Source organism: Pantoea sp. CFCC18179 (genome assembly GCF_059412405.1).
This window is the reverse complement of record NZ_JBNBPM010000005.1, coordinates 1-57,671: the sequence shown is the minus strand read 5'-3', so window position 1 is coordinate 57,671 and position 57,671 is coordinate 1. Positions and strand designations below refer to the sequence as shown.

51 protein-coding genes (1 of these 51 running past the window's edge) are annotated in these 57,671 nt (G+C 56.4%); 34 read left to right on the top strand and 17 right to left on the bottom strand.

Going from position 1 to position 57,671, the window contains the following annotated elements; all coding sequences use genetic code 11:
* Positions 1-468, bottom strand: the 5' end (the start) of a protein-coding gene (locus tag ACPUC7_RS11545; RefSeq protein WP_494923038.1) for a glycoside hydrolase family 15 protein. 1,347 nt of this gene lie to the left of the window's left edge; only the first 468 of its 1,815 coding nucleotides appear in the window; the start codon lies at positions 466-468; the stop codon falls past the left edge of the window.
* A gap of 118 nt (positions 469-586) precedes the next feature.
* Here ACPUC7_RS11545 and ACPUC7_RS11540 point away from each other — a divergent pair, with 118 nt between their 5' ends.
* Positions 587-1,363, top strand: a complete 777-nt coding sequence (locus ACPUC7_RS11540) for an SDR family oxidoreductase (protein WP_343551539.1) — start codon at positions 587-589, stop codon at positions 1,361-1,363.
* Here the strand turns inward: ACPUC7_RS11540 and ACPUC7_RS11535 are convergent, their stop codons facing one another.
* Positions 1,364-1,939: a DedA family protein gene (locus tag ACPUC7_RS11535; protein ID WP_343551538.1), complete on the bottom strand. Its 576-nt coding sequence runs from the start codon at positions 1,937-1,939 to the stop codon at positions 1,364-1,366.
* A 167-nt stretch (positions 1,940-2,106) separates the two neighbouring features.
* On the opposite strand from ACPUC7_RS11535, the gene ACPUC7_RS11530 reads away from it, so the two are divergent.
* The 3 genes from ACPUC7_RS11530 (at position 2,107) to ACPUC7_RS11520 (ending at position 6,528) form a co-directional block, all read left to right on the top strand.
* The gene (locus ACPUC7_RS11530) at positions 2,107-2,694 is read left to right on the top strand and encodes a Yip1 family protein (RefSeq protein ID WP_494923037.1); all 588 of its coding nucleotides are present in this window, start codon (positions 2,107-2,109) and stop codon (positions 2,692-2,694) included.
* A gap of 264 nt (positions 2,695-2,958) precedes the next feature.
* A complete protein-coding gene (gene pbpG / locus ACPUC7_RS11525; protein ID WP_494923036.1) occupies positions 2,959-3,891 on the top strand; it encodes a D-alanyl-D-alanine endopeptidase in 933 nt (310 codons plus the stop codon).
* A 192-nt stretch (positions 3,892-4,083) separates the two neighbouring features.
* Positions 4,084-6,528, top strand: a complete 2,445-nt coding sequence (locus tag ACPUC7_RS11520) for a DUF3772 domain-containing protein (RefSeq protein WP_494923035.1) — start codon at positions 4,084-4,086, stop codon at positions 6,526-6,528.
* A gap of 52 nt (positions 6,529-6,580) precedes the next feature.
* On the opposite strand, the gene dld is transcribed toward ACPUC7_RS11520, so the two are convergent.
* Positions 6,581-8,290 carry a D-lactate dehydrogenase gene (gene dld, locus ACPUC7_RS11515; protein ID WP_494923034.1) on the bottom strand — a complete coding sequence of 570 codons (1,710 nt, stop codon included), beginning with the start codon at positions 8,288-8,290 and terminating at the stop codon, positions 6,581-6,583.
* 154 nt (positions 8,291-8,444) lie between these two features.
* On the opposite strand from dld, the gene bglX reads away from it, so the two are divergent.
* Together bglX and ACPUC7_RS11505 are read left to right on the top strand one after the other, a co-directional pair.
* Positions 8,445-10,742, top strand: a complete 2,298-nt coding sequence (gene bglX, locus ACPUC7_RS11510) for a beta-glucosidase BglX (RefSeq protein ID WP_494923033.1) — start codon at positions 8,445-8,447, stop codon at positions 10,740-10,742.
* A gap of 112 nt (positions 10,743-10,854) precedes the next feature.
* The gene (locus tag ACPUC7_RS11505) at positions 10,855-11,718 is read left to right on the top strand and encodes an oxygenase MpaB family protein (protein WP_494923032.1); all 864 of its coding nucleotides are present in this window, start codon (positions 10,855-10,857) and stop codon (positions 11,716-11,718) included.
* Positions 11,719-11,721: 3 nt separating this feature from the next.
* On the opposite strand, the gene ACPUC7_RS11500 is transcribed toward ACPUC7_RS11505, so the two are convergent.
* Entirely contained in the window at positions 11,722-12,015 is a 294-nt protein-coding gene (locus ACPUC7_RS11500) for a hypothetical protein (protein WP_494923031.1), read from the bottom strand.
* A gap of 225 nt (positions 12,016-12,240) precedes the next feature.
* Between ACPUC7_RS11500 and ACPUC7_RS11495 the strand changes: the two genes are divergently transcribed.
* The 3 genes from ACPUC7_RS11495 to idi all read left to right on the top strand — a co-directional run bounded on the left by ACPUC7_RS11495 (position 12,241) and on the right by idi (position 16,206).
* The gene (locus tag ACPUC7_RS11495; RefSeq protein ID WP_494923030.1) at positions 12,241-13,350 is read left to right on the top strand and encodes a suppressor of fused domain protein; all 1,110 of its coding nucleotides are present in this window, start codon (positions 12,241-12,243) and stop codon (positions 13,348-13,350) included.
* Positions 13,351-13,554: 204 nt separating this feature from the next.
* The gene (locus ACPUC7_RS11490) at positions 13,555-15,450 is read left to right on the top strand and encodes a methyl-accepting chemotaxis protein (RefSeq protein ID WP_494923029.1); all 1,896 of its coding nucleotides are present in this window, start codon (positions 13,555-13,557) and stop codon (positions 15,448-15,450) included.
* 222 nt (positions 15,451-15,672) lie between these two features.
* Complete coding sequence (gene idi, locus ACPUC7_RS11485) at positions 15,673-16,206, top strand: isopentenyl-diphosphate Delta-isomerase (RefSeq protein WP_494923028.1); 534 nt, start codon at positions 15,673-15,675, stop codon at positions 16,204-16,206.
* Between the two features lie 66 nt (positions 16,207-16,272).
* Here idi and ACPUC7_RS11480 read toward each other — a convergent pair whose 3' ends face one another.
* A complete protein-coding gene (locus ACPUC7_RS11480) occupies positions 16,273-17,739 on the bottom strand; it encodes an MFS transporter (RefSeq protein WP_494923027.1) in 1,467 nt (488 codons plus the stop codon).
* A 217-nt stretch (positions 17,740-17,956) separates the two neighbouring features.
* On the opposite strand from ACPUC7_RS11480, the gene osmF reads away from it, so the two are divergent.
* From osmF to ACPUC7_RS11460, 4 genes are read left to right on the top strand one after another with little or no spacing between them, the layout of a single operon-like run.
* On the top strand, positions 17,957-18,865 hold the full coding sequence (osmF, locus tag ACPUC7_RS11475; protein WP_494923026.1) for a glycine betaine ABC transporter substrate-binding protein OsmF: 909 nt from the start codon (positions 17,957-17,959) through the stop codon (positions 18,863-18,865).
* 36 nt (positions 18,866-18,901) lie between these two features.
* Positions 18,902-20,032, top strand: a complete 1,131-nt coding sequence (locus tag ACPUC7_RS11470; protein WP_494923205.1) for an ABC transporter permease — start codon at positions 18,902-18,904, stop codon at positions 20,030-20,032.
* The gene (locus ACPUC7_RS11465) at positions 20,025-20,960 is read left to right on the top strand and encodes an ABC transporter ATP-binding protein (protein WP_343551517.1); all 936 of its coding nucleotides are present in this window, start codon (positions 20,025-20,027) and stop codon (positions 20,958-20,960) included. The genes ACPUC7_RS11470 and ACPUC7_RS11465 overlap by 8 nt, the downstream gene beginning before the upstream one ends.
* Entirely contained in the window at positions 20,960-21,691 is a 732-nt protein-coding gene (locus ACPUC7_RS11460) for an ABC transporter permease (protein ID WP_494923025.1), read from the top strand. The genes ACPUC7_RS11465 and ACPUC7_RS11460 overlap by 1 nt, the downstream gene beginning before the upstream one ends.
* On the opposite strand, the gene ACPUC7_RS11455 is transcribed toward ACPUC7_RS11460, so the two are convergent.
* Complete coding sequence (locus tag ACPUC7_RS11455) at positions 21,672-21,779, bottom strand: hypothetical protein (protein WP_494923024.1); 108 nt, start codon at positions 21,777-21,779, stop codon at positions 21,672-21,674. The two genes, ACPUC7_RS11460 and ACPUC7_RS11455, sit on opposite strands and share 20 nt — an antisense overlap.
* A gap of 82 nt (positions 21,780-21,861) precedes the next feature.
* Complete coding sequence (locus ACPUC7_RS11450) at positions 21,862-22,596, bottom strand: MerR family transcriptional regulator (RefSeq protein WP_494923204.1); 735 nt, start codon at positions 22,594-22,596, stop codon at positions 21,862-21,864.
* A 151-nt stretch (positions 22,597-22,747) separates the two neighbouring features.
* Here ACPUC7_RS11450 and ACPUC7_RS11445 point away from each other — a divergent pair, with 151 nt between their 5' ends.
* Both ACPUC7_RS11445 and ACPUC7_RS11440 read left to right on the top strand, forming a co-directional pair.
* On the top strand, positions 22,748-23,311 hold the full coding sequence (locus ACPUC7_RS11445) for a helix-turn-helix domain-containing protein (RefSeq protein ID WP_494923023.1): 564 nt from the start codon (positions 22,748-22,750) through the stop codon (positions 23,309-23,311).
* On the top strand, positions 23,308-23,826 hold the full coding sequence (locus ACPUC7_RS11440; protein WP_494923022.1) for a GNAT family N-acetyltransferase: 519 nt from the start codon (positions 23,308-23,310) through the stop codon (positions 23,824-23,826). The genes ACPUC7_RS11445 and ACPUC7_RS11440 overlap by 4 nt, the downstream gene beginning before the upstream one ends.
* A gap of 141 nt (positions 23,827-23,967) precedes the next feature.
* Here ACPUC7_RS11440 and ACPUC7_RS11435 read toward each other — a convergent pair whose 3' ends face one another.
* Entirely contained in the window at positions 23,968-24,939 is a 972-nt protein-coding gene (locus ACPUC7_RS11435; protein ID WP_494923021.1) for a LysR family transcriptional regulator, read from the bottom strand.
* 146 nt (positions 24,940-25,085) lie between these two features.
* Here ACPUC7_RS11435 and argH point away from each other — a divergent pair, with 146 nt between their 5' ends.
* From argH to ACPUC7_RS11400, 7 genes are read left to right on the top strand one after another with little or no spacing between them, the layout of a single operon-like run.
* On the top strand, positions 25,086-26,513 hold the full coding sequence (gene argH, locus ACPUC7_RS11430) for an argininosuccinate lyase (RefSeq protein WP_494923020.1): 1,428 nt from the start codon (positions 25,086-25,088) through the stop codon (positions 26,511-26,513).
* Positions 26,514-26,523: 10 nt separating this feature from the next.
* Complete coding sequence (locus ACPUC7_RS11425) at positions 26,524-27,402, top strand: amino acid ABC transporter permease (protein WP_494923019.1); 879 nt, start codon at positions 26,524-26,526, stop codon at positions 27,400-27,402.
* A gap of 14 nt (positions 27,403-27,416) precedes the next feature.
* The gene (locus ACPUC7_RS11420) at positions 27,417-28,181 is read left to right on the top strand and encodes an amino acid ABC transporter ATP-binding protein (protein ID WP_343551510.1); all 765 of its coding nucleotides are present in this window, start codon (positions 27,417-27,419) and stop codon (positions 28,179-28,181) included.
* A gap of 16 nt (positions 28,182-28,197) precedes the next feature.
* On the top strand, positions 28,198-29,019 hold the full coding sequence (locus ACPUC7_RS11415; RefSeq protein ID WP_494923018.1) for an ABC transporter substrate-binding protein: 822 nt from the start codon (positions 28,198-28,200) through the stop codon (positions 29,017-29,019).
* Positions 29,020-29,028: 9 nt separating this feature from the next.
* Positions 29,029-29,874, top strand: coding sequence for a polysaccharide deacetylase family protein (locus ACPUC7_RS11410; protein ID WP_494923017.1), 846 nt, complete (start codon positions 29,029-29,031; stop codon positions 29,872-29,874).
* Positions 29,867-30,754, top strand: a complete 888-nt coding sequence (locus ACPUC7_RS11405; protein ID WP_494923016.1) for a polysaccharide deacetylase family protein — start codon at positions 29,867-29,869, stop codon at positions 30,752-30,754. The genes ACPUC7_RS11410 and ACPUC7_RS11405 overlap by 8 nt, the downstream gene beginning before the upstream one ends.
* Entirely contained in the window at positions 30,738-32,099 is a 1,362-nt protein-coding gene (locus ACPUC7_RS11400) for an MmgE/PrpD family protein (RefSeq protein WP_494923015.1), read from the top strand. The genes ACPUC7_RS11405 and ACPUC7_RS11400 overlap by 17 nt, the downstream gene beginning before the upstream one ends.
* A gap of 105 nt (positions 32,100-32,204) precedes the next feature.
* Here ACPUC7_RS11400 and ACPUC7_RS11395 read toward each other — a convergent pair whose 3' ends face one another.
* Positions 32,205-33,290 (bottom strand): iron-containing alcohol dehydrogenase family protein, encoded by a 1,086-nt coding sequence (locus ACPUC7_RS11395; RefSeq protein ID WP_494923014.1) that lies wholly within the window; start codon positions 33,288-33,290, stop codon positions 32,205-32,207.
* Positions 33,290-34,246 (bottom strand): agmatinase, encoded by a 957-nt coding sequence (gene speB, locus ACPUC7_RS11390; RefSeq protein ID WP_494923013.1) that lies wholly within the window; start codon positions 34,244-34,246, stop codon positions 33,290-33,292. The genes ACPUC7_RS11395 and speB overlap by 1 nt, the downstream gene beginning before the upstream one ends.
* Positions 34,247-34,370: 124 nt before the next feature.
* On the opposite strand from speB, the gene ACPUC7_RS11385 reads away from it, so the two are divergent.
* The 3 genes from ACPUC7_RS11385 to ybiB are packed head-to-tail and all read left to right on the top strand — an operon-like array spanning position 34,371 to position 38,488.
* The gene (locus ACPUC7_RS11385) at positions 34,371-35,267 is read left to right on the top strand and encodes a LysR family transcriptional regulator (RefSeq protein ID WP_494923012.1); all 897 of its coding nucleotides are present in this window, start codon (positions 34,371-34,373) and stop codon (positions 35,265-35,267) included.
* Positions 35,268-35,321: 54 nt separating this feature from the next.
* Positions 35,322-37,466 (top strand): ATP-dependent DNA helicase DinG, encoded by a 2,145-nt coding sequence (gene dinG / locus ACPUC7_RS11380; RefSeq protein WP_494923011.1) that lies wholly within the window; start codon positions 35,322-35,324, stop codon positions 37,464-37,466.
* Positions 37,467-37,519: 53 nt separating this feature from the next.
* A complete protein-coding gene (gene ybiB, locus ACPUC7_RS11375; protein ID WP_494923010.1) occupies positions 37,520-38,488 on the top strand; it encodes a DNA-binding protein YbiB in 969 nt (322 codons plus the stop codon).
* A 121-nt stretch (positions 38,489-38,609) separates the two neighbouring features.
* On the opposite strand, the gene ACPUC7_RS11370 is transcribed toward ybiB, so the two are convergent.
* The 3 genes from ACPUC7_RS11370 to hutH form a co-directional block, all read right to left on the bottom strand.
* Positions 38,610-39,767 carry a M20 aminoacylase family protein gene (locus ACPUC7_RS11370; protein ID WP_494923009.1) on the bottom strand — a complete coding sequence of 386 codons (1,158 nt, stop codon included), beginning with the start codon at positions 39,765-39,767 and terminating at the stop codon, positions 38,610-38,612.
* A gap of 216 nt (positions 39,768-39,983) precedes the next feature.
* Entirely contained in the window at positions 39,984-41,669 is a 1,686-nt protein-coding gene (hutU, locus tag ACPUC7_RS11365; RefSeq protein ID WP_494923203.1) for a urocanate hydratase, read from the bottom strand.
* A 10-nt stretch (positions 41,670-41,679) separates the two neighbouring features.
* Positions 41,680-43,233, bottom strand: coding sequence for a histidine ammonia-lyase (gene hutH / locus ACPUC7_RS11360; protein ID WP_494923008.1), 1,554 nt, complete (start codon positions 43,231-43,233; stop codon positions 41,680-41,682).
* A 318-nt stretch (positions 43,234-43,551) separates the two neighbouring features.
* On the opposite strand from hutH, the gene hutC reads away from it, so the two are divergent.
* Positions 43,552-44,307 carry a histidine utilization transcriptional repressor HutC gene (hutC, locus tag ACPUC7_RS11355; RefSeq protein WP_343551495.1) on the top strand — a complete coding sequence of 252 codons (756 nt, stop codon included), beginning with the start codon at positions 43,552-43,554 and terminating at the stop codon, positions 44,305-44,307.
* A gap of 93 nt (positions 44,308-44,400) precedes the next feature.
* Here hutC and ACPUC7_RS11350 read toward each other — a convergent pair whose 3' ends face one another.
* Both ACPUC7_RS11350 and ACPUC7_RS11345 read right to left on the bottom strand, forming a co-directional pair.
* A complete protein-coding gene (locus ACPUC7_RS11350) occupies positions 44,401-44,940 on the bottom strand; it encodes a HutD/Ves family protein (RefSeq protein WP_494923007.1) in 540 nt (179 codons plus the stop codon).
* Positions 44,937-46,292, bottom strand: coding sequence for a formimidoylglutamate deiminase (locus ACPUC7_RS11345; RefSeq protein ID WP_494923006.1), 1,356 nt, complete (start codon positions 46,290-46,292; stop codon positions 44,937-44,939). The genes ACPUC7_RS11350 and ACPUC7_RS11345 overlap by 4 nt, the downstream gene beginning before the upstream one ends.
* An 84-nt stretch (positions 46,293-46,376) precedes the next feature.
* Between ACPUC7_RS11345 and hutI the strand changes: the two genes are divergently transcribed.
* From hutI to ACPUC7_RS11310, 7 genes are all read left to right on the top strand, one after another.
* Entirely contained in the window at positions 46,377-47,594 is a 1,218-nt protein-coding gene (gene hutI, locus ACPUC7_RS11340; RefSeq protein WP_494923005.1) for an imidazolonepropionase, read from the top strand.
* On the top strand, positions 47,591-48,382 hold the full coding sequence (gene hutG, locus ACPUC7_RS11335; protein WP_494923004.1) for an N-formylglutamate deformylase: 792 nt from the start codon (positions 47,591-47,593) through the stop codon (positions 48,380-48,382). Before hutI ends, hutG begins: the two co-directional genes overlap by 4 nt.
* A gap of 465 nt (positions 48,383-48,847) precedes the next feature.
* Entirely contained in the window at positions 48,848-49,699 is an 852-nt protein-coding gene (locus ACPUC7_RS11330; protein ID WP_494923003.1) for a transporter substrate-binding domain-containing protein, read from the top strand.
* A 12-nt stretch (positions 49,700-49,711) separates the two neighbouring features.
* Positions 49,712-50,431, top strand: a complete 720-nt coding sequence (locus tag ACPUC7_RS11325) for an ABC transporter permease (protein ID WP_494923002.1) — start codon at positions 49,712-49,714, stop codon at positions 50,429-50,431.
* Between the two features lie 11 nt (positions 50,432-50,442).
* Positions 50,443-51,171: an ABC transporter permease gene (locus tag ACPUC7_RS11320; protein WP_343551483.1), complete on the top strand. Its 729-nt coding sequence runs from the start codon at positions 50,443-50,445 to the stop codon at positions 51,169-51,171.
* A gap of 1 nt (position 51,172) precedes the next feature.
* Complete coding sequence (locus ACPUC7_RS11315; RefSeq protein ID WP_494923001.1) at positions 51,173-51,973, top strand: ABC transporter ATP-binding protein; 801 nt, start codon at positions 51,173-51,175, stop codon at positions 51,971-51,973.
* Positions 51,970-53,451: an HAL/PAL/TAL family ammonia-lyase gene (locus ACPUC7_RS11310; RefSeq protein ID WP_494923000.1), complete on the top strand. Its 1,482-nt coding sequence runs from the start codon at positions 51,970-51,972 to the stop codon at positions 53,449-53,451. Before ACPUC7_RS11315 ends, ACPUC7_RS11310 begins: the two co-directional genes overlap by 4 nt.
* Positions 53,452-53,540: 89 nt before the next feature.
* On the opposite strand, the gene ACPUC7_RS11305 is transcribed toward ACPUC7_RS11310, so the two are convergent.
* On the bottom strand, positions 53,541-54,170 hold the full coding sequence (locus tag ACPUC7_RS11305; protein ID WP_494922999.1) for a flavin reductase family protein: 630 nt from the start codon (positions 54,168-54,170) through the stop codon (positions 53,541-53,543).
* A 73-nt stretch (positions 54,171-54,243) separates the two neighbouring features.
* Between ACPUC7_RS11305 and rlmF the strand changes: the two genes are divergently transcribed.
* Positions 54,244-55,170, top strand: a complete 927-nt coding sequence (rlmF, locus tag ACPUC7_RS11300; protein ID WP_494922998.1) for a 23S rRNA (adenine(1618)-N(6))-methyltransferase RlmF — start codon at positions 54,244-54,246, stop codon at positions 55,168-55,170.
* Between the two features lies 1 nt (position 55,171).
* Here rlmF and ybiO read toward each other — a convergent pair whose 3' ends face one another.
* Entirely contained in the window at positions 55,172-57,445 is a 2,274-nt protein-coding gene (gene ybiO, locus ACPUC7_RS11295; protein WP_494922997.1) for a mechanosensitive channel protein, read from the bottom strand.
* Between the last annotated feature and the right edge of the window lie 226 nt (positions 57,446-57,671).

Sequence of the window (57,671 nt, the reverse complement as noted above, 5' to 3'; positions counted from 1 at the left end):
GCTCAGGCGCAACGACGGTTGACCGGCGGCGAGAAAGGCGATGCCGCCGGGCCGCACTTCGGTGGTGGTTTCAGCGCGCGCATAGTCGTGGCGCGGCGCGCACAGCAGATGAAATTTGGCCGTGCCGCGCACCATCTTCACACGCCGCACCAGGCGCGGCACTTTGCTGTGCTCATCGCAAATCGGCATGTAATCGGTGATCTCGGCTACGCCCGAATCATCCAGCCAGCGGGTTTGCAGAATATTGGTATCGGGCAGGTAAAGTTGCTGCTGACGGGCGTTTTTCCAGTCTGGCGCGAGGGAAAACAGGCCAGCTTGGTCACTGTCGAGTAGCGCGGCAAACACGGAAGGGCTGTCGAGTTCTGGCCAGCACAAATAATCGATGGTGCCGTCGTTAGCGATCAGCGCGCAGGTGCGTAAATCACCAATCACGCCGTGATCGTCTATTTTGCGTTTTATCTCGCTCATTTTGCCTCCCGTGGCTGCATGTGATTGTTAACTATAGACGAAACGGCTGATTCGGCTGCGCCGAGGCACAGAAGGATAACTTCTATACTGTAAGGACACCCTCAATCAGGAGAATGTTATGAGCGCAGGAAAACAGAAAGTCGCCGTGGTTACCGGATCCAGTTCTGGCATTGGTCGCAGCTGTGCGGTGATGCTGGCGGAAGCCGGTTATACGCTGGGCATCACCTGGAGTGCGGATGAAGAGGGCGCGCAGGAGACCGCACGCATGGTGGAGAGCCGTGGACAGCTGGCGCAGGTGCGCCAGGTCGACCTCTCCGATCCGCAAGCTGGCGGGCAACAACTGGCGCAGTTGATCAACTCGCTCGGGCGCATTGATGTGCTGGTAAGTAACGCGGGCGTGATGACCAAAGCCGATTTCCTCGACGTGACGTTTGAAGACTGGCGCAAGGTGTTTAACGTGGATGTCGATGGCGCGTTTATTTGCGGGCAGATTGCTGCGCGGCATATGGTCGATCAGGGCGATGGTGGGCGCATCATCAATATCACCTCGGTGCACGAACACACGCCGCTGCCGGATGCCAGCGCCTACACCGCCGCGAAACATGCATTGGGCGGATTAACCAAATCGATGGCGCTGAGTTTGTTGCCGCACCATATTCTGGTCAACGCCGTCGCGCCGGGCGCGATTGCCACCGCCATGAACAGCATGAAAGATGATGAGCAAGGACGACGCATGCCGGAAATCCCGATTGGGCGTCCCGGCGATACGCGTGAAGTGGCGAGTTTAGTGGCGTGGCTGTGCTCGGAATGGGCCACTTACACCACCGGACAATCCTTCATTGTCGACGGTGGTTTTATGCTGGCGAATCCGCAGTTTAAAGGTTATCACCATTAACTAACCGGCGCGGCGGCGGTTCCAGTGGCGAATGATGTAACGCAGCACGATGCCAAAGATCACCGCCGCCGCTAACCATAACAGCGGTTTCAGATGTTTATCGATGGTGTGCAGCCACGGCGCGACGATCTGTCCGGCGAAGTAGCCGAGCGTGACGAAAATCAGTGACCACAGCGCTGCGCCAATCACGTTAAGGATAAAGAAGCGCAGCGGATTCAGTCGGCTGGTACCAATAATGATTGGCCCAACGATGCGGAAACCGTACATAAAGCGCACGCCAATCACGAACCAGCTGGGTCGTTTTTGGATCAGGCGCTTGGCTTTGCCAATGGTTTCCTGATGTTTACTGAAGCGACGCAAAATTTTGGTGCCCCAGCGACGGCCCAACCAAAACAGCAGTTGATCGCCAATAATGCCGCCGATCATTGCCGCCAGCACCACGCCGCTAAAGTGCAATAAACCCTCATGCGCGGCCACGCCGCCCAGTAATGTGAAGGTTTCTCCTTCGGCGATACAGCCAATTAGCAGTGCCAGATAGCCGTATTGCGTGATTAATCCATTGATATCGAGATGCAAATCATCCTCCCTGCGAATAAAGAACCTGATAACAGTCTATACGCCAGCGGCTTTTTTTGTGCCGTGGGCCGCAAAAACAGCCGCGCCGATTATACTTGAAGTGACGCTGCCTGAGTCATCCAACTGATCGCTATCGGGGCAGCCCACCGCATCAGAGGAGTGATTTTATGAATCATGTCTGGGGTCTATTGGCGCATCCAAATCAGGAAATGCGCGATATCAAGCAGGAAAATGAGAGCGTTTCGCACCATTACACTCACCATGTGCTGTTGATGGCGGCGATCCCGGTGATCTGCGCCTTCATTGGTACCACGCAACTGGGCTGGAATCTGGGCGAAGGGCAGTTTGTCCAACTCAACATGTTGACCGGCATCGGTCTCGGCATTCTGTTTTACTTAATCATTCTCGGCGGCGTGATGGTGATGGGCCGCGTCATTCACTGGATGGCGCGTAACTATCCGCAGCGTCCTAGCCTGCAACGTTGCACCGTGTTTGCCGGTTATGTAGCTACGCCGCTGTTTCTAAGCGGAATTGTGGCGCTCTATCCGCTGGTGTGGTTGTGCGTGCTGGTCGGCGCATGTGCGTTGGTGTACACCGGTTATCTGCTGTACGTCGGGATTCCGGTGTTCCTGAGTATTGATCGTGACGAGAGCCTGCGTTTCTCCGGTTCTACCTTGGCGATTGGTGTGCTGGTGTTTGAAGTGCTGCTGGCGCTGACAGTGATTTTGTGGGGCTACGGTCCACGCTTGTTCTGATACTGGGTTCGGTCACCATAAATGGCGACCCTACAGAACCGCGCTAAACCCGTAGGGTCGCCATTTATGGTGACCTTCTCACGGGCAACTCACACAAGGTCGTCATTTATGACGACCTTTTTAACGCCCAGAAACAATCTCGCTAAGAAATTTCTCAGGGAAGTGCGTATGATACTGCTGCCAGCCCGCATCCCGTCTGGCTTGATGCGGGCGGCCTGTGTCTTAAACACAGCGCAAAACTCCTGACCGGATTTTTTTGACACGATGTCTGCAAAAATGCGTATTTCTCTGCTGTCGCTGGCGCTGTTTGTCGCCGCGCCGGCCGCTGTGACACCTGCGCTGGCCGCGCCGGCTGCACTCTCTAATCTGGCGCCGATTGCCCAACCGCAAATTGCTTCGGGCAGCGCCATGATAGTTGACCTGGAAAACAACAAAGTGCTGTTTTCCAGCCATCCGGACCGCGTACGTCCGATCGCTTCGCTGACTAAATTGATGACGGCGATGGTGGTGCTGGACGCCAAATTGCCGATGGACGAACTGCTGTCGGTGGATATCAGCCACACCGCTGAGATGCGCGGCGTGTTCTCGCGCGTCAAACTGAACAGTGAAATCAGCCGCCGCAATATGTTGCTGCTGGCGCTGATGTCCTCGGAAAACCGTGCGGCGGCCAGTTTGGCGCATCATTATCCGGGCGGTTACGATGCCTTTATCCGTGCGATGAACGCCAAGGCGCGTTCATTAGGCATGACGCACACGCGCTACGTTGAGCCGACCGGTTTGTCGATTCAGAACGTCTCCAGCGCCGAAGATCTGATTAAGCTGGTGAAAGCGACGCGCCAATATCCGCTGATTGGCGAACTGAGCACCACCAAAGAAGATACTGCGGTGTTCAAGCATCCGAACTATGCGCTGCCGTTCCGTAACACCAATCATCTGGTGTACAAAAACGATTGGCGTATTCAGTTGACCAAAACCGGTTACACCGATGAAGCCGGACATTGTCTGGTGATGCGCACCGTGATTAATAACCGTCCGGTGGCGCTGGTGGTGTTGGATGCCTTCGGCAAATACACCCATTTTGCTGATGCCAATCGCCTGCGCGACTGGTTAGAAACCGGCAAAGCGGCACCAGTTCCGGCGGCAGCGCTGGCGTATAAAAAGCAGAAGTCCGGTTTGACCGCCAGCAACGGCGAATAACCTGTGCATTCGTAGGGTCGCCATTTATGGTGACCTTATTCATCTACGCGCTCCTGCAAAATCTCTTATCGTCAGCGCCAATGTTTTACACCTTCATTCCTATAGTTTCCGCCACGGCATCGTCCTACACTGGCGACCACTCACGACCACATTTGCGTTTATCGGCTGTTATTGCGCTGGAATCACATTGATATGTTCAAGTTTCGAAGCCTGTTTACCCCGTTATTACTGTTATTGGTGCTGTTATCGCCGGTACTGAGCGTTGCTGCGGATACGCCGCCGAACGATCAGGCCGAAGACACCGCCCCAAAGGTGAATGCATCGGTTGAGCTACCGAAGATGCAGAAAATCCTCGATAAAATTAAAGGCCAGGTCTCCGGCGATACCAATGAAAGCCAGCTTAATCAGCTGAACGAAATGGCGCTGGAGCTATCGGGCAATGCCGAAACGCTGGCGCAGGCGCTGATTCCACAAGGTCAGCAGCTGGATGCGCAGTTAGCGGTACTTGGCCCGGCACCGAAAGCGGACAGCGGTGTGAAAGAGACGCCGGAAGTGACGCGCAAGCGTGCTTCGCTGGAGAGCCAAAAAAGTAAGCTCGACGATCAAATCAAGCAGGCCGATGGCATTAAAAACGGCGCGCTGGTGCTGTCATCGCAAATCGTCAACCTGCGTCGTGATCAGCTGAAAAGCCAGCTAGCGCTGAATTCCGGCAGTATTTTCGGCCCGCGTTTCTGGGCGCCGGTGGTCAGCAGCCAGGATCTCGACGGCGAGAAAATCAGCGACTTTATTGCAGAATTGCAGGATACCGCCGCGCTGTCGTGGGAATCGGGCTGGCGCTTTGGCACCATCGCCTGGGTGATTGCGGCGATGCTGGTGATGACGCTTGGTCGCCGCTACAGCGAAGAGTTTCTGGCGTGGGTCAGCATCCACAAAATGCCGGAAGGGCGTTTACGTCGCAGCTTCCTCGCGGCGGCGATTGCGCTGACAACGTTAGCGGCGGTGGTGCTGACCTTTAACTTCCTCGCACTGGCCTTTACGCGCCGCGATGAAGTCTCCACCGATGTACAAGATTTCATTGAGCGTTTGGTACAGCTCAGCGTCTATTGCGGCTTGATTGCCGGTTTAGGCCGCGCTTTCCTGTCGACGCGTCGTCCAAGCTGGCGTTTACCGGCAATCTCCAATGAAGTGGCGCTGGCGTTGAAGCCGTTCCCGCCGTTTACCGCCGGTTTGGTGTTTATTTTCCAGACGGTGGAAGCCTTTAACTACAGCGTCGGCACCAGCCTCAACACCACCATTTTTGCCAACGGCTTAACCGCGTTGTTGATTGGTTGTACCGGTCTGGCGATCAGCATGCGCACCAACCGCGTGCGTCGTCGCATGGTGCAGGAAGGCCAACAGCCGGAAGCACGTTCCACTATCGTCGGTTTAGTGCAGATGGCATTAACGCTCACCGCGCTGGCGATCCTGATTTCGCTGATCATCGGTTACGTCACGCTGGCGCGCTTCCTCAGTTATGAAGTGATTTGGTGCGGCATTCTGTTCGGCTCGTTCTACTTCCTCAGCCATTTGGTGAATGACGGCTGCGAAAGCCTGTTCTCCACCAGTAACGCCACCGGTAAACGTCTGCAAACCTCGCTCAACATCGATGAGCGTCATTTGCAGCAGGCGGCAACGCTGCTCAGTGCGGTGGGTAAAACCTTACTGATTGCCATCCTCGCGCTGGCGCTGCTGAACGGCACCTTTGCGTCTTCTACGCCAATCGAGCTTATTCAGAAAGTGATCGAGTTCTGGGGTGGCAAAGGTCTGGAATCGCTGAACATTGTGCCTGCGCACATGGTGAATGCGATTCTGTGTCTGGTGGTGGGCATTTATGTGCTGCGTTCGGTGCGGCGCTGGCTGGATAAAGATTTCCTGCCAAAAACCACCATGGATATCGGCATGCGCGTGTCGCTGGTGACACTCTTCAGCAACATCGGTTACGTGCTGATCATCCTGCTGACGCTGTCGATTATGGGCTTGCAGTGGAACAAACTGGCGTGGATCGTTAGCGCCTTGTCGGTCGGTATCGGTTTTGGTTTGCAGGAGATTGTGAAGAACTTTATCTCTGGCCTGATTCTGTTAACTGAGCGTCCGGTGAAAGTCGGCGATTTGGTCAGTATCAGCGGCATTGAAGGTGATATTCGCCGCATCAATGTGCGCGCTACCGAAATTCAACTCAGCGACAAATCCACGGTGATTGTGCCGAACTCGCAGCTGATCTCGCAAAACGTGCGTAACGCGACGATGGGCAACGCGCAAGGCGTGGTGACCATTCTGCTGACTTTCCCGCTGGATATCGATCCGGTGCGGGTGCGTGAAATTCTGTTGGAAGTGTATCAGGAGAACGAGCGCATTTTGGAAACGCCAGAGCCGTCGGTGTCATTCAAAGATCTTACGCCTGCGGGGATAGTGTTGAGCGTCACCGGCAACGTCGCCAGCCAGCGCCAGATTTCGGGCGCTAAAAGTGATTTGCTGTTCGATATTCTGACGCGTCTGCGCAAAGAGGGCATTGTGCTGTCAACGCCGCAAACCATGATTATCGAACGCCGCGCGGTGCAAGCCGCCGCCGCGCAAGAGCAGGGCGAACAGTTACCGTAATCACCGTTTTTTGTAGGGTGGCCATTCATGGCCACCTTTTAATCACCACAGCTTAGGCTTTCACCGCCCAACCCTTCTGCTTGCTGGTTTTACCAATCCCCGGATTGAAACTGTTAGTCGGATCCAGTTGACGGTAAAACGCCTGCAACTGCGGTTTGGCCTGATACAGATGCCCCACGTTATGCTCCGCCGGATACTCGGCACCGCGCGCGGCTAAAATCGCCAACATCTTCTCCTTCAACGCATGTGCATCCACGCCTTTCTTCACGATGTAATCCTGATGGAACACATGGCAGAAGAAATGGCCGTAGTAGAGTCGATGGCTCAGCGCCTGATCGAACTCAGCGGGCAGTCGTTCAAACCACTCTTCATCGTTACGACGTAGCGCGATATCCAGCGCCAAAATATCTTCCACTTCATCAGCATGCACCGCGTGATAGCGCACCGCGGCACCAGCGGCAGCAAAGCGATGCAGGAAGGCGTGCGCGCCCTCTTTGGCATCGCAGGCGAAGAACGCGCCGCCACCTTCGCGGAAGTATTCGGTCAGATAGGCCTGCGCTTCGGCCACGCCATCGCCGGACATTTTCAGCATCAGGTGATGTTCATACTTATCGCGATACACCTTCAAACGCTTAGGCAAATGCGCGGGCAACCAACCGCTGACGCGCTGCAACAGGCGATCGGTGAAGTGCGGTTTTACCCAACTGAGTTTTTTCAGCCAGGCATCGACGCGGCCTTTCATCGTGAAAAACAGCGGCATTTTGTCGGTGCCGAGTTTATCGATCATCACAAAGGTGTCTTTACCGTACACCTCGGCGATATCAAAAATATCGCGGTGCATATATTCACCAGCCACCGGCAAGTTTTTAAATTCCGCCAGAATATGACGACGAATATCACCCAACTCAGCCGGGTTGTTGGTGCCAATATAGAACACCTGCTGCTGCGGTTCGGTTGGGAAGGTATCGAGGCGCACCGCAAACACCGCCAGCTTACCGGCGCAGCCAGAAGCTTCGAACAGGCGGCGTTCATCGGCATTAAAACGTGCGGGCGTATCGGCGTTAATATCACGCACGCGCTCGGCGTATTCGTGATCGGACGCGTGGCGTGCATCCCAGCGCACATCGTTTTGCTGCCAACGATCGTCATCCAAACGGCCGATCATCTCTTCTGGCGAATGACCGAGTTCGATGCCGAGATGATTGACCAACTTGAGTTTGCCGCTGGCATCAATTTGCGCGTACAGCGCCATTTCACTGTAAGCCGGACCACGTTTAATCAGCGAACCGCCGGAGTTGTTGCAGATGCCGCCCATCACTGATGCGCCGATGCACGATGAACCAATCACCGAATGCGGCTCGCGGCCCAGCGGTTTTAGCGCTTTCTCCAGCTGATATAACGTGCTGCCGGGGAAAGCGAGGATCTGCTTGCCGCCGTCAATAAGCTGCAATTTATCCAGACGTAAGGTGCTGATGATCACCACCGGACGATCGTAATCGTTGCCGTTCGGCGTGGAACCTTCGGTCAAACCGGTATTGGCGGCCTGCATCAAAATAATGGCGTCGGCACTGACCAGCGCTTGCAGCGCACGCCACAGTTCCAGCAGCGCGCCGGGAAAAATCACCGCCAGCGCCTCGCCTTCGCCAGAGCGAAAACCTTTACGGTAGCGCGCGGTTTGTTCCGCGTCGGTTAATACGTTGGTCGGTCCAACCAGACGGCGCAATTCGGCGAGCAGAGTAGGGTGCGAAGTGTTGTTATTCATGAGCCTATCCTTGTCTTTAACATGGCGCTTCTACTGTAGCACGCGTCTGCGGAAGGATCGCGGTGTGACGCCTGCGCTACCTGCTATCCTGAACTTGTGGCAAACTGCCCCGGTTATTTCGATATTGCGCAGTCACTTAAGAGAACCCGACCTGATGAAATGGATTTACTCTGTTAGCCTCGCTGTCTCCTTAGCCATCCAGCCCGCCTTCGCGGATGACCTGTTTGGCCCACATCCGATGACTGAACAGGCGCGCGACGCCTTTGTCAATCAACTGCTCGGCAAAATGACGCTGGATGAAAAAATCGGCCAGATGCGGTTGATCAGTGTGGGGCCGGATACGCCGAAAGAAGCCATTCGCGACATGATTCAACATGGACAAGTTGGCGCTATTTTTAACACCGTCACGCGGCCTGATATTCGCGCGATGCAGGATCAGGTGATGCAACTCAGCCGCCTGAAAATTCCACTGTTCTTCGCCTACGACGTGGTGCACGGTCAACGTACCATCTTCCCGATTCCGTTGGGATTAGCGGCGAGCTGGGATCTGGAGGCCATCGCCGAAGTGGGCCGCGTTTCCGCTTATGAAGCCGCCGACGATGGCTTAAATATGACGTGGGCACCGATGGTGGATGTATCACGTGAACCGCGTTGGGGCCGTGGCTCTGAAGGCTTCGGCGAAGATACCTTCCTGAGTTCGCAAATGGGCAGCAGCATGGTCAAAGCCATGCAGGGCAAAAGCGCGGCGGATCGCTATTCGATCATGACCAGCGTTAAGCACTTTGCCGCGTATGGCGCAGTCGAAGGTGGACGCGATTACAACACCGTCGATATGAGCCCGCAGCGCCTGTTCCAGGATTATCTGCCGCCGTATAAAGCTTCACTGGATGCTGGCAGCGGCGGCGTGATGGTGGCGTTGAACTCGCTCAACGGCACACCAGCCACCGCCGATAGCTGGTTGCTGAAAGACATCCTGCGCAACGACTGGAAATTCAAAGGCATCACCATCAGCGATCACGGCGCAATTAAAGAACTGCTCAAGCATGGCGTAGCCAGCGATCCGCAAGATGCGGTGCGCATCGCGTTGAAATCTGGCGTCGACATGAGCATGAGCGACGAGTACTACAGCAAATATTTGCCGGGTCTGGTGAAAAGCGGTGCAGTCAGCATGGCCGAAATTGACGATGCGGCGCGCCACGTGCTGAACGTCAAATATGACATGGGATTGTTTAACGATCCGTACAGCCATTTAGGGCCGAAAGGCAGCGATCCGCAGGACACCAATGCCGAAAGCCGTTTGCACCGGGCCGAAGCGCGCGATGTGGCGCGCAAAAGCATCGTATTGCTGAAAAACTGGCATGAAACGCTGCCGCTGAAGAAAGACGCTACCGTGGCGCTGATCGGTCCGTTGGCGGATAGCCAGCGCGATATCATGGGCAGCTGGTCGGCCGCGGGCGTGGCGAAACAGTCGATCACCCTGCTGCAAGGCATGCGCAATGCCATGGCCGGAAAAGGCGTGGTGCTGTACGAAAAAGGCGCCAACATCAGCGACAACAAAGGCATTCAGGACTTCCTCAATCTGTATGAGCAAGCGGTCAGCGTCGATCAGCGTTCGCCGCAAGAGATGATTAATGATGCGGTGGCGCAGGCGAAAAAAGCCGATGTGGTGGTGGCCGCCGTCGGTGAAGCGCAAGGTATGGCGCATGAAGCTTCCAGCCGCAGCGATTTGGTGATTCCGCCAAGCCAGCAAAAACTGATTGCCGCGCTGAAAGCCACCGGCAAACCGTTGGTGATCGTGCTGATGAATGGCCGTCCGCTGACGGTGGTGAATGAAGATAAGCAAGCCGATGCGATGCTGGAAACCTGGTTCAGCGGCACCGAAGGCGGCAATGCGATTGCCGACGTCCTGTTTGGTGATTATAACCCATCGGGCAAACTGCCGGTTTCCTTCCCGCGCTCAGTGGGTCAGATTCCGATTTACTACAACCACCTGCCAACCGGTCGTCCGTATAACTTCGCTAAGCCGAACAAATACACCTCGCATTACTATGATGCGGTTAACGGCCCGCTGTATCCGTTTGGTTACGGTCTGAGCTACACCACCTTTACCGTATCGCCAGTGAAAATGTCCTCGCCGAATATGCCGCGTAACGGTTCGGTGGAAGCTTCAGTGACGGTAACCAACAGCGGCAAACGCGATGGCGCGACCGTGGTTCAGCTGTATCTCAACGATCCAGTGGCGAGCATCAGTCGTCCGGTACAGGAACTGCGCGGCTTCCAGCGCATCATGCTGAAAGCGGGTGAATCGCAAACCGTGAAGTTTAAGATCGATGTTGATGCGCTGAAGTTCTGGAACCAGAAAATGCAGCACGTCGCCGAACCCGGCAAAATCAACGTGATGATCGGTCTGGATTCGGTGCGCACTCAGGATGCGCAGTTTGATTATCTTTAATTAGCCGGGCGCGGGTTGCCCGGTCAGCAAAAATGCTGACCCTACGTGTTATGCTAACGCAGTTTCGTAGGGTCGGCATTCATGCCGACCTGGTCAATGAGCGCACATACCCATGAACATCCGCAATCGTATTCAGCAACAAGTCTTTCGCCTCAACGGCTTAGCACTCAACGAATTTGATATCTCACAACCGCTCGGCGATCCCGGCTTGTTCGGCCCTGATCACGTCATTTGGCGTGTCCACGGCGATTTCCCTTCAATGCTGTGCGGCGGCATCAGCGCCTTAATGCTGCAAATGTTGCATCCAGCCGCGCTGGCGGGCGTGTGGGATCACTCCAATTTCCGTCAGGACATGCTCGGCCGCCTGCGTCGTACCAGCCAGTTCATCGCCGTCACCACCTTTGGCAACACGGTGGATGCCAACATCCTGATCGAGCGCGTCAAAAACATTCATCTGCGCGTCACCGGCATCGATAACGCCGGCAAACCTTATGCCGCCAGCGATCCGCACTTGCTGACGTGGGTGCACGTCGCCGAAACCAGCCGTTTTCTGGCCGCACACCTGCGCTATAAAAATCCGCAGCTCAGCCTGGCCGAACAGGATGGTTATTACGAAGAAGCGGCGCTGATTGCTGAAGCATTGGGCGCGCAGCAGGTGCCTAAAAGCGTGCAGGCGGTGGAGGATTATTTACAGCAGATGCGACCAGAATTGGTGTGCGACGAACGCACGCTGGAAGTGATGCAGCTATTGATCAACGCACCAGCACCGAGCTGGCAGGCTAAACCGGCGATGCACGTGATGCTGAAAGCGGGCATGGGATTGTTGCCCGATTGGGCGCAACAGCAAATTCAGCAGCCGATTGGGCCGGTGAATCAGTGGCTGGTGGATCGACAAATTGCGGTGATTGCCGGACTGTTGCGTTGGTCAATTCAGCGCGGCGCTTATACGCGTGCCATGCAGCGTATGGGCCGTTAAATATTATAAATGCAATTCATCCTGCTTTTTGGTGTACGTCCGTGGCGTACGCGCCTCGCGTTTTAGCGCTAGCAAACGTTGCTGATAATGATGCAGCAACATGCCCAATCCCAGCCCGATCAACGCCAGTGGCAGCAAGCTGTAGTAGATATCAATCGGCAATAATACCAGCAGCGCCACGCCGCTCAGCATAATCGTCAGCGACGACATCACCCACGTGTAGCGAATAAACAGCCACACCACAATGGCGAAAATCACCACATCACGCAGATTCAAATCAAGGTTTTGTAGCACCATGATGGCAGCTCCGAGCGGACCAATGTGCGGATAATAGCAGGCGCGATGGCAAAAGAATCGCGAAATAATTTGAAGCATGTCAGCGCGTTATGCGGCAATTCATCAGCAATGCTCATCTATCTCTGCACGCACTTTGAGAGTTTTACCCTTGTGTCACATGGCACGAGTGCCGATCCTGCTCTATTCTCGGGGAAAATGGATTCCTCCAGGTAAAATCGAGGCGTTATGACCCACCAACCTCTGATTGCTGAGGTGCCGAATCAGCAAAACACATTGACCGCCATCGTCGAGCAGGATGCGCGTACGGCCTATTTTTACATCTGGCCGAATGATTTGTTTCGCAGCCAATATGCGGTGCGCGGCTGCTGGTTACGCAACCTGCTGCCAGCGCCCGCCAGGGAAGATCGTGAAGCGATGGAACAGGGCATTGCGCCGCTGTTAAGCGCTGAATTTTGCCGCACGCTGGAAGCCGAGCCGATGCTCGATCCGGCGGGCTTGCAGGTGCTGTGGGAGCCGAGCGACGACGGTGCCGCGCTGTGGTATTACGGCCAACTGTTGGCGGTGATCCCCGGTTGGAGTTTGTATCAGGACAAGCAGGTGAGTTTCTCTGCCGCCTGCATCAAAGAAAACCGTCTCACCGCGCCGCTCGGCTCGGCATCGACCAACGATTACTACGCCCGCGCCGAACAGCAGCGCCATTTTTGGCGTGACTGGCACGATGGCCATTTGTGGGATGTGGTGCAGCGCGAGCTGATGCAGTGTTATCAGGCGCAGTTCGGTGAATCGGTCAAATATTACTCCATCGATCAGGGCAACTGGCCGCCGATGGCGATTTCACAGCACTTGCACAACGGCGTTTGGGTTTTTCTCACGCTCGGCATGAGCATCCGGCCGATGCCGCAAGTTGACCACTTGTTTGATGAACTGGCCCCGCAATATCGTCGTGTTGAGTTGGCGATGGCGGTGGATGGCGAAGTGATGACCGAAGCCAACGCCGTGCAGATGGCCAGCGCGCTGGCGGAGTTTGCGCATCTGCCGTGGGCGCGCCTGACGTGGATTGGCGAAGGGCACACATTGGCCTCTGAAGTGGCGCCGGTCGGTTTTGAAAGCTTCCTGCTCGCCAATGGCTTAGCGCCAGAATCTACCCAGTTCCGCCTACCAAAACGCGATGGCGATCGGGTGAATTTGCTGTGGTCAACGCCGATCACCGAAGCCGAACGCCAGTTCGCGCAAGCCGATGATCGTGGTGGGCAGCAACTGTTGCAACGCTTGCAGGCTGACGGCAACAATCACGTGTTCCGTCCACGGCAGGAAGTGGTCGAGCCTCCGGCCTAACAGTTCAGGTCGGCAATAATGCCGACCCTACGGTTTTATAGGGTTGCCATTAATGGCAACCTGGCATCCCTCGCACCGATTCGAAATTAATTATCACCGAAATCAACTATTTCACTGCTTTGTGATCGCGCTCACCTCAAGTTCCCCATTAACACGCCGTTAACCTCGATCAGGCAACTCGCCAACCAGGGTAAGGGCACACTAATGCTTAAAACAACGCAATCACGTTTTACCGCGACCTTAGTCGCTTTTTTTGTTGGGCTGATGCTGATTACCGTGCTGGTGATCAACCAGTTTATTGCACCGCAACTGACGCAAAATGAGAGCCGTTTAGTGCGCTACGAAGTGGATGGCCTCGCCGGACGCATCGTGGAGCAGATGAACCGCGTACAGGCGCAGCAGCGTGCTATCACCGAAGCGGCTGGCGTGATGGACAGCGCCGCCATCGATACTTTGCTGCCCGCGTTAGTTAACCAATATCAGGACAGCAACGTGTTCGGCGGCGGCATCTGGCCGTTACCCAATCGTCGCGATCCGGCGAAAGAAAAAGACAGCTCATTCTTCGCGCGTAACGCCAGCAACCAGTTGCAGGTCAACACTTACTGGAACTCTGACGCTGCTGATAAATATTGGGAACAACCCTGGTACAAAGATGGTTTGAGCGCGCCAAAAGGCCAATGTGCGTGGGCGAAAGCCTATCAGGATGCCGCCAGCCCGCAGCCGCGTACCAACTGCGCCATGGCGATTTATCGCAATGGCACGGCATGGGGCGTAGCGACTATCGACGTGACGCTCGGCTTCTTCAACCAACTGGCCAAACAGATGGGCGACGCGATCAAAGGCCGCGTGCTGATCGTTGAAGCCGATGGCAAAGTGGTTGGCAACGCCGCGCTGGTGGATGGCGCGCCGAAGCTGGAAAACCTGGCCGATACCCAACTGCCGATGGCCTCTGCGCTCAAAGGCTTATTAGCCCAAGCCGGCAGCCAGCCGACACAAACCACTTTTAGCGGCGAAGATGGCGAACACACGCTATTCCTGCAAGCGATTGCCGGTAGCCCGTGGTATCTCGCCAGCGATGTGCCGTCGAGCTTGCTGGATGCGCAAACCCACAGCATGTTGACGCGTCTCGGCCTGGTGCAGATTCCGCTGGCGGCGATCCTGCTGTTGGTGCTGCTTGGCTTCGTGCGCGCAATGATGAAACGCCTCGCTTCGCTGCATCGCAACATTGAAGCGCTGTCGACCGGCGGTGCCGATCTGACCCAGCGTTTACCGGCCAGCAACAGCCCGGAATTCAACGCAGTAGCGCAGAGCTTCAACCAGTTTATTGCCTATCTGCAAGGCTTGATGCGTCAGGTTGGCGACAGCGCGCTGGCGATCACCGCAGCCTCGCGTGAAATCGCCAGCGGCAACGCCGATCTCTCGGCACGCACCGAATCGCAGGCCAGCTCGATTGTTGAAACCGCCGCGTCAATGGAGCAGCTGACCGGCACGGTACGCCAAAACGCCGACAACGCTACCCACGCCAATCAGCTGGCGGATGGCGCTTCACAGGTGGCCGCGCGCGGATCGGAAGTGGTGCGTCAGGTGGTCAGCACCATGGGCGCGATTAATCACTCGTCGCGCAAAGTGGTGGATATCATCAGCGTGATCGACAGCATCGCCTTCCAGACCAACATTCTGGCGCTCAACGCCGCCGTTGAAGCGGCGCGTGCCGGTGAGCAGGGCCGTGGTTTTGCGGTGGTAGCATCGGAGGTGCGCAATCTGGCACAACGTTCAGCCAATTCGGCGCGTGAAATCAAAAAGCTGATTGAGGAATCGGTAGCGAACATCGATACCGGCAGCGATTTGGTCGAGCAAGCCGGACAAACCATGGATGAACTGATGCAAGGCGTCAGCAGCGTAACCACCTTGATGAGCGAGATCATGTCGGCCAGTCGCGAGCAGAGTTTGGGTATCGATCAGGTCAACGTGGCGATCACCCAACTGGATGGCAGCACGCAGCAGAACGCCGCGCTGGTAGAGCAGGTTTCCGCCGCCGCGCAGTCGATGCAGCAACAAAGCGTGCAACTGGAGCAGGTGGTGCATAGCTTCAAGTTGTAATGTTGCGGTCGCCAAAAATGGCGACCCTACACCAATCCCGCGTAAGGTCGCCATTATTGGCGACCTTCTTGCCTCTGCGCCATCTCGCCTTTTCAAACGCCTAATTCTCCTGAATCGTTACAGACTGCTACGCTTTATTAAACGCACGGAATGTGCGCGATTTCCTCCATTAACGCGCCGGAGGTTGTGTACAATAGCTGCGAATTTTCCGAAGGAGTTGTCATGTCCGCTATTGAAGTTATCCTCGTCGACCACCTCGATCGTCCCACCGGCAAAATGGAAAAGCTGGAAGTGCATGAGAAAGGATTGCTGCATCGTGCAGTGACGGTTTACGTGTTCAATTCACGACATGAAGTGTTGCTGCAACGCCGTGCTAGCGGTAAATACCATTGCGGTGGTTTGTGGAGTAATACCTGCTGCGGTCATCCTTATCCGCAGGAATCCACCCGCGATGCTGCCGAACGCCGCTTGCGTGAAGAGATGGGCATGAACCTCGCGCTGACGCCGGTGTTTGAGTTGAGCTACAACTTGCCGCTCAGTAATGGTTTAACCGAGCACGAATACGGTCACGTGTTCTTTGCCATCAGTGATGTGCAGCCGGAGCTTAATCCGGAAGAGGCCGATGCCTGGTGCTACCGCTCGATTGCGCAGATTCAGCAAGAGATGCAGTATCAACCGGAACAGTTCACGCCGTGGTTCCTGCACACCTTCCCGCGCATTCCTACCACGCTAGGCGATTTCCGCTTAACCGCATAAACGTAGGGTCGCCATTTATCGTGACCAGGTGCGCATAAATGCGCACTCTACGAACGGCCAAATCAATTACTGAAAATCTTCCGCATCCACGTCGTAACCCGACGGCTCCCAGCGAATCGCCAGCAGCGCCAGCAAGCCAATCAATGGCGCGAGGAAAATCACCCAGAACACGCCAGTGCCAAACGCCGCGACTAACAGCGGGAAAGCGAACAGCGACACGGTAGAACTGCCGCGCATCAGCGTTTGGTTGAAGCCGACGCCCACGCCGCGCAGTGAAGCCGGATAGCTCAGCGAGGCAAATGCCATGGTGTGTGAACCCGGACCAAAGCCCTGGCCGAACAGGAACAGCGCCAGCATGGCAATCGCGATTGCCGCTTGTTCGCCGCCTTCAGGACGGCCAATCAGCGCCAATCCCAGCAGCGCCACGCACTGGCAAGCATAACCGGTCACTGACATCTTCCACGCGCCAAGACGCGGCACCAAACGCACCGCCAACAAGCCACCAACAAACGCGAACAGCAAATTCAGCGCCAGTGACACCAAAATGGTGGTCAGCATCGATTGGGCAAAGAAGCTGGAAATGATCACCGGCAGGCCAAACGCCACCGCGTTATAAGCAAATGCCGAGGCGATGGAGGTCACGGTCGCCAGAATAGTACGGCGGCGATAAACCCCTTGCAGCAGCGCGCCATAGTTACGCCAACTGGCTTTGCGCACCGCTTTTTGTGGCGTGAGATCGGCGTCATCCGCTACCTGCGCGTTGATGTTGTAAGAGTTGCGCAGAATCTCAGCCGCACCGGTCAGATTGCCTTGATTGGCCGCCCAGATCGGTGATTCGCTCATGTAACGACTACGAATCGCGATGATCAGCAGCGCGGGCACCGCGCCAAAGCCGAGAATCAAACGCCACAGCCAATCGCTGTGGGTTTCCGGCAATACCGCATACAACAGCAGTACCAGCAGATAGGAGATGCTGATTGCCGCGTACCACGTTGGGCACCACATCGCCACGCTGGCTGCTTTGTTACCTTGCCCGCGCAGTTTCGAGAATTCGGCGAGGAACGCCATCGCCACCGGTAAATCAATACCGACGCCAAGCCCCATCACAAAGCGCGCACCCGCCAGCACATACTCGTTGGGCGCAAACGCACAGGCCAGCGCTGCTACCACAAAGAAGAACATGTCGGCCATGAAGACGCGATAGCGACCTATTTTGTCGGTGAGATAACCGCCAATCAGCGCACCAACAATCGCGCCAAAGGTTATCGCCGAAGCCACCATGCCGGTACCGGCGGGCGTCAGTTGGAACTCGCGCGTCACATCTTTGATACCAAACGCCAGTGCGCCAAGATCGTAGGCGTCGAGAAACACGCCGCCCAGCGCGATAGCGATGACAATACGCGCGTTGCTGCGCGATTCGTCGCTGTTATTCACCAGGCTCGAAACGTCGGATGCGCTGCGAATCCATTTCGTCTCACCGCTGGGTCTATTCCCTGCCTGCGCTACGTGCGCCGGAGAAGCAATGTCTGTCATGATGTTATGTTTATTTTTGTAAAGAGTGGGACTAAGAGAATAATCCGCAATACACGCATCAAAAATTCCATTTGATTATATGTCCTTTAAAAGAGTTATAAAGAATGCGTAATCGATAGCAGAAAATGGATGAAATTAGACGCTTGACCGCGCCCATCCTGATTCGCCAGGCTACGCTTGATAGTCACACAATGAAAACAACGCAGAGGAAAGCGCGATGATTAAGCAGGGTTTATTGGCGATGGTGGCACTGGCAATTAGCGTGGGTTCAGCGCAAGCCGCTGACCCGGTGAAGGTCGGTTCCAAAATTGATACCGAAGGTTCACTACTGGGAAACATCATTCTGCAAGTGCTGGACAAGCACGGGGTGAAAACCGTCAATAAAATCCAGCTAGGGACCACGCAAGTGGTGCGTGGCGCGATCACCGCCGGGGAACTGGATATCTATCCCGAATACACCGGCAACGGTGCGTTTTTCTTTAACGATGAGAAAGACAGCGCGTGGAAAAATGCCGATCAAGGCTACCAGAAAGTGAAAAAACTCGATGCCGAGAAAAATCACCTGGTCTGGCTGACGCCCGCACCGGCCAATAACACCTGGACCATTGCGGTGCGTGGCGACGTGGCACAAAAGAACAACCTTAACTCGCTCGACGATCTCAGCGCTTATTTGAAAAAAGGTGGCACCTTCAAACTGGCGGCGTCGGCGGAGTTTATCGAACGTAGTGATGCGTTACCGGCGTTTGAGAAAGCCTATAACTTTAAGCTGGAGCAATCGCAGCTGCTGTCATTGGCCGGTGGCGACACTGCGGTGACCATCAAAGCGGCGGCGCAGCAAACTTCTGGCGTCAATGCAGCGATGGCGTATGGTACCGATGGCCCGGTGGCGGCGCTCGGCCTGCAAACGCTGAGCGATCCAAAAGGCGTGCAGCCGATTTATGCGCCAACGCCAGTGATTCGTGACAGCGTGCTCAAGCAATATCCCGATATCGGCAACTGGTTGCAGCCGGTGTTCAGCAAGCTGGATGAGAAAACCTTGCAACAGCTGAACGCGCAAATCGCAGTAGAAGGTCAGGATGCCAGCCAGGTGGCGAAACAGTGGTTACAGCAGAATAAGTTGCTGTAAACGGTGTCGTTGTTATTCAGACCACGCCAGCAGCCGGTGCTGCTGGTGTTAACTGTTCTTATCACCTTAGCGCTGTTTGCCTTGCCGCTATTGAGTTTCGCCGCCAATCGACTGGTCTCCGGTCAACCATTGGGCTTTTGGCAGGTTGCCAACAGCGCACTGTTGCTGATTCCGCTGCTGTGGCTGTGGCAAACCTTGTGTTGGCCCGCGTGTCGTCTCAGCGCGTGGATGGCGTTATGCGGTGCAGAACTGCTGCTGGCGCTATTGTTTTGGCTGGCGGGGCAACAGGCGACTGAACTGGCAAATAATGGCAGCCCGCTGGCGCGTACCGCGTTTGGTAGCGGTTTGTGGTGTGCCGCCGGGTTAGCGCTGTTGTTGGCGGCGGAAGCGGTGCGCCAAATCACCCGCAGCACGCCATGGCGCATTTTACTCAATCTGCAAATCTGGCTGCTGCCGCTAATCTTGCTGCTGAGCGGTCACCTCGATCGCCTCTCTCTGCTGAAAGAATATGCCAACCGTACGGCGGTGTTTAATGCGGCGTTCAGCCAGCATCTGCTGCTGCTTGGTGGCACGTTACTGCCGACGTTGCTGATTGGTTTTCCGCTCGGTCTGGCAATTGCCCGGCGTCCACGCTGGCAAAGCGCGGCGTTCAGCGTGCTCAACCTGATTCAAACTGTGCCATCGGTAGCGCTGTTTGGCTTGTTGATTGCGCCGCTGGCGGGATTGGCAGCGCATTTTCCGCAGTTGGGACGTTGGGGAATTAGCGGCATCGGCATCGCACCGGCGTTAATTGCGCTGGTGCTGTATGCATTGTTGCCGCTGGTGCGCAGCGTGGTGGCCGGTTTACAGCAGGTGCCGCAGGAAGTGCGCGAGACCGCACGTGGCATGGGGATGAGCGCGTGGCAGCAATTCTGGCACGCCGAACTGCCGCTGGCGCTGCCGGTGTGGCTTTCCGGGCTGCGCGTGGTGGTGGTGCAAACCGTGGGGTTGGCGGTGGTTGCCGCCTTGATTGGTGCCGGAGGTTTTGGCGCCATTGTATTTCAGGGATTGCTCAGTAGCGCGCTGGATTTGGTGCTGCTTGGCGTGATTCCGGTGGTCGCGCTGGCGGTGATTGCGGATGCGCTGTTGCGTTTACTGTCGGCTTTGCTGGAGAGACAACATGATTGAATTTCACCAGGTGAGCAAAGCGTTTGCCGGAAAAGAAGCGATTCGCAATTTATCGCTGAAGATTGAGAAGGGCAGTTTCACCGTGCTGATTGGCACTTCCGGCTCGGGCAAATCCACAACTTTGAAAATGATTAACCGCTTGGTGGAGCATGACAGCGGCGAAATCCGCTTTGCCGGTGAAGCGATTGAACGCATGGATGCGCGCGCGTTACGTCGCCGCATCGGTTACGCCATTCAGTCGATTGGCTTGTTCCCGCACTGGAACGTGGCAAAAAATATCGCCACCGTGCCGTCGTTGCTCGGCTGGCCGCAGGCGAAAATTCAGCAACGGGTAGACGAGCTGTTGGCGCTGCTCAATCTCGATAGCCAACTGGCGACGCGCATGCCGCATCAGTTGTCAGGCGGCCAGCAGCAGCGTGTCGGCGTGGCGCGTGCGCTGGCGGCCGATCCCGAATTGCTGTTAATGGACGAACCTTTTGGCGCGCTCGATCCGGTTAACCGCCTGGCGCTGCAGCAGGAAATGCTGCGCATCCAGAAAATGTCCGGCCGCACCGTGGTGCTGGTGACGCATGACATCGATGAAGCGTTAACCCTTGCCGATCAACTGGTGTTGATGGACGGTGGTGAAATCGTGCAGCAGGGCAAACCGATTGATCTGCTGACGCAACCGGCCAACGACTTCGCGCGCGAGTTCTTTGGGCGCAGCGAATTGGGGGTGCGCTTGCTGGCATTGGGGCGCGCGGGCAGTGCTGCGCGACGCGGTGAATGGCTGGATGCCGAACCCATCGCCGCCAATCTGACATTACGTGAAGCGCTGTCGCAATTTATTGCGCGCCGCACCGATAAATTGCCGGTGGTCGATCAGCAACAACAGCCGCTTGGCGTGCTGCATTTCAGCGATCTGTTGCGTCAGCGGGAGGCAAGTTGATGCGGCAGTTACGCGATCCGCTGTATTGGCTGTTGGCGGCGTTTTTGCTGTTGTTATGGGGCTTACCGCACAGCGGGCCGCTGTTTGCGCACTGGTTTCCGCAACTGGAACGCCCGCTGTATCAGCAGGAAAGTTTCTGGCAATTGGCTCTCGCGCATCTGGCGTTGGTGGTGAGCGGCAGCGCGCTGGCGCTGATTGTCGGCGTCGGCTGCGCAGTGTTTGCTACGCGCCATGCCGGACGCGCGTTTCGTCCGTTACTGGAAACCGTTGCGGCGGCAGGGCAAACTTTTCCGCCGGTGGCAGTGTTGGCGATTGCGGTTCCGGTGATGGGATTTGGTGCGATGCCCGCAGTCATGGCGCTGTTTATCTACGGTTTGCTACCGATTTTGCAGGGCACATTAGCGGGATTGGATAGCGTGCCGGCCAGCAACCGCGAAATCGCGGTCGGCCTCGGCATGGGGCCGTGGCGGCGTTTGTGGCAAATTGAGTTGGCGCTGGCGGCACCGGTGATTATGGCAGGCGTGCGCACATCGGTGATGATCAACATTGGCACCGCCACCATCGCCTCGACGGTTGGTGCAGAGAGTTTGGGATCGCCGGTGATAATCGGTTTGAGCGGCTTTAACACCGCTTACGTGATTCAGGGGGCATTGCTGGTGGCGCTGCTGGCGTTGATATGCGATCGCTTACTCGAACGCGTGCAGCGCAAACTTAGTTGGTATGCACAATAAGGCTGTAACCCACTAGCATCATGCCGCCCATCCCGCCAATTGCCATCACGGCAAACAGGGAACCGACCAGCAGTTTATTCCAGTTCATAAGCAGACCTGAGAAAAGACATTGAGGGCGGCATAATAACGCGCACACTGCGCCAGGCAAAGGCCGTGTGTGCGATTTTTACTTATGCCGGATCGTGCAGATGAATGGCAAAACCTTGCGCCTGCCAGTGCTCAAACTGCTCAACCTGGCGACGTGTCGGCTTTTTACCGGTCCAGATAAACAGGTTTTGTCCGGGGAACAATTCCGGGCGCGGCATATCCAGCGGTTCCGCTAACACATCCATGCGCCAACCCAACTGCGACAAGCGCCAGGCTTCCAGCCAAATGCGGGTGCGATCTTCCACCGCCCAGCCAATCATCAGCGCATCCTTGCCCGCTTTTTTACGCGCGCCGGTCAGGCAAAAGGCCACGTAATCGATCAGCGCGCCATCAAGCAAGCTGCACATGGTACGCGCGGTATTTTGGTCTAAACCCAAACGCTGGCGAACCGGCACGAACACGTGATCGATCAGCGCATCAACCGGATGTTCACGGCCTATAGTGGCAATTTTGGCGCGCAATTTCGCCGGACGAACGTGACGCAGCACGCTCATCAACTCTTCCTGCAACGCGGTCCAGCCGTCGTGCACGTTGACGGTTGCGCCTTCCAGCAGCGCTTTTACTTTGCCAACCGGCACACCGCTCTCTATCCAGCGCTTAATCTCTTCAATGCGCTGAACATCTTCGTCATCAAATTGCCGATGACCACCTTCGGTACGCTGGGGCTTTAACAGACCATAACGTCGCTGCCATGCGCGAAGCGTTACGGGGTTGATGCCACAGCGTTCGGCAACGTCCCCGATACTGTATAAGGCCATACTGTCCTCAAAAATTCTGACCTGCATTACAACACCTTAACCGTCACGCTTAGGTTGTACAACGATTTTTTTATTGTACAACTTGACCGCGAATTCGATTTAAGGCCTTATCTCATATGTGAGATTTATTTCCCATAGATGAGAGGTGAACATGTCTGCTTTGGATACTGACGATCGCTTAGCAGCGCGACTGGCCGAATTACGCGTACAACGCGGTTGGTCATTGGATGAGTTGGCGATGGCGACCGGCATCAGTCGGGCTTCATTGTCGCGCATTGAACGCGCCGAAACTAGTCCCACAGCCGCTTTGCTTAACCGCCTGTGTGTGGCCTACGGTTTGACCATGTCGCGCTTGCTGAGCGAGGTGGAAGAAGAGGCGGTATTGCTGCTGAAAGCCGAGCAGCAACCGGTGTGGCATGATGAAACCAGCGGTTTTCAGCGCCGTAACATCTCGCCGCCTGCCACGCATTTCAAAGCCGAGATGATCGAAGGTGTGCTGCGTCCCGGCGCGCGCATTGATTACGATGCGCCGCCGGTGCAGGGCTTAGAGCAGCATATCTGGCTGCAATCGGGCGAACTGACCATCAGCATGGATGACCAGCGCTGGACGCTGCAAGCTGGCGATTGCCTGCGTTTTCATCTCACTGGCAAATCGGCGTTTGCCGCGCATCCGGTCGGCGGGGCACGTTACATTTTAGTGGTGTGCAAACCATGATCGAGATTGAACAGCTTAGCGCCACGCAGGCGCAGCCGTTGTTAGCGGCATTGTGTGATGTGTTGCAGGATTGCGTCGCCGACGGTGCCAGCGTTGGCTTTATTGATGCTGCCGATCGCGCTGCCATTGAGCGATTCTGGCAGGATAAGATTTACAGCCTGGCGAGCGGCGATAATCAGCTGCTGGTGGCGTATCAGCAGGGCGTGATTGTGGCAACGGTGATGGTCGGGTTTAGCGCCATGCCAAACGGACGCCATCGCGCCGAGATCAGCAAGTTGCTGGTACAGCCGCGCGCGCGACGTCAAGGGATTGCGCGCCGTTTGATGCAGCAAGCCGAGCAGCTGGCGCAGCGGCAGGGCAAAACCTTGCTGGTGCTGGACACGCGCAGCGGCGATGTGGCAACGGATTTGTATTTGTCGCTGGATTGGCAGATTGCCGGTTCGATTCCGCTGTATGCCGAGTCGGTGGAAGGTGTGTTGGATGCGACAACGGTGATGTATAAGGTGTTGGGGTGATCGAGCACGCTGTCCCTCACCTTAACCCTCTCCCGCAAGCAGGAGAGGGAACCGATCGAGCATATTGCACATCTTCTTCTCCCACTTGTAGGAGAAGGCCGGGATGAGGGACAGCGAGTACCAGTCTAAGCCCGCACCAATTCAGTGCGCCGCATCAACATCAGGAATCGCCAGCGCCTGCATAAACAGCCGGATTATCGGATTTATTTTGCGTCCCTTTTTCATCAGCAAGCAAAATGGATTTTCACGACGAATCGATTCATCACCCAATTCGCACAGTTGCCCACGGGCAATAAACGCAGCGGCATAATGTTCCGGTAAATAACCAATAAAGTGGCCGGTTAAAATCAACATGGCGACCGATTCAACTTGTACCGCTTGCGCACCGCTGTCCTGCAACGGAATGATGCGGCGATCATCGCGCGGCGTTACATATAAATGATTAATAATTTTCTGCTCACGCAATTTCTCCAGCGATATATGTTTATCACTTGAGCCAGAATATAAAGGATGTGACATGGAGCAATATAATTTCGAATATTCTTTATATAACGGGAAGTAATCGAAATCACTTTTCATTTCATATACCGGTGCAACACCGCAATGAAAACGGCCTTCGCTAATGCCGCGTTCAATATCATCTAACTGGGCCGTTTGTAATCGAATTTGTACCTTTGGCGCTTTCTGGTGCAGCTGTTGCACCGCGGCGGTGACCGGCGATTGCGGATCGGAAATGGTGTTATCCACCACGCAAATGGCAATCTCGCCCAGCAACTCGTTGCGGCTGTTGTGCAGTCGCTCACGAAACAGATTTAGTGATACGAACAGTTCCAGCGTGGCCTGATAGACGTTAATGCCATATTGCGTCAGCTCAAACCCTTCGCGGCCACGGCTGCATAACGTCATGCCGAGACGAATCTCTAAATCGGAAACCTGTTTACTGATCGCCGCCAGGCCTATATTTAATTCGTGACTGGCGGCAGTTAATCCCCCGGCTTCAACCACGCATTTAAATACTCTCAGTAATTTTAAATCGATATTACTCAGCGCCAGAACCGCATTATCGCTGCGATTATTTGCATTGTTTCCGGACTGGGAAACTTTACTTTCCATTTTTGCTATTCAACTCCGGAATAATTGCGGTGAAAGTACAGTGAACCTGAAATGCGATTTATTTACCAATAAAATAATTTTTTATTATCTAAATTACCGCATCCATATCTTTTTCTTATCCATGAATATCTGTAAGGGGAAATAGCATGTCTGATAATGCCGAACTGTTATGGGGCGCGCGTTTTAAAGCCGCACCCGCAGCGAGTTTAACCGCGCTGTCGCGTAGCCCGGATTATTACTTTGCCCTCGCTCCTTACGATCTTGCCGGTTGCCGGGCGCATGCGCGTGAACTGGCGCGTGGCGACCTGCTGAGCACGGAAGAACTGAACACCATGTTGGCGGCGATTGATGCGCTGGACGCCGATTATCGCGCCGGTAACCTGCATCCGATTGCCGCCGATGAAGATGTGCATACCTTTATCGAACGTGCGCTGACCGAACGGTTAGGGCCGCTGGGCGGCAAGCTGCGCGCCGGGCGTTCGCGCAATGACCAAACCGTTAACGATCTGCGCCTTTACCTACGCGATAACGGTCGCAAAGTGGTCAGCGCGCTGCTGGCGTTGCAACAATCTTTGGTGGAACAAGCGGCGCTGCACACCGAAAGCGTGGCACCGGGGTTTACCCATTTGCAGCAGGCGCAGCCGATTGTATTTGGTCATCAACTGCTGGCGCATGCGCAATCGTTCTCGCGTGATATCGAACGCATGCAGGATTGGGATCGTCGCAGCGCGCGTTGCCCACTCGGCGCCGCCGCCATGGCCGGTTCGGCGATTGCACGCCAGCCGGAACAAGCCGCTGCCGATCTGGCGTATCTCGCGCCGTGCGAAAACTCAATTGATGCGGTTGCCAGCCGCGATTACGCCGCTGAATTCCTGTTCGTCACCAGCATGATTGGTATCAACCTGTCGCGCCTGTGCGAAGAAGTGTGCATGTGGGCCTCGCGCCAGTTCCGTTGGGTTGAACTGCACGACAGCTACGCCACCGGCAGCTCGATCATGCCACAGAAGAAAAACCCCGATATCGCCGAACTGACGCGCGGTCGCTCTGGCCGTTTGGTCGGCAACCTGATGGCGCTGCTCACCACCATGAAAGCCATGCCGCTGTCATACAACCGCGATCTCAGCGACGACAAACGCAACGTGATTGATGCGGTCGATACGCTGTTGCTGGTGCTGCCCGCGATGGCGGGCATGATGGCGACGCTGAAGTTCAATACCGAAGTGATGCGCGACCAGGCGCCAGACGGCTTCACGCTGGCGACCGAAGTGGCCGACTGGCTGGCGATGCGCGGCGTGCCGTTCCGTGAAGCCCATGAAATCACCGGTCAGCTGGTGCAACTGTGCGAACAAGAAAACTGCGGCTTGTCGGATCTCAGTGATGCGCAATTGCAGGCGGTGGACACACGCTTAACGCCAGAGGTGCGCAGCGCCTTAACGCTGGAAGCCGCACTGGCGGCACGCAGCGGTTACGGCGGCACCGCACCGGCACGTGTGCGCGAGCAGTTGGCGCGTCTGCAAACTGTGATGCAGGACCAGCAGCGCTGGACTGACGATTACGCTGGCCCACGCGCCTGAGGAGCCTGTTATGTCGCAATCAACGCCGATTGAGCCCAACTTGAACAATAGCCGCGAACAGATGCATTACGATCTCGATCGTTATCAGGTGGTGCCGCGCCGCTACTACGGCCGCATCACCGCCTCGGCGGTGATTCTGGTGCTGTTGGCGCTGTTGGTGAACGCCTTTGCCCACGGCAATATCGAATGGTCGTTTGTCGGCCAGTTCTTTACCGCCCAGGCGATCCTCAACGGCGTGGTAAATACGCTGATCATGTCGGTGCTGGCGATGGCGCTGGGCATTCTGTTCGGCGTGATCACCGCCATCATGTATATGTCAACCAATCCGGTGCTGCACTACATCGCGGTGGGTTACGCGTGGATCTTCCGTGGCACGCCGCTGATTTTGCAGCTGTTGCTGTGGTTCAACCTGGCGCTGGTGTTTCCCACCATCAGCATTCCCGGCGTGTTCAGCGTGCAAACCGTCACCATCATGACGCCGTTCCTCGCCGCGCTGCTGGGTTTGAGCATCAATCAGGGCGCGTACACCTCAGAAGTGGTGCGCGCCGGGTTGTTGTCGGTGGATACCGGACAATATGAAGCGGCGAAAGCCATCGGCATGCCGCGCTTGCAGGCGCTTCACCGCATCATTTTGCCGCAGGCGATGCGCGTGATTCTGCCGCCGGTTGGCAACGAATTCATCAGCATGATCAAAACTACCAGTCTCGCCAGCATGATTCAGTACTCCGAACTGCTCTACAACACGCAAACCATCTACTTCGCCAACGCACGCGTGATGGAACTGCTGTTCGTGGCCGGTATTTGGTACTTGATCGTGGTCACGCTGCTGTCGTTTGGACAGAGCCGACTGGAACGCTACTTCTCTCGCGGCCATCGCCAGCGTCAGTAATCGGGGAGCCAACCATGAGAAACATCGTGCGCGCCGTCAAGGTGAACAAATATTTCGACCAGTTTCATGCGCTGAAAGACGTCAGCCTCGAAGTGAATTACGGCGAGGTGATGTGCATCCTCGGCCCATCAGGCTCCGGTAAAAGCACCTTTTTGCGCTGTATTAACCAGCTGGAAAAGGTCGATCAGGGCGGGATTTGGGTCGACAACGAACTGGCGGGTTATCGCATCGCCGGTAACAAATTGCACGCGCTGAGCGACAAGCAGATTGCCCGTCAGCGCCTGCAAACCGGCATGGTGTTCCAGCGCTTTAACCTGTTCCCACATAAAACCGCGCTGGAGAACATCATCGAAGGGCCGTGCCGCGTGCTATTACGCCCAAGACGTGAAGCCAGCGAAGAAGCCATGGCGCTGCTGGATCGCGTCGGTCTGGCGCATAAAGCGCATGACTATCCGCAGTCGCTGTCGGGCGGCCAGCAGCAACGCGTGGCGATTGCCCGCGCGCTGGCGATGAAACCGAAATTAATGCTGTTCGACGAACCGACTTCGGCGCTGGATCCGGAGATGGTCGGTGAAGTGCTGGCGGTGATGCGCCAGCTGGCAAAAGAGGGCACCACCATGCTGGTTGTCACCCATGAAATGGGCTTTGCCCGTGAAGTGGCGAATCAGGTGGTGTTTATGGACGAGGGACGCATCATCGAGCAGGGCGCACCGGAAGACATTCTGCTGAACCCGCAAAATCCACGGATGAAAAACTTTATTAACGCGATTCTTCTTTAACGTGACCGGGGTGAATATGAAAAAGCTGTTATTGAGTGCCATCAGTGCCGCCGTACTGCTGCAATCTTCTGCCTGGGCAGATATCGCTGTGCCAGCCGCCATCAAAGAGAAAGGACTGACTGTCGCGATCATGCCGAACTATCCGCCGATGGATTTTAAAGATCCGGCGACCAACCAACTGACTGGCGTGGATTACGATCTCGGCCAGGCGATTGGCGAGAAGCTCGGTGTGAAGATCAACTGGCAGGAAATCGCCTTCGAGCAGATGGTGAACGCCGTGGTGACCAAGCGCGTTGATCTGGTGATGTCCGGCATGACCGACACCAAAGAGCGCCAGCAAGTAGTGAACTTCATCGACTACTTCAAAACCGGCCCGCAGTTCTACACCTTAACTTCACGCAGCGACATCAAAACCGCGCTGGATCTGTGCGGCAAGAAAGTCGGCACCAGCCGTCGCACCACCTTCCCAGCCGAGATCGCCAACTGGTCGAAAGCGCATTGTGAAGCCGCAGGCAAACCGGCCATCGTAGTGGTCGGCGCGGAAGGGACCGCCGATGCGCGTACTCAACTGCGTCAAAACCGTTTGGATGGCGCAGTGCAGGGCAGCGAAACCCTGCCGTACATCATGGATCTGGAAAAAGACAAATATAAGCCGCTCGATAAAGCCTTCTCGTTTCAGTACACCGGCATGGCGATTGGCAAAGATGCTGGCGAGTTGACCACCGCGATTCAGGCGGCGCTGGATGCGATGATCGCTGATGGCAGCTACCAGAAAATCCTCAGCAAATGGGGCCTGACGGACAACGGCGTGGCGAAAACCACCACCAACCAAGGCTAAGGAGCGCAGATGCAACAACCGGGCGCAGTGCGCTGGCCGCAGGGTAAACGCGGCTGTATGGCGCTGGCGTTTGACCTCGACGGTCCCACCGGCGATGCCATGTTGAATGGCAGCCTGTGGTCAACGCCAGAGTATTTCACCTTTGGGGCTTACGGGCCGTACCGCGCGCTCGGGCGTTTGCTGGACTTGCTGCGCGCCTTCGATCTGCCCGCCACCTTTTTCGTTCCGGCGTGGGTGGTGGAGCAGTGGCCGCAACAGTGCCAGGCGATTATCGAACAGGGCCACGAAGTGGCCTATCACGGTTATCGCCATGAATCTTTTTTCGCTATTCCGCCAGAAGAACAGCGTGCGGTGATGGCGAAATCGGCCGAGATTTTCCACAACCTGCTCGGCATCACCGCTTGCGGGTTTCGCACGCCGTCGGGCGACTGGCACGCCGAAACGCCACAGATCCTGCGTGATGCGGGCGTAATTTACTCCAGCAGCATGCGCGGTGATGACCGCCCGTACAGCATTCCGGTGGCCGGACATACGCCGCTGGTGGAGATCCCCGGCAAGTGGGAAATGGATGATTACGCGTCGCTAGCTTATACGCGCCAACCGGATTTCCCTAAAGGCGGCGATCGCATCGCCAGTTATGCACACACGCGTGATAACTGGCAGCGCGAGTTCGATGGCGCCATGGATGAAGGTTTGTGTTTGACCACGCTGTTCCACCCGAAAATCTCCGGTCAACCGGGGCGCATTTTGTTGCTCGAACAGCTGTTTGAACACATGACGGCGCGCGATGACGTGTGGTTTGCGCGTTGCGATGCGGTGGCAAACTGGTATTTGCAGGAGCAACAGCATGACTGAATCTTCACGCTGGCCGCTGGGCTTCCAGTCGGCGGCGATCCTCACCATCGACTTTAACGATATCCACGGCATTCTCACTCAAGCGCCAGCGGTGGCGGGACGCGACAAAACCTTGTCAGTGTGGCGCTACGGTACGCTGCGCGGCGTTGATCGCTTATTGGCGCTGCTGGCGGAAAAGCAGCTTAAAGCCAGCTGGTGCTTACCGGCGATTGTCGCCGAAGAGCAGCCGGATTTGGTGAAACGCATTGCGGCTGAAGGGCATGAGATTGCTTGCAGCGGTGATCGGCATGAAGATTTCTCGCTGCTGACGCTAGAGCAGCAAATCGCCAGCATCACGCGCGGCTGCGAAAAACTCACCCAGATCACCGGCCACAAAATCACCGGTTTCCGCACGCCTGCCGGGCAGTGGAAACCGGGGCTGGCGCAGGCGTTGCTTAAACTCGGTATTCAATGGTCATCCAGCTGGCGCGGCGACGATTTACCTTATTTCCATCCGGGTACACGCTTGGTCGAATTGCCGATGCACTACACGTTGGAAGATGAACCGTACTTCGCTTTCAACCTCAGTCCGGCGATTCCGCCGGGGCAATCGCGTATTGCGCCTTATGCAGAAACGCTGGCCAACCTGACGCAGGATTTCCACGGTTTCCACCGCTTTGGCTTGTGCTATTTACTGCGCCTGCACCCGGAGATTATTGGCACCGCTGGACGTATCGGCCTGTTGCGCTCGTTGATAGAAACACTGCAACAGCACAACGTGTGGATTGCCACTGCCGGGCAGGCCGCAGCGCATTGGCAGACGCAGCCGGATAATGATATTTCGCATCCGGCAGAAGTGTTCACCCGCATTGTTGGAGGTGTACATGGCGAGCCCGCTTGATCAACTGGCGGCGTTTATCGCTGAGACGCGCTTTGAGCAGTTGCCCGAAGCGCTGGTGGAGCAGGCGAAACGCCATTTTCTCGATACGCTGGGTGCCTCGCTAGCAGGCTGCGACAGCCCGATCTGGCGCGCATCTCTGGCGCTGGTCGAGGAAGAGGGCGGACGCGCGCAGTCGCAGGTGTGGGGCAGCGCGCAGCAGGTCAACCCGCGTCAGGCCGCCTGGCTAAACGGCGTGGCGGCGCACATGTATGAACTGGATGATACCGGCGGTTGCGATCACTCTGGCGCGGTGGTGATTCCCGCGCTGCTGGCGGCGCTGCCGTTGGCGAAGCAGCCAGTGGATGGACCCGCATTGATGGTGGCGATGGTGATCGGTTATGACGTCGGTCGCCGGGTGCTGGAAGCCTGCGGCGGCTATTCCGCGCACAACGGTGCAGGTTGGCACTCGACCGCCAGTTGCGGCGTGTTTGGCGCTGCGGCCGCGGTGTGTTCACTGTTGCAGTTGAATGCAGCGCAGTGCGCCTCGGCATTGGGCATCGCCGCCAGTTTCAGTGGCGGTTTGTGGGGCTTTATCCACGACGGCTCGCACACCAAAAAACTGCATGCGGCGCGCGCCGCTGAAGGTGGCGTGCACGCGGCATTGCTGGCACAGCGCGGCATCAGCGGCCCTTCCGCGGTGTTCGAAGCACGTTGGGGCGGTTTCCTGCAAACCCTGGCATCTGAAACCCAACAGCCGCAGGCGCTGACCGCCGATCTCGGCGAAGTGTGGAAACTGGCGCGCTGCTCGATCAAACCTTACGCCTCATGTCGCGGCACCCACGCGGCAATTGATGCGCTGAGCATGATGTTGCAACAACATGCTGTGCGTGCGGAACAGGTGGCGCGCATTGTGGTTGGCGTGAATCCATTTCTGCTGGAGATGTGCGGCGGGCGTGAGTTGCATAGCTTAGCGGCAGCGCAGATGAGTTTGCCGTATGCACTGGCGGCGCGGGTGTTGTATGGCTCGGCGGAATTGGCGAGCTACGATGATGCCAAACGGCTGCATCCAGCGGTTGAAGCGTTACTGGCGCGTATTGAGTTGGTGATTGATGAACAGCAAAGTCGCGATGATGAGCCGTGGGTGCGGCTGGAAACCGTGCAAGGCGCGCAGTGGCAACAGCATGTGCCGATTGCTTCGGGCGCCCCGGCCAATCCGTTGAGTCTGGAGGCATTGCTGGCGAAGTATCGCAGTTTAGCGGCGCGCGCGTTGCCGATGGAGCAGGTTGAGCGGCTCGAAGCGGTGTGTCTGGAGTTGGATGAAGTGGCAGATGTGCGTGAAGTGGTGATGCTGTTAGCTGTTGGGTAAAAACCAGGTCGGCATAAATGCCGACCCTACAAAATGCGCGCTTAATATTACGGTCATCGGCATTAACACATTTCGCCGTAGGGTCGCCATTTATGGCGACCGCTACTAAACCCACGCAGCCAACCCTTCAATCCGCTGCATCGCCGCCAGCAAACGCGCTTCCGTTACCGCCTCGCCCATATTCTCCATATCGGGCGCATGCACCGATTCGCGCACAATCAGCGCCAGTTCCGCCTGATCCAATTCGGCAATCTCAGCCAGCGTCAGCGGCACGCCGCAGTCACGCGCCAGGCGCATTTCGTCCAGCACTTCTTCATCGCTGCGATCTTCCAACGCCAGCAAACACAGGTTGCCAAAACCAACCAGCAAACCATGACCAAACTCGCGCGTTTTATCGCAGAAGGTAAAGCCTTCATAAATGGCATGTGAAGCCGCTGCGTGCGCGCCGTTGCTCATCAGCGAGGTCAATCCCGCCCAAGTGAAAATCGCATCCAGCACCTGATCCAACGCTGCGCTGCTCTCCCCACGCAGCACCGCCGCATAAGCAGCCGGGCCGTGTTCGGCGATCACGTCATAACAAATCTGGCTGTGCGCCAGCGAAGAGAGCGCATTGCCTTCGCGCGCCGGATGACGGGTGCTGACCGCACGGAATTCGTACCATTTCGCCAGCGTGTCGCCCAATCCTGCCGCCAGCCAGCGCGCTGGTGCTTTGGCCAGCAGTTCACTGTCGATGATCACCGCTGCGGGAGCTTGCGGCAGCGGGAAGATATCGAAGAAATTGCCGTTATCGTCATAGCGAATGCTCAGCGGCGTCACCGCTGAACAGGTGGCGGCGATGGTTGGCACCGTGACCACCGGCAAGCCGAGCTGCGCACCGACCGCTTTCACCGTATCCAGCGATTTTCCGCCGCCAACGCCAATCAACACCTCGGCGTTTAACTCAGTCGCCAGCGCCGCCAAACGATCAATCTGGTTGATCGAGGTTTCACCGCCGAACCACTCTTGCGCCAGCAGCGTGACGTTAGACGCCAGCAACTGTGCTCGCACCTGGCTTTCTACTGCCTGCATCGCCTGATGCCCGCCAATCAGCAGCGCACGTTGGCCTAATGCGGCACAAATCGCGCCCAGTTGATTGATCACGCCCGCGCCACGCAGCACGCGCGCCGGGAACACCAGATTTTGTTGAGTCATCACTTGTTCTCTGTGTAACGGACGCCGGGCAACACGCACAGCATCTCATAAAGGATATTGGCCGCCAGTTGTGAGGTCATGCCGCTGATGTCATACGGCGGAGAGACTTCCACCAAATCAGCACCGATCAAATTCAACCCGCGGCAGCCACGCACGATTTCCAGCCCTTGCATTGAGGTCAAGCCGCCGACTTCCGGCGTACCGGTGCCGGGTGCCCAGGCGGGATCAAAACTGTCGATGTCATACGACAAATACACCGGACCCTCGCCGATGCGCGCACGCACCTCGGCCATTAGCGGCGCGAGTGAGCGATACCAGCACTGCTCGGCTGGCACCAAATGGAAGCCTTGACCGACGCCCCACTGGAAATCACCCGCCGCGTAACCTTGCGCGCGTTGTCCAATCTGCACCACGCGCTGACAATCGAGCAAGCCTTCTTCCACCGCGCGGCGGAAAGTGGTGCCGTGGGCAATTTTCTCGCCAAACATTTCGTCATTGGTGTCGGTGTGCGCGTCGATATGAATGAGTCCGACTGGCCCGTGTTTCTTGGTTAGCGCACGCAAAATCGGCAGCGTTAAGGTGTGATCGCCACCGAGCGTTAACGGGATAATCGGCCAGTTATTCAGCTCGGTATAATAGTTTTCGATGATATCGACCGATTTCAGCAGGCTGTAGGTATTGATCGGCACATCGCCGAGATCGCCAACCCGCAGCGAATCAAACGGCGCCGCGCCGGTCGCCATGTTGTACGGACGAATCATCACCGAATCGGCGCGAATGGCGCGCGGGCCATAGCGCGTACCGCTGCGCTGCGAAGTGCCGATATCCAGCGGGATACCAATAAAAGCCACATCCAGATCGGCCGGTGATTCGAAAGCAGGCAGACGCATCATGGTGCCGCGTCCGGCAAAACGTGGCATATCGTTACCGCCTTGCGGCTGGGGGAAATCAGTCATCACGCACTCCTTCGGCTAAGTGAAACTCATCTTTACCCAAGCTGCGAGCCGGAAAAATCCTTGACAGCAGATAATCACTTCAGAGATTACTTAACTTTAGTCAGCAATCACTGAAGGAAAAACGGTGCAGACGCTTCCCAATCTTAAACTGTTGCAGGTGTTCGCTAGCGTGGTAGAAAACCAGGGATATTCACGCGCGCAGCAGGCGCTGAATATGACCACGCCAGCGATTAGCGCTTACATGAGCGAACTGGAAACCCAGCTCGGTTTTATCCTGTGCCAGCGTGGACGCGGCGGCTTTACCTTGACCAGCAAAGGCGAGCAGTTTTATCGCTACAGCCAGGAGATGCTGGCAACCTTGGCCGGCTGGCAAGAGCAAGTGGAAACCTTGAAGAGCGCGCAGGGCGGCACCTTTTCGCTTGGCGTGGTGGACGCCACCGTTACCGACAGCACGCTGGATCTGCCCGCCGCGATTGCGCGTTTCAATCAACGTTTCCCAGCGGTATTTTTTAATCTCAGCGTGCGCGATCCCAACGAATTGCAGCAGCAATTGCTGGAGGATCGGATCGATTTGGCGATTGGTCACTTCCCGCTGCGCGCCAGCAATCTGGTCACCATTCCGCTGTATGACGAGCAGCATTGGCTCTATTGCAGCCCGCAACATCCGCTGGCTGAGGGCGATCCGGATGTGCGCACCGTGCAGCAAACCGGCATGGTGACGCGGCGTTACTGGAATCAGCAGGAACTCAATAAACGCGGTTTCCGCCAAAGCAACGCCTCGGTGGAGAGCATTGAAGCGCAGCTCACGTTGATTTTGTCCGGTCGTTTTATTGGCTATTTGCCGGAACATTACGCGCGCAGCTGGCAGCAACAGGGTGCACTTAAACGCCTGCTGCCGGAGCATTTCCACTTCCGCGCGCCGTTTTCTTTTGCCTTCCGCCGTGGGCGATCGCGTGAAACCTTGATTCGGGCGATGCGTGAAATTCTGAATCCAGCGCGAAAAAATCACAGTGAAAGCTGACGCTGCCGCGATACTGTGTAAAAATACAGGCCAATTCAGCAAACAGTAACGAAAATGGCCCTGACAGCAGCGATAAAAAGCCAGATTGCGCAATGGTATAAGGCGCTGCAACAGCAGGTTCCTGACTTTATCCCGCGCGCGCCGCAGCGCCAGATGATCGCCGAAGTGGCGAAAACGCTGGCCGGTGACGAAGGTCGTCATCTGGCGATTGAAGCCCCAACCGGCGTGGGTAAAACGCTTTCTTATTTGATTCCCGGTATTGCGGTGAGCCGCGCCGAGGAAAAACGTTTAGTGATCAGCACCGCTAACGTGGCGTTGCAGGATCAAATCTTCAGCAAGGACCTGCCTTTGCTGAAAAAAATCATTCCCGATCTCACCTTTACCGCGGCATTTGGTCGTGGCCGTTATGTGTGTCCGCGTAACCTCGCGGCGCTGGCGGCGACCGAAGATCAGCAGGGCGATCTGCTGTTATATCTTGATGAAGAAGCGGTGACCGGTTCGAAAGAGGAGCAGAAATTCTGCGCCAAACTGGAGAAGCAGCTCAGCAGCTACCGCTGGGATGGTTTGCGCGATCACACCGATGTAAACATCGAGGACAGCCTGTGGCAGCGCCTCTCCACCGACAAAGCCAACTGCCTTGGACACCATTGCCGTTGGTATCGGGAATGCCCGTTTTTTGTCGCGCGTCGTGAGATTGAACAAGCTGATGTGGTGGTGGCGAACCATGCGCTGGTAATGGCGGCGATGGAAAACGAATCGGTGCTGCCGCCCGCCAAACATCTGATGCTGGTGCTTGATGAAGGCCATCATCTGCCTGAAGTGGCGCGCGATGCGCTGGAAATGAGTGCGGAAATCACGCCGGGTTGGAGCAGCTTGCAGCTCGATCTGTTTGTGCGGCTGGTGGAAACCATCATGGCGCAATTCCGCCCGAAATCGCCACCGCCGCTGACCAATCCCGAGCGGTTGAAAGGCCATTGCGACGAAGTGCGCGAGCTGTTGCAGATCCTTAGCACGGCACTCAATCCGCTGCTGCCGGGCAACAATCAGCCGGGGGAATTTCGTTTTGTACTGGGCGAACTGCCGGAAGAATTACTCAGCATCTGCGCCAGGTTGTTTAAGCTGTGCGACGCGCTGCGCGGCTTGAGCGAAGGTTTGCTCAACGAGTTGGGCGAACAAACTGGCAAAGCCGACATTATGCGGCTGCATAAAGCCATTATTCAGCTCAATCGCCATTTCGGCTGGTTCGAATCGATCAGCAAATTGTGGCGGCTGGCGGCGATGGAAAAGGCCTCGAATGCGCCGGTTTCGAAGTGGATCACCCGCGAAATCCGTGAGGGGCAAGCGCATCTGCTGTTCCATTGCGCGGGGATTCGCGTTAGCGATCAGCTGGAGAAAATCCTGTGGCGCAAAATCCCGCATGTGGTGGTGACGTCCGCCACGTTGCGTTCGCTGAATAGCTTCAATCGCTTGCAGGAGATGTCGGGATTAAGCGAAAAGGCTGGCGATCGTTTTGTGGCGCTGGATTCGCCGTTTAACCACATCGATCAGGGCAAGCTGGTGATTCCGCAGATGCAGTTTGAGCCACAGATGGCGCAGGAAGCCGAGCACATCGCCGAAATGGCACGCTTCTTCCGCCAGCAAATTGCCGAAGAGAAGCACAAAGGCGTGCTGGTGCTGTTTGCCAGCGGACGGGCGATGCAGCAGTTTGTCGGGCACATTCCTGAGCTGCGTTTGTCGATGCTGGTGCAGGGCGATCAACCGCGTTCGCGTTTAGTCGCACTGCACCGTGAACGCGTTGAAGCGGGCCAAACCAGCATCCTGGTTGGGTTGCAATCATTCGCCGAAGGGCTGGATTTAAAAGGCGATCTGCTGTCGCAGGTGCATATCCATAAAATTGCTTTTCCACCGGTAGACAGTCCGGTAATTTTGACCGAAGGCGAATGGCTGAAGAGCCTGAAACGTTATCCTTTCGAGGTGCAAAGTTTGCCGAGCGCCTCGTTTACCTTGATTCAACAAGTGGGGCGTTTGATTCGTAGCCACAGCTGTTTTGGCGAAATCGTGATTTATGATCGTCGCCTGCTCAACAAAGCGTACGGCAGCCGATTGCTGGCCGCATTGCCGGTGTTTCCGATTGAACAACCGCCGATGCCGGAAGCCAGCAGCGAAAAGGTGAAGAAACGCCGCAGCAAGAAAATCTAATTATCAATTTTGGCAGCCGAAGATCGGCGCGCCCTGGAAGCGGGAATGCCTTGATGGAACTGAATAAAATTATCAAAGAGATCGGGCGCGGCAAGAATCACGCGCGCGATATCGATTTCGACACTGCGCATGCCTTATACAGCGCAATGCTGGCCGATGAAGTGCCGGAATTAGAGCTGGGTGGTGTGCTGATCGCGCTGCGTATTAAAGGTGAAGGCGAAGAGGAGATGCGCGGTTTTTACCACGCGATGCAGCAGCAAATGATGCAACTGCACCCGCCCGCTAATCGCCCGATGCCAATTGTGATTCCCAGCTACAATGGCGCGCGTCGTCAGGGTAATTTGACGCCGTTGCTGGCGTTACTGCTGGTAAAACTCGGTTTTCCGGTGCTATTGCACGGTGTCAGCGATGATCCAACGCGCATCACCACTGAAGCTGTGCTGGCCGCGCTGGATATCGCGCCAGTTATCTCGGCAGAACAAGCGCAGGCTAAATTGGATAGTGGTGAACTGGCATTTATCACCATCGATCATCTGTGTGCGCCAATGGCAAAACAGCTTTCTTTGCGCTGGCGCATGGGCGTGCGTAACAGCGCGCATACGCTGGCGAAGCTGGCAACGCCGTTTGCTGAACGCGCCGCGCTGCGTCTTGCCAGCGTCTCGCATCCTGAATACGTGCCGCGCGTTGGGAAATTCTTCCAGGATATTGATGCGCCTGCCATTCTGCTGAATGGCACCGAAGGTGAGGTGTATGCCAATCCGCAGCGCTGTCCGGCGATTAATTACATTCGCGGCGCAGGTGCGGAAGCGGAAGTGTGGATTGAGCGTCAGCCGGAAATCAGTGTGGAATTGCCAGAATCGAAAAGTGCCGCAGATACCGCCGCGTGGATTCAGCAAGTGTTAGCCGGTGAACGCGCGGTACCGCAGGCGCTGCGTTTGCAGTTGGCGTGCTGTTTGGTGGCAACCGGCGAAGCCATCAGTTTGGACGATGCAGAAGTACGTTTGGTGCAGGCGGGGATTTGAAGTCAGCCAGGTGCGCAAAAATGCGCACCCTACGGCACGTTATTTCGTAGGGTCGCCATTTAGGGTGACCAGAAATTGATGTGGATGTTGTAGGGTCGCCATTTATGGTGACCGCCGTAAATCAGGTTTTCGCCAACACGCTCTCCACTAACTGCTGCCAGAAGCGAATGCCAATCGGCAGCAGATCATCATTAAAATCGTAATGGGCATTATGCAGCGGCGCAGACGGCGTTGCGCCATCCGCACCCAGCCAGAAATAAGCACCGGGGCAAGCTTCCAGCATGCAGGCAAAATCTTCTGACGCCATGGAGGGATTTACCTGCCATTTCACCTGTGCTTCACCTAATGTCGCGTTGGCGACGGCACGCACTTGCTCGGCCTGTGCCGCGTGGTTGGCGGTAACCGGATAACCGGGATACCAATGAATCTCACCGCTAACGCCAAACGGACGTGGCAGGGTGGTGACAAAATCCTCTATCAGACCGCGCACGCGATTGCGCACGTCGGTCTGCAAACATCGCACCGTGCCACGCAATTTAATCTGCTCGGGAATCACGTTAATCGCTTCGCCGCCATGAATCTGCGTCACGCTCACCACCGCTGAAGCCAGCGGCGAAAGACGGCGCGAGGGAATGGTTTGCAGCGCCAGAATCAGTTCTGCGGCGACCACCATCGGATCGGCACCACTTTCCGGCATCGCCGCATGGCAGCTTTTACCGTGCAAGGTGATTTCGAACGAATCAAGGGATGCCATCATCGCATCGGGATTCACCGCCAGCGTGCCGATCGGCATGCCGGGCCAGTTATGCATGGCGTAAACCGCATCCATTGGGAAACGCTGGAACAAGCCTTCCTCCACCATCTTGCGTGCGCCGCCCAGGTTTTCTTCGGCTGGCTGGAAAATGAAGTGGATGGTACCGCTGAAGTTGCGCGTTGCGGCTAAATGGCATGCGGCTGCCAGCAATGTTGCTGTGTGGCCATCGTGACCACAGGCGTGCATCACGCCGCTTTGCTGTGACTTCCACTGCGCATCGCCTTTTTCGGTAATCGGCAACGCATCCATATCGGCACGCAGGCCAATTACCGGACCAGGACCGTTTTCCAATGTGCCGATGACGCCGGTGCCTGCTAAGCCACGAAACACTTGCAATCCTGCATCGGCTAACACGCTGGCAACTAACTCACTGGTTTGCTGCTCTTGATAACCGAGTTCAGGATGTTGATGTAACTGACGACGCCAGTTGAGGGCATTTTCCAGCAGGACAGCGGGCAGGCTCATAAAGTAAGGCTCTCCATCGGCAGCGTAGGCTGCGAAATAATGCATTTACTGTAGTGGCAAGCGCAGGGCGGCGTCTATCGTAGAGCGGAATAATTTGGCTATAGGCTATAGCGGAATGGAATATGAAGATAAAAAAAATAGGTCACCATGAATGGCGACCCTACAGCGGTATTGCGTTTTTTACGTAGGGTGCGCATTCATGCGCACCTGATAACGTTACTTCTGCATGGGCAGATTCAAACCGTGCTCTTGCGCGCAGCTTTGTGCTAATTCATAGCCGGCATCAGCGTGACGCATCACACCGGTTGCCGGATCGTTCCACAGCACGCGGCCTAAACGCGCAGCGGCTTCTGCCGTGCCATCACACACAATCACTACGCCGGAGTGCTGCGAGAAGCCCATACCTACACCGCCACCGTGATGCAAACTGACCCACGTTGCGCCACCCGCGGTGTTCAGCAAGGCATTCAGCAGCGGCCAGTCAGACACCGCATCCGAGCCGTCTTTCATCGCTTCGGTTTCACGGTTTGGTGAAGCCACCGAACCGCAGTCCAGATGATCGCGACCAATCACGATAGGCGCTTTCAGCTCGCCGTTGCGCACCATTTCGTTAAACGCCAGCGCCGCTTTGTGACGCTCGCCCAATCCCAGCCAGCAAATACGCGCCGGTAAGCCCTGGAAGGCGATGCGCTCTTGCGCCATATCCAGCCAGCGATGCAGGTTTTGATGATCCGGGAACAATTCTTTCAGCTTGGCATCGGTTTTGTAGATATCTTCCGGATCGCCCGACAACGCCACCCAGCGGAATGGACCTTTGCCTTCACAGAACAGCGGACGAATATACGCCGGAACGAAGCCTGGGAAATCAAAGGCATTCTTCACGCCTTGATCCAGTGCCACCTGACGAATGTTGTTGCCATAATCCACCGTCGGCACGCCCATATGGTGGAAATCCAGCATCGCTTGTACGTGTACCGCCATCGATTCACGTGCGGCTTGCTCAACGGCCTTAGGATTGCTGACGCGCTCAGCTTCCCAACGCGCCACATCCCAGCCAATTGGCAGATAGCCGTTAATCGGATCGTGTGCGGAAGTTTGATCGGTAACGATATCCGGCTTCATGCCGCCCGCTTTGGCGCGTTTAACCAGTTCCGGCACGATTTCTGCCGCATTACCTAATAGGCCAACCGAAATCGCACGCTTCTCTTTATTGGCCTGCTCGATCAGCGCCAGCGCTTCGTCGAGCGTGTAGGCTTTGTGATCGACGTAACGGGTACGCAGACGGAAATCGATACGTGATTCCTGGCACTCAATGGCTAACACGCTGGCGCCGGCCAACACGCCCGCCAGCGGTTGTGCGCCGCCCATGCCGCCTAATCCAGCAGTGAGAATCCAACGGCCGCTGAGGTTGCTGTCGTAATGTTGACGACCCGCTTCGGCGAAGGTTTCAAAGGTGCCTTGCACGATGCCCTGCGCGCCAATGTAGATCCAGGAACCGGCGGTCATCTGGCCGTACATCATCAGGCCTTTTTTATCCAGTTCGTGGAAGTGATCCCAGTTGGCCCAATGCGGCACCAGGTTAGAGTTCGCCAACAGCACACGCGGCGCATCGGCGTGGGTGCGGAACACGCCAACCGGCTTGCCTGACTGGATCAACAGCGTCTCTTCCGGCTGCAAAGCACGCAAAGAGCGCAGGATCTGCTCGAAGCACTCCCAGTTACGTGCGGCTTTACCGATACCGCCGTACACCACCAGATCTTCCGGGCGCTCTGCCACGTCAGGATCGAGGTTGTTCTGGATCATGCGGTAGGCCGCTTCAATCAACCAGTTGGCGCAGTGCAAAGTATTACCGCGCGGCGCACGGATTTCACGGGCTACAGCCTGAGTCAAAGTTTCGCTCATCATCGATTCCTTAATTAACAGTCGAACGCTGGCTTGGCAGCAGCGCGGTAAGGGATTCTGGCCAGTCTGAACGGCTGGCCCACAGGCGCATGGATTCGATATCCGGCGCCATTAAACGGTCGTGATCGAGGAAGGCCACGTTCTCACGGATGCGGCTCATCTCCTGTTCTAACGCTGGCGAGCTTTGCAGCGGGCGATGGAAATCAATGCCTTGTGCCGCCGCCATCGCTTCTATGCCCACTACCGCAGCGGTGTTAAAGCACATGCTGCCGAGACGACGTGCGGCGTACGTCGCCATCGAGACGTGATCTTCCTGGTTAGCGGAGGTTGGTAAGCTGTCTACGCTGCCGGGATGTGCCAGCGATTTGTTCTCAGATGCCAGCGCGGCGGCGGTGACCTGAGCAATCATAAAGCCGGAGTTGACACCGCCATCATTGACAAGGAACGGCGGCAAACCCGACAAGCCGGTATCCAGCAGCAGTGCCATGCGACGCTCAGAAATCGCGCCGATTTCGGCAATCGCCAGCGCCAGAATGTCAGCGGCGAAGGCCACCGGCTCAGCGTGGAAATTGCCGCCTGAAATCACATCGCCGCTGTCGCTGAATACCAGCGGATTGTCCGATGCGGCGTTGGCTTCAATCTGCAACACGCGCGAGGCGTGCGTCAGGTTATCGAGGCACGCGCCCATCACCTGCGGCACGCAGCGAATCGAGTAGGGATCTTGTACGCGGCCACAATTGGTGTGCGAACTGAGGATTTCGCTGCCATTTAATAACGAGGAGACGGCCGCTGCGACGCCAATTTGGCCAACTTGTCCGCGTGCTTCATGAATGCGGGCATCGTACGGTTTCACCGAACCTTTGATCGCTTCCAGCGACAGCGCACCGGCCATCAAACCGGCGGCGAACAGATTCTCCGCTTCAAACAGGCCGCGCAGTGCCAGCGCGTTAGAGACTTGCGTGCCGTTCAGCAGCGCCAGACCTTCTTTTGGGCCGAGTACAATCGGTTGCAGGCCGACACGCGCTAACCCTTCGGTGGCGGGGATCAGTTCGCCATCAACCCGCACTTGGCCTTCGCCCAGCAGCATCAGGGAAAGATGCGCCAGCGGCGCCAGATCGCCGGACGCGCCAACCGAACCTTTTTCTGGAATGCAGGGCATGACACCGGCGTTGAAAAGCGCCAATAACGCTTCAATCAATTCGATGCGTACGCCGGAATGACCGCGCGCCAGGCTGATGATTTTGGTCGCCACCACTAGACGGGCGACGTTGTCAGGCAGCAGATCGCCCAATCCCACGCTATGTGATAACACCAGATTGCGCTGCAATTCAGCCAGACGCGCCGCGGGAATCTGCGTCTGCGCCAGCTTGCCAAAACCGGTATTGATGCCGTAAACCACATTGCCCGATGCCACAATCGCCGTCACGGTTTCATTGGCGCGATCAATCGCCGCACGCGCTTCATCAGCTAACGTTAGCGTCACCTTGCTTTGATAAATACAGCGCAAGGTGGCGAGGTCCACTTCACCGGGAACGAGGCGAATTTCCTGAACCGAACCTGACATAGTCTACTCCTGTCTATACAAGTAATCTGCTGCGCTTCGGGGGCCGCTACTTCGCGATGGACCATCCGAATTGCCTTGGTTTGCGATGAGTGAAGCATAAGTGTCTAATCTTGTCTATACAAGTAGCAAGCGCTATGCCAGATTGATCGTATTCTGTGAAACGTGCCGCAATGCGACACCACAGATGAAACGGCAGCGAGATTGCACTGAAGCTGGGCGAAAGCTGCACCAAAGCTGGGCTATTTGCACTATTAGATGTATATACATTTACAGGCCGAGACAGTAAACTTTGGGCATTATTCGGAAAAGGAACAGGACATGGCGGAGCAAACGGTAGTAGCACAGCTGGCAGCGGCGATGGGCGACGAACCCGCACCGATTTACCAGCGCGTGAAGCAGGCGATTGTCAGCCAGATCCGCGAAGGTCACTGGAAAGCCAATCAGCGTGTGCCGTCCGAAAGCGAACTGGTTAATGAACTGGGCGTCAGCCGCATGACCATCAATCGCGCGCTGCGTGAGCTGACCAGCGAAGGTTTTCTGGTACGTATGCAAGGTGTGGGCACCTTTGTCGCCGAGATGAAGGGCTACACCGCGATGCTGGAAGTACACAACATCGCCGATGAGATTGCGCAGCGCGGCCATCGTCACAGCTGCAAAATTTTGTCGATTGGTCAGATGAAAGCCGATCCGGAACAGGCGGCGGTGCTGGGTTTATCCACCGGACAAACGCTGTTCCATTCGTTGATTGTGCATTACGAGAATGACTTACCAGTGCAGCTGGAAGATCGTTTGGTCAATCCGTTGGTGGCACCGGATTATCTCAGCCAGGATTATCATCTGCTTACGCCGTATACCTATTTGATGCGTGTAGCACCGTTGACCGCCGGTGAACACATTGTGGAAGCGGTGCTGCCGGATTTGCGTCAGCGTAAGCATCTGGCATTGGATGAGCACGAACCTTGCTTGCTGATTCGTCGGCAGACATGGAGCGACAACAAGATCGTGACCTATGCGCGTCTGCTGTATCCGGGATCGCGTTATAAGTTGCTGGGACGGTTTAGAGGTCACGGTTAGGAGATCGCTTTCCCTCACCCGCAAGCAGGAGAGGGGACTCATCGCCTCTTCTCCCGCTGGCGGGAGAAGGCTGGGATGAGGGGAATTCGGCACTTATGCTATCTGACTAAGCGCCACAAATAGCAGGCTGGCACCTGATGTTAATGGTTCTAGCTGCGTCATTTCATCCACCCACCAGATTCCCTGATTCACGGCCAAAGTTTCCCCACTGGCAGTCTGCCATTCTCCCGCCAGCACCCACGCCACGCCGTTTTCACTGCTGACCACTTTCTGCTCAACGCTGACCGCAGAGCGCCAGTTATCGCGGCGCGTCATGATATTAAAATCCTGGCAACTGCCGCTAATGCTGGCATCAATCGCCCATTCGCCGGGAAACGCCCACGGCTGATGCGGCAGCAAACGTTGTTCGGCCTGCTCGCTGCGCAGCAACACGCTGTCGCCGTGCAACAAGGTGATCACCCGATCAATACCAGGAAACGGCGAAAACGGGCCGTCAGCCGAGATGGTGGCGATGCTGGCGCGCCAGCTAAACTCTGCGGCGCCCGGCGGATAGCTGATGATTTCTCTGGTCTCGCCGCCGCCGTTGCGCCAGCGGCTAACTGGCAGTTGCTCGTAATCGAAACGGGTGATCATTGCAGCGCCCTCATTGCCTCGGCAAAGCGCGCTGCCGCTTGATCTTCAGCCGCATGATGCCCTTGCTGGATCACCTGTTTACCGGCGACAAACACATCGCGGATCTGCTCGCGCTGGCCGCCAAACAGCCAGCGATTCAGCAGGGAAGCGGTATTGACGCTCGCCAGGAACGCATCGTCTTCCAGCACCAGCCAATCCGCGCGTTTGCCCACCGCCAACTCACCAGCTTGTAATCCGCACGCCTGCGCGCCACCTTGCGCCGCTTGCTGCCACAGCAAATCGCCGACCGAAGGCTGATTGGGTAAGGTGATGCGATTGCGTCGACGATCGCGCAGTCGCTGGCCGTACTCCAGCCAGCGCAACTCTTCCAGCGTGCTGAGTGATACATGGCTGTCGGAGCCGATGCCCCAACGACCGCCGCGCGCGATATATTCCACCGCCGGGAAAATGCCGTCGCCGAGATTGGCTTCGGTGGTAGGGCACAAACCGGCGACCGCGCCGCTGGCGGCCATGCGCTGAATTTCGTCTTCATCCAAATGGGTGGCGTGAATCAAACACCAGCGCTGATCGACGTCGAAGCGATTGAGCAACCAGGCCACGGGACGTTCACCGCTCCACGCCACGCTGTCGTTGATCTCTTTTTCCTGCTCGGCGACGTGAATGTGTACCGGAATATCTTGCGGGCAAGCGGCCAACACTTCGCGCATTTGCGCTTCATTCACCGCACGCAGCGAGTGGAAACAGATGCCATGATTAAGCAGCGGTTTATCCGCACTCCAGCGCGCCACGCGTTGCTGTTGTTGCAGATAAGCTTCGGTTTGCTGAATGAAGCGACGTTGGCCGTCGCTGGCCGGCTGCGAACCAAATCCGCTGTAGCTGTACAGCACTGGCAGCAGGGTTTGACCGATGCCCGCGGTATCGGCAGCGGCGACTAAATTCAGCAGCATCGCATCGTCGGCATACGGCTGACCGTGCGGATCGTGATGCAGATAATGGAATTCCGCCACCTGGCTGTAGCCGCCTTTCAACATGTCGATGTAGAGATGCGTGGCGATATCGCCAACCTGTTCAGGCGACAGGCGCTGCACCATGCGGTACATCAAGTCGCGCCATGTCCAGAAGCTATCTTGCGGATCGCCTGCCACCTCCGCTAATCCTGCCATCGCCCGCTGGAACGCATGCGAGTGCAAATTGGCAATCGCCGGAATAGTCGCGCCTGCCAACTGCGTGGCGTTGCCGGGATCGCTGTCTGGCGCTAGCGAGCTAATAAAACCGTTGGCATTGGTGGTAATCAGGACGTTCTCACGCCAGCCATCGGCCAGCAGTGCGCGCGGAGCAAAAAAGACGGACATGGTTGATCCTCCATGGCGGAAAGTTGTATATACATATACATACTTTGATGCGGTGTGTAAATCGCCGAACGAGAGGGGAGTGGCATGGCAGAAGCAGAGCAGATTGACAGCCTATGGCTGGGGGCCGATATCGTGACGATGCGCGACGGGCACTACAACCTGATTGCCGACGGCGCGTTGGCGGTTAATCAGGGAAAGCTGGTGTGGGTAGGGCCACGCAGTGCATGTCCGGCGTTTAACCCGCGCGAACAGCATGAATTTTCCGGCGGCATCATCACGCCCGGTTTGGTGGATTGCCACACGCATCTGGTCTTTGGCGGCGACCGCAGTCAGGAATTTGAACAGCGTCTGAACGGTGTGAGCTACGCGGACATTGCGGCGCAGGGCGGTGGGATTCTCTCAACGGTGCGCGCCACACGTGCCGCATCTCAGCAAGAATTGGTGGCGAGTGCGCGCTGGCGGCTGGAGCGTTTGCTGGCGGAAGGCGTGACGACGGTGGAAATCAAATCCGGTTACGGTCTGGATGAAGCCAGTGAATTAACCATGTTGCGTGCCATTCGCGAACTGGCCGCAACGGTGCCCGCCGATGTGCAAGCCACTTGCTTAGCCGCGCACGGTTTTCCGCCGGAGTTTAAAGACAATCCACAAGGTTGGATCGATATCATTGTCCAGCGCTTGCTGCCGCAAGTGAAAGCGGAAGGTTTAGCTGATGCGGTCGATGCGTTTTGCGAGCATCTGGCCTTTTCGCCGCAACAAGTCAGCGCGGTATTTGATGCCGCCAAAGCGTTGGGCTTGCCGGTGAAATTGCATGCCGAGCAGCTTTCAGCGCTGGCGGGTGCGACCTTAGCCGCCGAATATGGCGCGCTGTCCGCCGATCATCTGGAATACGCCAGCGAAGACGACGCCAAAGCGATGGCGCAGCACGGCACAGTGGCGGTGTTGCTGCCGGGCGCGTTTTATCTGCTGCGTGAAACCCAGCGCCCGCCGGTGGAATATTTCCGCAAACACGGCGTGCCGATGGCGCTGGCCAGCGATGCCAATCCGGGGACTTCACCGGCGTTGTCACTGCGTTTGATGCTGAACATGGGTTGTACGCTGTTTGGCATGACGCCAGAAGAAGCGCTGGCTGGCGTGACCTTATGGGGCGCAAAAGCCCTGGGATTACACCATTCACACGGCTCGCTGGAAGCGGGCAAAGTGGCGAATTTCGTGCACTGGCCGCTGAAACGTCCGGCTGAGCTGGTTTACTGGCTGGGCGGCGAATTGCCGTGCCAGGTTATTTATCGTGGAGAAGCGCAATGACACCTTTTCATTTCACCGCCGGTAAGATTCCATTGCTGGTTAGCATTCCGCATGCCGGTACGCAATTAACGCCAGAAGTTGAGGCCGGATTGAGCGACGCAGCACGTGGCTTGCCGGATACCGATTGGCATTTGCCGTTGCTGTACGATTTTGTGCGCGATTTGGGTGCCAGCGTGTTAATCGCTCACTATTCGCGTTTTGTTATCGATCTCAATCGTCCGGCGGATAACCAGCCGCTGTACGCCACCGCCACCACCGGTTTGTATCCTGAAACCTTGTTCGATGGCACGCCAACCTTCGCCGCCGGTAAAACGCCGAGTGCCGAAGCGCGTCAGGGTTATCTGGAGAACATTTGGCAGCCATATCATCAGCAGTTGCAGCAAGAGCTGGCACGACTGAAAGCTGAGCACGGCTACGTGTTGCTGTTTGATGCGCACTCCATTGCCTCGGTGATTCCACGTCTGTTTGACGGGCAGTTGCCAGATCTCAACATCGGTACCAACGATGGCGTGAGCTGTTCAACGGCGGTGATTGAGGCGATTAAGCAGGTGTGCAGCGAGCAGCAAAAATATAGCTGGATCGCCAATGGTCGCTTCAAAGGCGGCTACATCACGCGTGCCTATGGCCAGCCAGAGCAGGGCGTGCAGGCGGTGCAACTGGAGTTGGCGCAGTTAAATTATATGGATGAAACCCCGCCGTTCGCCTGGCAGCAGGATCGCGCGACGCAGTTGCAGCACGTGTTGAAACCGCTGATGCAGGCGTTTATGCAGGCCGGTAAACCGGTTTAAAATTACCAACTGCACGTACATTCGTAGGGTCGCCATTTATGGTGACCGAATAACGTTGAACATGACGCCATAATTGGCGTCATTGTTATTGTGCATCTATCTAGACGGTCACCATAAATGGCGTCATTGTGATTGTGCGTCCATCCAGAGGTCACCATAAATGGCGACCCTACAAATAGTGCATCATGGTGGTGCGTCACTTGCCTCAATGTGGTGCAAGAATACGTCCGCCGCGCAACAATCCCCCTAATTTCCCGGCTTTGCCGATTTGGCATAACGCTTGCTAGGTTGTATGTACAAGTAAAGACCACGTAGCAGAGATGTTTATTTATCGTGGCTGGCTCACAAAAAGCTCATGCCGACAATGATCTGCTGCACGCTAACTTGTATATACATGAAATGTCATCTGCATTGCTTTTACACCGCAGACACATTCGCAATCGATTAATGACCAGGAGAAGCCGCATGACGCACCGTGTCCAGATTCGCCGTTTTTGCCTCACGACCCTGTTTGCCAGCCTGATGTTGAGTGGCGTTGCTGCCCAGGCGAAAGAGTGGAAATCGATCACCATCGCTACCGAAGGCAGCTATGAACCCTGGAACCTGACGCTGCCGGGCGGCAAGTTAGGTGGTTTTGAACCAGAACTGATGGAAGATCTGTGCAAGCGCATGGGCATCCAGTGCAAGTTGGTGGTGCAGAACTGGGATGGCATGATCGCGGGCCTTAACGCCGGTAAATATGACGTGATTATGGATGCGATTGTCATCACGCCCGATCGCAAAAAAGTGGTCAATTTCACCGTGCCGTACGCCTCGACGCCAGCCACCTTCATCACCATGAAAGACAGTCCGCTGCTGCCTGCCGATCACAACATCATCAAACTGCATGACGATGAAAAAGAGATCAACGCGGCGATTGCACCGCTGAAAGCGGCGGTGAAAGGCAAAACCATCGGCATCGCCTCCGGCACGGTTTACACGCCATTCATCGATAAATACTTCAAAGATGTCGCCGACGTGCGCGAATACACCTCGTCCGCCGATGCGATGCTGGATCTGCAATCCGGTCGTATTGATGCGGTATTCGATGATGTGACCTTTGCCCAATCGATGCTGGCGCGCAAAGAAAACAGCAATCTGACGTTCAGCGGCCCGCAGCTGGGCGGCCCGATTTGGGGCGAGGGCGAAGCGATGGGCGTGCGCATGGCGGATAACGATCTGAAAGCCAAGCTGGATGAAGCCATTCACGCCGCGCTGGCGGATGGCACCGTGAAAAAGCTCAGTGAGAAGTGGTTTAAAACTGACGTAACCCCGTAAGTGAGGTGAAAGATGATGAGCCTGCTGAGTTTTGCTGATGATGGCTGGGGACGCTTAATTCTTAGCGCTGCCCTGACCACGCTGCTGTTGTCGCTGGCGGCGTTGATGATTGGCGCTGTGGTCGGTTCTGGTGTGGCGGCGGCGAAGCTGTCGCCGCAACGCTGGCTGCGCTGGTTAGGTGAAGCCTATTCCACGGTGTTTCGTGGCATCCCGGAACTGCTGGTGATCTACCTGTTCTATTTTGGTGGATCGGGCCTGATTACGCTGGTCGGACAGATGTTTGGGGCCGACGGCTTTATCGAAGCGCCGCCGTTTCTGATTGGTGCGCTGGCTATCGGGCTCATCTCCGGTTCCTATCAAGGTGAAGTGTATCGCGCGGCGCGCCTGGCGTTAGCCAAAGGCGAAGTTGAAGCGGCGGTGGCGATTGGTATGCCGCGCTGGCGTATCGCGCAACGCATTTTGCTGCCGCAGGTGGTGCGTTATGCGCTGCCGGGCATGTCGAATGTGTGGCAAATGAGCCTGAAGGATTCGGCGCTGGTTTCGGTTACCGGCATTGTTGAGCTGATGCGTGCCAGCCAGGTCGCCGCCGGTTCAACCCGCGATTACTTCACCTTCTATTTGATTGGCGGTGCCTGCTATTTGGTGCTGACACTGCTGTCTAATCATGCGTTTCGCCGGGCGGAATCGCGCCTCGGTCGTGCGTGGCAAAGTCGCACTGCGGCACAGCATTAAGGAGCAGCAGCATGATCGACTTCGCCTTTCTCTCTGACACTTTTCTCAAGCTCAGTGCCGCGCTGCCGGTCACGCTGGGTTTGTTTATCAGCGCGTTTCTGTGCGGCGGCATTCTGGCGATTGGCATTTTATCGCTGCGCATGAGCCGCTGGCGGATATTAAGCGGTTTCGCGCGCGGCTACATTTTGGTGTTTCGCGGCTCGCCGCTGATGATCCAGCTGTTTTTGATCTACTACGGACTCGGTCAGTTTGGCGTGATTCGCCACAGTTTCGTCTGGCCGTTCCTGCGTGAACCGTTCACCTGCGCGGTGCTGGCGCTGTCATTGTGTACCGCTGCTTACACTGCTGAGATTCTGCGTGGCGCGCTGCTGGCGGTGCCTGCCGGGCAAGTAGAAGCCGGGCTGGCTTGTGGTATGTCGCGCTGGCTGCTGCTGCGCCGCATCATCGCACCGATCATGTTGCGCTATGCGCTGCCCGCCTATTCCACCGAGGCAATTCTGTTGGTGAAATCCACCGCGCTTGCCAGTTTGGTGACGGTTTGGGATGTCACCGGCGTAGCGCAGCAGATCATTCAGCGGACTTACCGCACCATGGAAGTGTTTGTGTGCGCGGCTGCTATCTACCTGATTCTAAATTTTATTATCGTCCAGCTGTACGCGCTGTTAGAGCGCCGTCTGACCCCGGTGCATCGTGTCGCAAAAAAGCCGATGCCCGCCGTTAAACCGCTTGCCGGAGAGTAATATGCATTCCACATCACCTGTAACCTTGTCCGCCACCGATATCCATAAATCCTTTGGCGCGATGGAAGTTTTGAAAGGCATTTCGCTGCAAGCGCATCAAGGCGATGTCATCTCGATTCTCGGTGCCAGCGGTTCCGGCAAAAGTACCTTGCTGCGCTGCATTAATTTGTTAGAAACGCCGGATGCGGGCGTGGTCAGCGTGGGCGGCGAAACTATTGAGATGAAACGCCACGCGCGCGGCCATCAATTGGCGGCCAATCCGAAACAGATTGAGCGCCTGCGTTCGCGCCTTGGCATGGTATTCCAGAGCTTCAATCTGTGGTCGCACATGACGGTGCTGCAAAACGTGATTGAAGGCCCGCATTACGTGCTCAAACGTGACAAGAAAAGCTGCATCGCGCAGGCGGAACAACTGCTGGATCGTGTCGGTCTGCTGAATCGCAAAGACTTCTATCCCGCACAGCTTTCTGGCGGACAGCAGCAGCGTGTGGCGATTGCGCGCGCGCTGGCAATGGACCCGGAAGTGATGCTGTTTGATGAGCCCACTTCAGCGCTCGATCCGGAACTGGTGGGCGAAGTGCTGAAAGTGATGCGCAGCCTGGCGGAAGAGGGACGCACCATGCTGGTGGTGACGCATGAAATGGGCTTCGCGCGTAACGTGTCGAATCGCGTGGTGTTTATGCATCAAGGCACCATTGATTGTCAGGGCGCGCCGGAAGAGATGTTTGGCGATCAGGGTTCGCTGCGCTTCAAGCAGTTTATCTCCAGCCACCAAAGCCATCACGCGGAGCAGCCACCATGAGCCTTGTTTGGGGCGATAGCCCGTTGACGTGGCAAGACGTGGTGCAGGTGGCGCGGCACGATGCGCAGCTTAGCCTGAGCAGTAGCGCCTGGCAGCGTATTGCGCAAGGGCGCGCGATTGTTGATCAGATCGTCGAAAGTGGACATATCGCTTACGGCATCAATACCGGCTTGGGCGCACTGTGCAACATCACGCTGCCGGAAGATCAGCTTAGCCAGTTGTCGCGTAATACGCTGCTGAGCCACGCCTGTGGCGTCGGGCCGCTGCTGACGCGGGAACAGGCGCGCGCAATTTTGTGTGCGGCGATTGCCAATTACAGCCACGGTAAATCCGGCGTGTCGGTGGCGTTGGTGCAGCATCTGTTGGCACTGCTTAATCATCAGATCACGCCACAGGTGCCGTCGCAGGGATCGGTGGGCTATCTCAGCCATATGGCGCATATCGGCTTGGCGCTGATTGGCGTCGGCGAGGTCGAGTATCAAAATCAGATCATGCCCGCCGAGCAAGCCTTAGCGCTGGCAGGATTACAACCCTATCGTCCAGGCGCGAAAGAGGGCTTAAGCCTGGTGAACGGCACGCCGTGCATGACCGGTTTATCCTGCCTGGCACTGGATGATGCTGCGCGTTTGCTGGATTGGGCGGATGTCACCGGCGCGATGAGCTTTGAAGCGCTGCGCGGACAACTGGCGGCGTTTGATGCTGAAGTGATCGCGCTGAAAGCCAGTCCGGGTATGCAGGTCAGCGGACAGCGTTTGCGTGAATTGCTGAGCGACAGCCCGCTGCTGGCGGCCAGCGTTGGCGTGCGCACCCAGGATGCACTGAGTTTGCGCTCGATGCCGCAGGTGCACGGTGCCAGCCGCGATCAGTTTGATCATGCGGCGCGCCAGATTAATATCGAGCTCAACGCCTGCACGGACAATCCGCTGGTGCTCGGCACGCCGGATAGCTGGCGCGTGGTGTCGCAAGCCAATCCACACGGCGAATCGGTGGCGATGGCGGCAGATCTGCTGGCGATTGCCATGGCGGAAGTCGGCAGTATCGCCGAGCGGCGACTGGATCGATTGGTGAATCCGTTGGTCAGCGGTTTGCCGGCGTTTCTGGTGGCGCAGCCCGGCGTCAATTCCGGCATGATGATTGCGCAATATGTGGCGGCCTCGTTGTGTGCTGAGAATCGCCAGCTGGCGCAACCGGCGGTGCTGGATAATTACGTCACCTCCGGTTTGCAAGAAGATCATCTTAGCCTTGGCACCGGCGCGGCGCTGAAATTACTCAAGCTGGTGGGCAACGTGTGGCAGATTCTGGCGATTGAGTATCTGCTGGCGGCGCAGGCGCTGGATTTTCACGGCGAAGAGCAACTGGCGCAAGGGACAAAGCGTGCGTTACGCGGTTTGCGTGCCAAGGTAGCGAATTGGCAGGAAGATCGCTGGTTAGCCCCGGAGATCGCGCGTGCGGTGCAGGTGTTGAAAAGCGGGTTGTAACACGTGGTGTTTAAAAACGGTCACCATAAATGGCGACCCTACAAAATTTGGTCTTCGGGTCGCCATTTATGGTGACCCGATTTTAATTCTCAGCGGCGAGCATCCGGGCGCACCAGATCAAAACGCTGCTCCTCACTGATGCCGTAATACGCCGAAGGGCCGCCAGCACGCAGGATCGGCTGGGCTTTGGCGGTTTGATAGATGCCGTTTTCCAGCAGTTCCTCATCGATGTGAATCGCCACCACTTCACCCAACACCAGCCAGCTTTCCAGCTCGCTTCCCTGCACATCTTGCAAGCGGATCAACTGAGTTAAACGGCACTCAAAATTCACCGGACTTTCCGCCACCATGCTGACATTGACGTAAGAGGCGGCAATCGGCGTTAAACCGGCCAGCGCAAATTCATCCTGATTGGACGGCACCGAGGCGGAACTCTCGTTCATCGCTTCCGCTAGCGGGCGTGTTGCCAGATTCCAGACAAACTCTTTGCTTTCGCTGATATTGCGCACGCTGTCTTTCCAGCCGCTGCTGGCAAAGCCGATGATGGGCGGATGGTAATTGAAGCAGTTAAAGAAGCTGTAAGGGGCCAGGTTGCGTTCGCCGTTGGCGCTGAGTGAGCTTACCCAGCCAATCGGGCGCGGGCCAACAATGGCGTTTAAAGGATCATGTGGCAAACCATGTCCAGCACGTGGCTGATATGAGTAACGTCCGCGATTCATTTCTGCTCCTCAGATAATTGTGTAATGCTGCCAGCCAGAGTATCTTACGCCCGCGCTATATTCCGGAGAAACTATGAACAAGCCCGCTGGCACCTCGCCATTCCATCCGCGTAACCGCCATCAAGGCCGTTATGATTTTGCTGCTCTGACCGCTGCCCATCCGCCGCTGGCGGGGAAAGTGCGTCCCAACGGCTACGGCGAGTTATCGGTCGATTTTGCCGATCCTGAAGCGGTGATGCTACTGAATCAGGCGCTGCTGAAACTGTTTTATAATCTCAACTGGCAACTGCCCGCCGGTTATTTAACGCCGCCGGTGCCGGGACGTGCTGATTACGTGCACGCACTGGCCGATTTATTGGCCAGCGATAACGGTGGCGTGATTCCGCGCGATCTGGATGTGATGGATATCGGCTGTGGTGCCAACTGCATCTATCCGCTGATCGGCAATGCCGAATATGGCTGGCGTTTTACCGGCACCGATATTACCGCCGAAGCGATCACGGCCGCTGGGCTGATTGTGGCAAGCAACGTCGGTTTGCAGCGCGGGATTCGTCTGCGTCGGCAGAAAGAGGCGTCGGCCATTTTTGCCGGTGTGGTGCATAAGAACGAACGCTATCACGCGGTATTGTGCAATCCACCGTTCCATTCGTCGGCGGAAGAAGCCGCCAGCGTCGGACAGCGCAAAACGCGCAATTTGGGCTTAGGCAAAAATGCGCCGCTCAACTTTGGCGGTTTGCATAATGAATTGTGGTGCGATGGCGGCGAGCGCAAGTTTGTCGGCCAGATGATCGCTGAAAGCGTGGCATATTCCGACCAGATCGTCTGGTTCACCTCGTTGGTTTCGCGCAAAGAGAATTTACCGGCGCTGCGCGATCAGTTGCGCGATCTGGATGCTTACGACGTGCGCATCATCGAAATGGCGCAAGGCCAGAAGCAGAGCCGCTTTATCGCCTGGACCTTCCAGCCGCCCGCGACACGCGCCAAGCGGCTGAAACGCTAAGTTATTGCGCCGGGGGTAACGCCGGGAAACTGGCAGCGGAGGCAATGTCGCTGCCGGTTTGCTTCACTTCCACCGTTTGATGCGGTGCTTTAATGCCTGCCGCATCAAAATGCTTCTTCACTTTATCATCCAGCGCAAAACGCACCGTCCACTGCTTCAGCGGCTGGGTGGTGAATGACACGCGCACGGTAAACGATTGGTTGGTTAATCCCACCAAACCGGCAAAACTCGGTTCGCCAATCACCATGCCGCGAATATCAGGATTCTCCAGCAACTCTTTCACCGCCGCTTGTAAGGTGGCATTCACTTTCTCGGTATCTTCACCGCGATCAACATCGTAGTTCGCCACAAACGAGCCAATACCGCGCACAAAGTTGGCGAAGGTGGTGATCGATGACCAAGGGATGATGTGATACGCGCCGGTATCCTGACGCACGCCGACCGAGCGGATTGACATGCGTTCCACCGTGCCGGTGATCGGCCCAATCGTCACCAAGTCGCCGGTATTCATACCGTTTTCGAACTGGATGAAAATGCCGGTAATAATATCCTTCACCAGCGTTTGCGAACCGAAAGAGACCGCCAGGCCTAGCGCACCGGCACCAGCCAGCAGCGGGGCGATGTTCACGCCGACTTCTGACAGCAAAATCATAATGGTGATGGTGCTGATCACCACCGCCAGCGCGTTGCGGAACAGCGTCAGCAAGGTGCGGGTACGCGCGCTGGGCATTGGGCGACCGTGTGAATCGGAGGCCAGACGGCTTTCGATCAGGCTTGCCAACAGCGTCCAGCCGACTGCCGACAGCAGCACAATCATCACGATACGAATCATCACATCGACCATCTTCTGTCCGCTGCCCAGCGTCAACCAATGCCAGAGATCAAACAGGTTCCACGCGTTTAGCAGCAGCAAGACGGTGGCGAACACGGTGATGACGCGTGCCAGTTTCAGCAGCGCTTTGACCCAATCGTTGACGCGTTTTTGCAACTCCGGATAGTTGCGGCGCAGGTCCGGCGATAACGTGACGGTTTTGCCAATCCAGCGCGTTAGCATGCCGGAAATCAGTGCGGCAATGACCACAATTGCCAGGCTGCGTACCGTGGCGGACATCATAAACTTCAAGCTGTTGCCAGGATTGAAGATCGAGAACAAGAACAGCGCGATAAAATAGGCGCTCGCCAGCCAATGCCACACCATGCCGAAGGCGCGGATAAACAGCGCAAAGAAGCTCATACTGCGATCGGCAAGGCGCGACAATTCCTGATGGATGTTGCGCTTGTTGCGGAAAATCAGCCACAGCGCCCAAACGGTCATAATGCCCATAATCAATACGTTGAGCAGTGCGGCAACCTGCACATTGACCTGATTGGAGACAATCGGCACCACCACCAATAAACCATAACCAATAATGCCGCTCAGCCAACTGAGACGCGTGTTCCAGTAGCTGGCGCGTTCATCGGCTAAATGGAAAAAGCGTAGCGTGGCGAAGCGCGGACAGAAGATCAGGCGCAGCACCGCTTTGAAAAATTCAATCAGCGCAAAGGCGTTGAGGAACAGTCCTTGCTGATAGGCGATGGTGCGATTGCCGTTGTGGTAGTTGTCACTGATGATTTGGCCGACAAACAGCGTTAACGCCAGCAACAGCAGATCGATGATAAACGCAGCGAGAATGGTGGCAGGCAAGTGCAGCCACTTAGTGCGTTCTAAGTTGTGATTGCGTCCCCAACGGCCCATGCGCTGCCAGATCGGGTACATCAAGCGTCGCGTTAGCCAATAAAAGGCGAACACCGCAGCGGCGAGGGCAGCGAAGTATTTCAGCGCATTGAGAAAGGTTTGCTGGTTAAAGGCTTTATGTGGCGCGCTGGTGATGTTGTCATGCAGTTTGGCAAACTGCGAGGCCACTTCGCCGCCGTATTCGCGTGTCACATTGGTCACGCTCTCCAGCACCGTGGGATCTTCCTGATCGGTTTGTGGCGGTGCTAACACAGGCTGTTCGCGGGTGGAAGGGCTGTTTGCCGCCAGGCGTAATTGATCAATTAATTCCTGACGCGAGGCGTTGTTATCCAGAATATTGGCCAGTGCAGCATAGGCGGCTTTTTTATCTTCGATGCTGGGTGCTGCATCATTATTGGTCGCGGCAGGTGTTTGTGTCTGTTGAGCCGCAACGGCAGCTTGCGGAAGGTTGACGGCTTGCGCCGAGGAAATGAAAAACAGCGTGAGCAAACTGAAGAGTAACCCCAAAGTCAGACGCCTTGGTGGGCTGGCAGACAACATCGCTTTCTCCTTGAGCTTCGCGCAGCGGCACAAGTGAGAAGTATAGTCAGTGATGGAAGGTGAAGATTCTGAAAGGAAAATTTGCTGTGGATGTGGATGTGAAAAAGGTCACCATAAAGGTACAAACCGGCCACATGGGTAACACTTTAGACCGGGCACATGGGTAACAGTTATAAACGGCATAGCAGAGGAGACTCACTATGCCCTGGACTGAGAAAGTATCCAT

Bases quoted from the DNA above. Each gene is read 5' to 3' on its own strand.
- ACPUC7_RS11495 (WP_494923030.1), top strand. From the start codon at position 12,241: ATGACCCACCAACCTCTGATTGCTGAGGTGCCGAATCAGCAAAACACA.
- ACPUC7_RS11445 (WP_494923023.1), top strand. From the start codon at position 22,748: ATGTCTGCTTTGGATACTGACGATCGCTTAGCAGCGCGACTGGCCGAA.
- ACPUC7_RS11450 (WP_494923204.1), bottom strand. From the start codon at position 22,596: ATGGCCTTATACAGTATCGGGGACGTTGCCGAACGCTGTGGCATCAAC.
- ACPUC7_RS11345 (WP_494923006.1), bottom strand. From the start codon at position 46,292: ATGTCCGTCTTTTTTGCTCCGCGCGCACTGCTGGCCGATGGCTGGCGT.
- ACPUC7_RS11320 (WP_343551483.1), top strand. From the start codon at position 50,443: ATGATCGACTTCGCCTTTCTCTCTGACACTTTTCTCAAGCTCAGTGCC.
- bglX (WP_494923033.1), top strand. From the start codon at position 8,445: ATGAAATGGATTTACTCTGTTAGCCTCGCTGTCTCCTTAGCCATCCAG.
- rlmF (WP_494922998.1), top strand. From the start codon at position 54,244: ATGAACAAGCCCGCTGGCACCTCGCCATTCCATCCGCGTAACCGCCAT.
- ACPUC7_RS11530 (WP_494923037.1), top strand. From the start codon at position 2,107: ATGAATCATGTCTGGGGTCTATTGGCGCATCCAAATCAGGAAATGCGC.
- ACPUC7_RS11540 (WP_343551539.1), top strand. From the start codon at position 587: ATGAGCGCAGGAAAACAGAAAGTCGCCGTGGTTACCGGATCCAGTTCT.
- ACPUC7_RS11310 (WP_494923000.1), top strand. From the start codon at position 51,970: ATGAGCCTTGTTTGGGGCGATAGCCCGTTGACGTGGCAAGACGTGGTG.
- ACPUC7_RS11315 (WP_494923001.1), top strand. From the start codon at position 51,173: ATGCATTCCACATCACCTGTAACCTTGTCCGCCACCGATATCCATAAA.
- ACPUC7_RS11500 (WP_494923031.1), bottom strand. From the start codon at position 12,015: ATGGTGCTACAAAACCTTGATTTGAATCTGCGTGATGTGGTGATTTTC.
- pbpG (WP_494923036.1), top strand. From the start codon at position 2,959: ATGTCTGCAAAAATGCGTATTTCTCTGCTGTCGCTGGCGCTGTTTGTC.
- ACPUC7_RS11410 (WP_494923017.1), top strand. From the start codon at position 29,029: ATGCAACAACCGGGCGCAGTGCGCTGGCCGCAGGGTAAACGCGGCTGT.
- ACPUC7_RS11400 (WP_494923015.1), top strand. From the start codon at position 30,738: ATGGCGAGCCCGCTTGATCAACTGGCGGCGTTTATCGCTGAGACGCGC.
- ACPUC7_RS11370 (WP_494923009.1), bottom strand. From the start codon at position 39,767: ATGAGCCTGCCCGCTGTCCTGCTGGAAAATGCCCTCAACTGGCGTCGT.
- ACPUC7_RS11435 (WP_494923021.1), bottom strand. From the start codon at position 24,939: ATGGAAAGTAAAGTTTCCCAGTCCGGAAACAATGCAAATAATCGCAGC.
- ACPUC7_RS11440 (WP_494923022.1), top strand. From the start codon at position 23,308: ATGATCGAGATTGAACAGCTTAGCGCCACGCAGGCGCAGCCGTTGTTA.
- ACPUC7_RS11505 (WP_494923032.1), top strand. From the start codon at position 10,855: ATGAACATCCGCAATCGTATTCAGCAACAAGTCTTTCGCCTCAACGGC.
- ACPUC7_RS11420 (WP_343551510.1), top strand. From the start codon at position 27,417: ATGAGAAACATCGTGCGCGCCGTCAAGGTGAACAAATATTTCGACCAG.
- speB (WP_494923013.1), bottom strand. From the start codon at position 34,246: ATGACTGATTTCCCCCAGCCGCAAGGCGGTAACGATATGCCACGTTTT.
- ACPUC7_RS11405 (WP_494923016.1), top strand. From the start codon at position 29,867: ATGACTGAATCTTCACGCTGGCCGCTGGGCTTCCAGTCGGCGGCGATC.
- idi (WP_494923028.1), top strand. From the start codon at position 15,673: ATGTCCGCTATTGAAGTTATCCTCGTCGACCACCTCGATCGTCCCACC.
- hutI (WP_494923005.1), top strand. From the start codon at position 46,377: ATGGCAGAAGCAGAGCAGATTGACAGCCTATGGCTGGGGGCCGATATC.
- ACPUC7_RS11460 (WP_494923025.1), top strand. From the start codon at position 20,960: ATGCGGCAGTTACGCGATCCGCTGTATTGGCTGTTGGCGGCGTTTTTG.
- ybiO (WP_494922997.1), bottom strand. From the start codon at position 57,445: ATGTTGTCTGCCAGCCCACCAAGGCGTCTGACTTTGGGGTTACTCTTC.
- ybiB (WP_494923010.1), top strand. From the start codon at position 37,520: ATGGAACTGAATAAAATTATCAAAGAGATCGGGCGCGGCAAGAATCAC.
- ACPUC7_RS11415 (WP_494923018.1), top strand. From the start codon at position 28,198: ATGAAAAAGCTGTTATTGAGTGCCATCAGTGCCGCCGTACTGCTGCAA.
- ACPUC7_RS11465 (WP_343551517.1), top strand. From the start codon at position 20,025: ATGATTGAATTTCACCAGGTGAGCAAAGCGTTTGCCGGAAAAGAAGCG.
- ACPUC7_RS11455 (WP_494923024.1), bottom strand. From the start codon at position 21,779: ATGAACTGGAATAAACTGCTGGTCGGTTCCCTGTTTGCCGTGATGGCA.
- hutC (WP_343551495.1), top strand. From the start codon at position 43,552: ATGGCGGAGCAAACGGTAGTAGCACAGCTGGCAGCGGCGATGGGCGAC.
- ACPUC7_RS11350 (WP_494923007.1), bottom strand. From the start codon at position 44,940: ATGATCACCCGTTTCGATTACGAGCAACTGCCAGTTAGCCGCTGGCGC.
- ACPUC7_RS11480 (WP_494923027.1), bottom strand. From the start codon at position 17,739: ATGACAGACATTGCTTCTCCGGCGCACGTAGCGCAGGCAGGGAATAGA.
- ACPUC7_RS11425 (WP_494923019.1), top strand. From the start codon at position 26,524: ATGTCGCAATCAACGCCGATTGAGCCCAACTTGAACAATAGCCGCGAA.
- ACPUC7_RS11325 (WP_494923002.1), top strand. From the start codon at position 49,712: ATGATGAGCCTGCTGAGTTTTGCTGATGATGGCTGGGGACGCTTAATT.
- dld (WP_494923034.1), bottom strand. From the start codon at position 8,290: ATGAATAACAACACTTCGCACCCTACTCTGCTCGCCGAATTGCGCCGT.
- dinG (WP_494923011.1), top strand. From the start codon at position 35,322: ATGGCCCTGACAGCAGCGATAAAAAGCCAGATTGCGCAATGGTATAAG.
- ACPUC7_RS11305 (WP_494922999.1), bottom strand. From the start codon at position 54,170: ATGAATCGCGGACGTTACTCATATCAGCCACGTGCTGGACATGGTTTG.
- ACPUC7_RS11490 (WP_494923029.1), top strand. From the start codon at position 13,555: ATGCTTAAAACAACGCAATCACGTTTTACCGCGACCTTAGTCGCTTTT.
- osmF (WP_494923026.1), top strand. From the start codon at position 17,957: ATGATTAAGCAGGGTTTATTGGCGATGGTGGCACTGGCAATTAGCGTG.
- ACPUC7_RS11395 (WP_494923014.1), bottom strand. From the start codon at position 33,290: ATGACTCAACAAAATCTGGTGTTCCCGGCGCGCGTGCTGCGTGGCGCG.
- hutG (WP_494923004.1), top strand. From the start codon at position 47,591: ATGACACCTTTTCATTTCACCGCCGGTAAGATTCCATTGCTGGTTAGC.
- ACPUC7_RS11330 (WP_494923003.1), top strand. From the start codon at position 48,848: ATGACGCACCGTGTCCAGATTCGCCGTTTTTGCCTCACGACCCTGTTT.
- hutH (WP_494923008.1), bottom strand. From the start codon at position 43,233: ATGTCAGGTTCGGTTCAGGAAATTCGCCTCGTTCCCGGTGAAGTGGAC.
- hutU (WP_494923203.1), bottom strand. From the start codon at position 41,669: ATGAGCGAAACTTTGACTCAGGCTGTAGCCCGTGAAATCCGTGCGCCG.
- ACPUC7_RS11520 (WP_494923035.1), top strand. From the start codon at position 4,084: ATGTTCAAGTTTCGAAGCCTGTTTACCCCGTTATTACTGTTATTGGTG.
- argH (WP_494923020.1), top strand. From the start codon at position 25,086: ATGTCTGATAATGCCGAACTGTTATGGGGCGCGCGTTTTAAAGCCGCA.